The organism is Blautia sp. JLR.GB0024 (genome assembly GCF_037000545.1).
GTDB classification, from domain to species: domain Bacteria; phylum Bacillota; class Clostridia; order Lachnospirales; family Lachnospiraceae; genus Blautia; species Blautia celeris.
The window spans coordinates 115,344-173,014 of the sequence record NZ_JBANBF010000008.1; the positions used below are offsets into that span (position 1 = coordinate 115,344).

Genomic DNA, 57,671 nt, shown 5'->3' on the forward strand with positions numbered 1-57,671 from the left:
TTCATATACAAAATTGAATCCAAACCCTAACAGTTTATTCCAAAGGCTTCCGTTTCTAAAAGCATTAATGTCAGCTTCCCAAAAAATTGATCTTCCACTTGTGACAGTTCCCCAAAGATCAAAGTAGCTATTACTTGAGTATGAAGTAGCTGCTATTTTTTGCATCATTGATGAATTTACTAAAAATACAAGGAACAACAAAACCAGTGGCAATAAGCTCAAGCAAAACATATGTTTATTGTAAAAAAATTTATACCATACTATTAGAAAAAGAAGTAAACCTACTAAAAGATATGTACGTGATCCTGAAGAAAAGAAACAAAACATAGGAATAATTGAAAACCAAAACATTTTTCTATTCTTTTCAATCATCATTACCATTAGAATTAACGCCAAAATATAAAATGCAGTAGGGCACAATCTAAATGGATCCCCGGTAAACGAGGCAAAATATGTACCTCCTCCCCAGACCTGGGTATATGATAAAGGAAATGCAATTGACACAACTATAAAAAATGACCACAAATAAATAATGCGCTTTATACTTTTTATGTTTTTCACCGCTAGATCATAGAAAAACGCACCATTTTCACATATAAAATTATAAAATATTACTATAAACGGAAAATAAAAAATATCATTTATGCTTTGTAACGGAAATGATGTCGAAAATAGTGCTATACACTCCATTAACATTACTATCGAAAGCAAAGCAAAAAAACGAGCACTTATTCCTCTTCTTAAGTACATCGTCATCTGCACTGTCATTAGCAAAATAAATAATATCTTATTAATTGGTCCTATGTAACTTTGAAATAAAGTAAACAAAGGAAACAACAAGATTAAGTTTATATACGAATTATTTATGTTTATTTTCATGTAATTTTCCTGTCCAATTCCCCTTTATCGTATTTCTATTTACTTCTTCATCTGCTCCGCAATATCAGCATCTACAATTTCTTCTCCAGATCTATCCTTCAACAATTCCAAACTTGTAGCACTCAATCCATTATTAATAGTTGCATACATATCACAAGTACTGCATTTATCAAGCTCTTCCTTTGTCACAACTCCAGTCTTATAATCTCTTACAATTTTATTCTCATACATTGAGTATTTTTTTGTCTTAAAAAATCTCAAGAACTTATGCTTAACAACCCATAAAGCAGGTTTCCAAATATATTTATGCATTGCTGGAGATACAGAACCAATCATCCAGCAATCTCTATCGCAACATTTTACTTTATTTCTTACTTCTTCTGCTTCTTTACTATTCCAAAGTTCATTCCACCCCTGTTCATTAAGATTCCCCATAACTTCTTTATCTCTAGTTCCATTGCATGGCATTACATCGCCGTAAGGATCAATAAAGAATGTATCAAAACTCATATCGCATGGAAGTAATCTCTTCTGTCCATAAATATAGTTAATTAAGCCATGATTGAAATATGCTCTAAACCATTTCTTAGGACTATTTGATTTTAGTAATTCATTAACAAGTTTTTCAAACTGCTTAGCAACCATAGGTCTGTTTTTAATAATATTTTTAGCTTCTACGAAATAGAAGGAGTTATGTAATGAAGCAGTTGCAAATTCCATTCCCATCTCATCAGATAATTTATAAAGAGGAACCAAGTCTTTACAATTTGCATCCTGAACAGTCATTCCAAATCCAACATCCTTCATACCCATCTCTCGAAGCTTTTTCAAAGTTGTATATCCTTTATTAAACCCATCATCTAATCCACGAATTTTATTATTCGTATCTTCAAGACCTTCAATAGAAATACGAATACCTATATTAGGAAACTCCTTGCATAAATCTACAATTCGATCGGTAAAGAAACCATTTGTTGAGATAACAATACGATCACTTTTTTTGTAAAGTTCCCTTACAATATCTTTTAAATCAGTTCTAATAAATGGTTCACCACCTGTAATGTTGGTGAAATACATTAGAGGTAACTTTTTTATTGTCTCAAGTGATATTTCTTCCTCTGGTTTGGATGGTGCTTTGTAACGATTGCACATATTACAACGCGCATTACATCTATATGTAACAATTAAAGTACCATTTAATTTTTTTGTCTGTTTATCGGTTGATTTCTTCATGTTACTTGCTCCTTTATTTTTTCCAATATATATTTTTAATAACTTGTCACAATATTGTTCAACATTATCAAAATTAATTTCCGAACAATTTTCACTATATTTATCCGTAAGTTCTTTCTCATTCCAAAGTTTTCTAACTATTTTTTTCAATGCAGTAATGTTTCCACTTTCGAATAATTCTCCAGTTTTTCCTTCTTGAATCAATTCAGGAATCCCACCAATATTTGCACCAACTACAGGTGTTCCATACATCTGACTTTCCATCACTGAAAATGGACAATTTTCATACCACTCTGATGGATAAACAGAAAATCTTGCTTCACATATAAGTGTTTTAAGTTCTTCTCCCGTTTTAAATCCAACATTTTTTATATTGGAAATATTGCTCATTTCCTTCTCAAGTGGTCCTGTCCCAGCAAAAACGAACTGAACATCTGGCAGTTCTTTACATACCTTAATCAGTGTACCTATGCCTTTCTCCTCAGAAAACCTACCAAAATATAAAACATAGTTTTTCTTCTGAGTATCTTTCCCCTCAACCTTATCAATAAAATTATGAAGTGCAATTGTTTTCTTTGCAAACAATGGATTAGTATCCATCTTTGTCTTCATAAATTTAGAACAACATATCATTGAATCAATATATTTATAAGCTCCATTTATTTTCCAGAATGATGCTTCCATGGTTCCAATTGCTGATTTAGCAGTTGATCCGTGAATACATTTTCCTTTAGCACAGTTAATAAAATGACCACCAACACACTTTTCACAATTCTCATGTGTATTTGGGTTATTCATCATATGATTAGGGCATATTAACTGATAATCATGAGCTGTAAAAACTATTTTACAGCTATGTCCAGTTTGTTTTCTCCACTTCTGAATCTCAAGTATAATGCTTGGTGTTAATTGATAATTAAAATTATTGATATGACATACATCTGGTTGAAAATCATCTAAAACTAAACGAATCTTCTTCCGGGCTTCTGAAGAATAAATCGTCTTAATAGGATAAGTTAATTTGCTAAATTTAGAACCACCATGAAAATCCATATCACTGGTGTATGCTTCTACGCGATTGTTTACACATCTACCTTGGTGTTCCATTCCAAAAAACTGAACCTCATGTCCATGTTCTTGAAGATATTCACCTATTTTGAAAATGTATGTTTCTGATCCTCCATTGGGATACAGAAATTTATTAATCATCAATACTTTCATTTTCTAACCTCTTCCATTGTATAATTCAATAGTTTTCTCTACTACATTGTCCCAATTGTATTTTGTCAAAATGAACTCCGCCGCTTTATCTTTATAATAATGCACCAATTCAGTATCATCGCAGAGTTTTTGCAATGCCAAATATAGGCTTTTCACATCACTCTTTTTGAATATTACTGCTTTATCTTCTACAACTGTTGAACATTCAGCAATATCACTTACTACACAACAATTCCCATAACTCATCGCTTCTAGCAAGCTCAAAGGCATTCCTTCAAGATCTGACGGTAATGTATAGCTATATGCATTACTATAAAGCTCGTCTAACACTGTTCCCTGTACAAATCCTGTAAAAACAATTCGTCTATCACTTTTCGCCATTTCTTTAAGTTCATTCATAAACACTTCTGTATCTGAGCTACCACCTGCTATCACAAGTTTTTTATCTGTCTTCACGTCTTTAAAAGCTTCTACCAAATAACTCAATCCTTTTTCTGGAACGATACGTCCTAGAAATAAAAAATAAGAATCCTTTTCTAATCCCCATCGAGATGAAATTTCATTTGCGGCTCTTATCTTCGGGCGATTAACTCCATTAGGAATAAACCTTGTCTTGCGACCATAGGTTTTCATAAAATAATTTTGTACGCCTTCCGACAAAACAATAATCTCATCTGCATACTTTACAGCGACTTTTTCGCCCAGCATGATATATGTACTAGCAAATCTACCCCATTTTGCACGCTGATGATCTAATCCATGTATTGTAGCAATACAGTTCTTTCCTAACAATTTGGGAAGCCATAACATTGCACATGGTCCCTCTGCATGAAAATGAACAACATCATACTTTCCAAAAGCAGCACGAAACGATGCGCTTACTGACGCCGACATTGCAGCTAAACCTTTTTTATCAATCGTAAAAACTTCCTTCAACTTAACGCCCTTGAATAAATTTAATTTTTTATCATCAAATTTTTTTCCACTCACATGATGTCCTTTGCGATTATAGCAAGTAACCTCATGTCCCATTTTAATCATACGTGTAGATAATTCCTCTACAACAATTTCTATTCCACCTTCACGTGAAGGAATACGTTTATGTCCTAGCATCGCTATTTTCATTTTATCTTTATCCTTCATAATCAATTTTTAATGCATATTGACTTCAACAGAATGGCCCTATAAAAACAGGGCTATTTCACTTTTGTTCATTTTCTCGGATAAAAAACAAGAACGAAACACTGAATTTATCAGCCTTTGACCTCCTTGTTCCTATTATGCCAAATGCTTGTTATAACGCATTCTTATTTTATCTCCATCTCCAATCATACAATGGATATACCGTTTGAAAATGGTTCTTCCGCAATTATCCGTAAATAGGCTTCTGCGTACATTAATTTTGCTACCAACAGGAACTTGCTACACCTTCCGTACATCGTACGTTTTACTATTTTAAGTTTGCTGTTAGTTCCTTCTACAAATCCATTCGATAATGTACTGGCCACTGAATTTTAAACAGCATCAAGGTCTTTTTCCAAACCTGTGGCGAAACAGGCAATCTTTTTTAATTCTGATGTTTTATATTTCCCAATATACAAATACAGCAGTGCCATATTTTTCTTCTCGTATATTTCACGAAATTCCCGGATGTAAGCCATAAGCTCCCTGAGTTTTGAGTATATCTACAATAAATATGCCTTATGGTTGCCTGTAAGTTCTGCCCCCATCCACAGGAAGCGGAACATACTGCTTCTGGATATATGGTCATACTTTTGCAATTCTTTCTTTTTTTGCACTGCTTCAGCAGAAGAACTCTTGTAAACAGCTATATCAATCTGAAACCGTTCTATAATTTTGTTCATAAAGTCGTAAGCCACAGTCTGTCCGCCTTTATAGCCTTTTGCAAGGATGCTGCGGTATACGTCTTTCCGGCTGATTCCGGCATTTAATGACTTGATAACATAATCGTAGAACTGATCCATGCCGCTACGGAAATCTTTCCGACACAAGGCCTCATAATCCCCATTCAGATACTTTGTCACCGTGTTCCTGCTGCAATGCAGCATCTTAGAAATTTGCCTTTTACTGTATCCGGCAGAATCGTATTCGTAGATTGCCTTATAAAGCTGTACACTTTTTTCATTATATTCAATGACATTATCCACACAGCATGGCGTTTTTTACCGATTTCTTCCTCACTGGTGTTTTCTCTGCTGTCATAATCTGAAAGAATCCTGATGTCAACAGGCAGTTCGGAATTCACTGTGTTTTTTATTGCTTCCAAAAGATTCTGGTGGATATGGAATCTGTCTGCAATCTGCATGGCATCCGGCAATATCTCGGTTATTGCAGAAGAATAGACACTTGCCCGGTCTCTGGCCACTGCTTTTACATGCTTGTTCTTACTGAGCCATTCCTTCAGGGTATTGCCGTCACGTCCATCCAAAATTGCAACCGGATGATGTGTGGCTTCGTCTACAATGATTGTCCCATAGGTGTACCTCTTCTTAAACGCAAAGTCATCCACTCCGATGATGCTCCCGCATTCTGCTTCCGGCTGCATGGAATATCTCTTAACCAGTAAACGAATCACACTGTCGCCGCTGGTTCTTAGATTCATGGCACGGCAGATTCGCACACAGCCCTCGCAGCTTGTCTCCTGGGCCAGTGTGCATATAAAATCTGTGCAGCGATCTGTCATACAACTGTAATAGTTTAAGAATCCGTTAATATTTTCAGCAAAGATAGTCATATCACAGGATGGGTTATCACACTGATACTCATATGTATTTACCAAAAGGTATGTGCTCTTCCCTAAAATTGGAAAGTCTTGTATCTTTCTTTCATATGTTCCGTGCCTATGTTTGGAAACAGTACTGCATTTTGGGCATTTGCAGCTCTTGGAACGGGCAAACATTTTAACAAAGATTTCTTTGTCTCCCTGGCAAATCTGGGCAATTTCCATTTCTTTCGGATAAAATATCAATACCGTATACGGATAATACGGAAGACCCCTTTTACACCGTAATACTCAGTTCCTAATAACACTTTATTACCACTGAATGGCCGTTAAACATGGCCATTTATAAATAACTTTCTTTATACAAAAAACTCTGGGGTGATGAGTTTCACATTGTCAAATTGCTTTTCCTAATCCCCCAAAGTAGTATTCATCTGTAATTCTCTATTCAATCAATATCCTAACAGCTTACCTCTCCTATACTCTGTTATTTTCTATCCTCTAATCACTTTTTCTCGTTTCAATTTCTTACTGAATTTTATTTATTTATTACTTATCTAATAAGTCAATATCACATCGACCCCTCCCCTCTAAAAACAACCAAAACCGTCTTCTACAACAACTTCATATCCAACCCCAAACTCCAATCCGTAATATACCCGGTATCCAACTCCACAACCTTCTCAAAATCCGTAATCCCACTTCTCCCACTAACCTGCCACATCCCGGTAATCCCCGGCTTAATTGCCAGTCTCTTCCTATGATGCACCTCATACTTCTCCCACTCATCCACAGTCGGCGGTCTTGTCCCAACCAGACTCATATCACCTTTCAGAACATTCCAAAACTGCGGAAACTCATCCAGAGAAGTCTTTCGGATAAAATTCCCGATTCCTTTAATGATTCTGGGATCATTATCCATCTTAAACATCAGGCCATCCTGAATCTTATTCTTCTCCATCAGCTCTTTTTTCCGCGCCTCGGCATCCATATACATAGAACGGAATTTATAAATCTTAAACTTCTTCCCATTCTTTCCAACCCGAATCTGGGAAAAGAACACGGGTCCCGGTGATTTTATCTTAATAATGGGCGCAATAAATACAGTCAATATCCCTGTCATCAGAACACCGACAAATCCCCCGACAATATCCATAGCCCTTTTCAAAAACATATCCCTGGGTGAAGCCATTTTAATACTGCTGGAAAGCACAGTATATCCTGCCATTTTCTCCACGATCTGGTTATTGCCCAGCACTTCCAGCTTAGCCAGCTTCATATGTATCGTCACGCCCATGCTGGCGCAGCTCTTTATCATCTCATTCGGTATAACCGTCTCCTCTGAAGGATTGAAAAACACTTCATCCACCCAGTTCTTCTGGATATAAGAAACCATACTGTCCTTATCCGCCACAACAGGCACACCCAGAATCTTCTTGCCGGTCATATGCACATCTATAATAGCAATCCCATCCAGGTATAAATTCTCAAAATTATTCCTCAGGATAGTCTTCACCACTTCAGATGCCACATCCGCAGACGTCACCAGCAGCAGAGAACGCTTCCCTTCCTGCTTATCCACTCTTCTCTTAATATTCTGTTTCCACGCCAGTCTTGTAACATAGGACAACACAATATAAATGCCCCACATGCTGATAAAAATAACGCGGGAATATGTAGAGGACTGCTTCACAAAAAACAAATACACCAGCATAGTAGCTATAATATAAGTCACATGTTTAAATACAGCCACAAACTCTTTAAAATAGCCTCTCCTCAAAATACCGCTGTAACTTTCATTGAAAAAAACAACGACAAAAAAGATAAAAAGCAGGATAATCTCCACATCACGATAATTATCATCGGACAGCCGGAACATTTTCCCGTTTCTAAAGACATAACTCAGCAGAAATGAAACTTCCATACAGATTAAATCCAGTATGATGAAATCCAAATGCTTTAACCAACTACTTCCATTTTTCTGATACATAACTAACTCCCAAATCCCTCAATGATTTTGCCGCTTTTCGCAGCAATCGGCAGAATTATTTTATACGATCATACGAAAACTTTGTACATTCATCCCAGCCGTATAGGAAAAGCTGACCACTCCACCCTGTAATTCTAGGGCTGTATCGACACGGAGCGCCAGCCAATAATCACTTATTTATTCCTTTGTTCCTGTACATTCTAACGCGTTTGACATATTATGTCAAGCAACAGGATGCATCTTTTGTTATACATCTGTTTTCGGATTAATCTAAAATATTTCCAACAGGTTCCGTTTTCTCTTTAAATAAACACAAAAGCCGGCATATTTCCTTATGTTATCCGGCTTTTTAAAAAATAATCCATGAATCATTCCCCTTCCATTCGTCATATTAACATAACTGAACCGCTACGCCATTTTTCTTTCTCACGTAATGAAAATCCCATTCTGCCGGGGGCAGAACGCAGCACACGCATCTGCGGCAGCCTCACGAACGACACAGCACTTCATAAAGCAATTTTTTTCGACGTCCCATTTGCATAAAAAACAGCACTTTCAGAATACTATCTATAATAACCAGTTAAAAAGTGCCTGTAAAAAAATTACATTTTATTGTAACTTAGATTTTATCTTCTTATAGCAGTAATGAAAACGAACCTTGAGCACATTTTTTATCTCCTTACAGTTCATTTTTTACCGTTTTATTTCTGGTATCGTAGTCAAAGGGATATTTTTCCATAAATAAAATATACGGAGGACAAAAAATGAAGGAAATTGACAAAGTTTATGTAGGAAAAAGGATACAGCAGCAACGGGAATTACTGGGATATACCCGGGAGGAACTGGCTGAAAAGGCGGATATCACACCACGCTTCTGTTATGATTTGGAACTGGGACAAAAGGGGATGTCCGTGGACACTCTGTGTAAGCTGAAATCCGCACTGCATATTAATATTGACTACCTGCTCTTTGGAGAACAGAAGGCTCTGAATGATTTAAACTCTATCAAAATACTGATTGAAACCTGCCCCTCGGATAAACGCACCTTTTTGATCGACATCATCACCTCATATTTAAAGGCAGTAAAATAACTTCAAAACTTTCCCCTTCACTGGTTCCAGATAATTTATTGTAAATATAAATCTGTCAGATTATCCATCTAATATTCTTATTACTGAATAAACATCCCATATTTGCAATATAATATATATTAGAATACCTGTTCACAAATATTATAAAAGAAGGGCTGGGTTTATCCTATGATCGTTTTTATCGCTGTATCATTCCTGGTCGGCTCCATGTTCGGAATTCTGTTAATGTGCCTGGTTCAAATCAACCGGCTTCACGGGGACCCGGAACCTGGCAGCAGCCTTCCGGATGACTATTCTGACGCTAATATGTGACGCAAGTGAAAACAACAGACAAGCTTCACAAAAAAAGCACCGGAAGCAGAGTTTAATACTATGCCTCCAGTGCTTTCACTGAATTAAAACCACTCTATTTCACGTCTCTCCGTATAATTGGATTCCAGATATTTCTGAACCTCCCCACAGTCATAGCTTCTGGCTTTGGCAGGACAGACTCTCGCACATCTCATACAGTTGATGCACAGACTTTCATCCACCTCATAGGTCTCCTTATCGATGGCGGCAACCGGACATTTCTGCACACAGGCCTGGCAGCCATTGCACTTATCCCCATCCCAGAATTTTGCCACCGGTTTCATCTGCTTTGGTTCCGGTTCAGCTTCTCCGGGAAGCTCGACGGGGCCATGGAACTCCTCCTCCAGCCGTTTCTTTACTGTCACCGCAAACTTGCGGAAAATCTGCATATCTTCCTCATCCGGGCGTCCGGTTCCCAGTTTATCGGAATAAATATGAGGAATTACAGGCGCCACTGCTCCAATGCAGTAAAATCCCCTGTCCTCCAGTATTTTCTTCATCTGCGCCAGTGTATGGTCATAATGGCGGTTGCCGTATGCTGCCATTAAAATACACGGCGTATGGGACCCCTGCAGGTTTGTAAACAGCGCCTCATGCAATCTGGGTAGCTGTCCGCCATAGACAGGCGCTGCGGCAAGCAGCAGGTCCTTCTCTGTAAAGCTGTGTTTTTGTTTTCTCAATTTTCTTCTTGTCAAATCCAGATACTGTGGATTTTGTGACAGCATACCGGCCAGCATCTCCGCTGCATGTTTTGTTCCTTCTGTGGGGCTGAAATACGCCACGGTCAGGGTCTTGTTTTTCTCCATAAGATCCGGTCTCCTCTCTTTTGTGCGCCTGAGGGACTGCTCCCATCTCCAGGCTTCAATTTTATTATGGTCACCGGTCAGCAGAACCTTTGGCACCTTTTTATCATGCCAGGTCTCAGGCCGCGTAAAATGAGGATATTCCAGCAAGTTGTCCTGCATGGATTCAAACTGGGCAGATTCCTCGTTGCTCAAAACGCCCGGTACAAAACGTGAAATGGCATCGATCATAACCATAGAAGCCAGTTCCCCGCCGGTGAGCACATAATCTCCAATGGAAACATAATCCGTCACGATTTCCTCCAGGACACGCTCATCTATGCCTTCATAATGCCCGCAGAGAAAGATAAGCTCCTCCTCCTGGGCAAAATCCTCCACCATTGTCTGGTTAAATACCTTTCCCTGTGGTGTCAGATAAATACAGCGGGGTTTTCTGCCCTTTTCTGCCGCCAGGGATTTCCCGGCAACGGAACAATAGGCCCGGTAAACCGGCTCTGCCTGCATGACCATACCGGCGCCTCCGCCATATGGGTAGTCATCCACCCTGTTATGTTTATTATCGGAAAAATCCCGGATATTGACTGTCTCCAGAGATATATGTTTCTCCTTCATGGCCCGGCCGATGATGCTGGTATCCAGCCCCTGCCGCACCATATCCGGAAATAGGGTCAACACATGAAAATTCATTGTAATCTCCATTCCGCTGCCCAAAAGCAGCACAAATAATATCTGTATCTAATCAGCCGCCAAAGCAGTCACCTGTTTAATCCAGAAGTCCGTCCATCAGATGTATCTCCATCCTGTTTTCTTCAATATCCACATCCAGAATACACTCGTGTATGGCAGGGAGCAGCACTTCTTTCCCTTCCCCTGTCTCTACAATATAAACGTCATTGGCTCCGGTCTCCATCACATCCTTCAGGACACCGAATTTCTCTCCGTTTTCCAGGTAAACATCAAGTCCGATAAGATCTGCAATGTAATACTCGTCCTCATCCAGGGGAATGGCCTGGTCTCTGGTCACATAAAGACTTCTGCCTTTGTATTTCTCTATGTCATTGATGTTGTTGATTCCTTTGAATTTCAGGATCGCGTACTGTTTAAAATATTTGACATTCTCAATTTCCAGTTCTATATACTCCCTGCCTGTATCCAGCAATACGCTGTCCAGGTCTTCAAATCTATGCACATCATCAGTGGTGGGATATACCTTGACCTCCCCGCGGATTCCGTGGGTGGTGGTGATCACACCTGCCTGTAATAAATCTTCCATGATCAAATTCCTTCCTATTATAAAACATCACGTTATTGCGGTCCTCTTTGTAATGAAAAAAGGGGGCTGATGCAGTAAAATTTACCGCGACAGCTCCCGCTTACACAGAACGGATATCATCCGCCGTATTCCTCGCCTGTACCGAAAGCCGCCCCGAAAGGCAGCCGGTCCAGTTATTGTAAAATATCTACGACTACTTTTTTGTCGCTTTTGGAAGATGCAGCTTTCACTACGGTACGGATTGCCTTGGCAATTCTTCCCTGACGGCCGATGACTTTGCCCATATCTGCCGGAGCCACTTTCAGCTCTACCAGAACGGCATTGTCCTCTTCTGTTTCTGTTACCGCAACTTCATCCGGATAATCTACAAGAGACTTTGCAATTACTTCTACTAATTCTTTCATTACAAGCTACCTCCCGGAATCCTATTTTTCGATACCAGCCGCTTTTAAGATTTTAGCAACAACTTCTGTCGGCTGTGCACCGTTAGCAAGCCACTTCTTTGCTGCTTCCTCGTCTACTTTGTAAACGCTTGGGTCCTGGTTCGGATCATATGTTCCAATCTCTTCGATGAATTTACCATCTCTCGGGGATTTGGAATCTGCAACGATGATTCTATAGAAAGGAGCCTTTTTCTGTCCCATTCTTCTTAATCTGATTTTTACTGCCATCTCATTCACCTCCTGGTTTTTTTCTTCTATATGTTAAAAGGGAAGTTTGAATTTTCCTCTTTTACCACCTTTGCCGCCCATAAGTCCGGGCATCTGTTTCATCATTTTCTTGGCCTGTTCAAACTGTTTGACCAGACGGTTGACTTCCGCCATATCCACTCCTGCCCCTTTGGCGATTCTCGCTTTTCTGGATGGGTTCAGGATCTCCGGATGAGAGCGCTCTCTGGGTGTCATGGATAAGATCATGGCTTCTTTTCTTGCCATATCTTTCTCATCTACCATGCTGTCGATATCTTTTATCTGACTGCCCATACCCGGTATCATGTTCAGTACACTGGATAAGCCGCCCATGTTTTTCATCTGGTTCATGCTCTCCAGATAATCGTCAAAACCAAAGGAATTCTTCCGGAACTTCTGCTCCATCTCCTTGGCTTTTTCTTCATCCAGATTGGCCTGTGCCTTCTCAATCAGGCTCATCACATCGCCCATTCCCAGAATACGGGATGCCATACGGTCCGGATAGAACTGTTCCAGATCCGAAAGTTTCTCTCCCATACCTACGAATAAAATGGGTTTACCGGTGATTGCCCTGATGGATAATGCCGCACCGCCTCTGGCATCGCCGTCCAATTTTGTAAGAACTACGCCGTCAATGCCGACTTTCTCTCCAAAGGTCTCTGCCACATTTACTGCGTCCTGACCGGTCATGGCATCAACTACCAGAACAGTCTGGTCCACTTCAAGGGCTTCCTTGATGTCTGCAAGCTCTTTCATCATATCTTCATCAATGTGAAGACGGCCTGCGGTATCCAGAATCAAAACATTGAATTTTTCTTTTTTCGCATGCTCGTATGCTGCCTTGGCAATATTCACAGGGTTCTGCTTATCGCCCATGGAAAATACTTCCACGCCCTGCTTTTCTCCGTTCACCTGTAACTGCGTGATAGCTGCCGGACGGTATACGTCACATGCTGCGAGGAGAGGTTTACGTCCTTTTGACTTCAGCTTGCCGGCCAGCTTCGCGGTTGTGGTTGTTTTACCTGCACCCTGGAGACCAACCATCATGATAACAGTTATCTCACTTCCCGGCTTTAACAAAAGCTCTGCAGTTTCGCTGCCCATCAGATTGACCAGCTCTTCATTTACAATCTTGATCACCATCTGGCCCGGATTCAATCCTGACATGACGTCAGCACCTACTGCCCGCTCCTGGACGGATTTCATGAACTGTTTTACCACCTTGAAGCTTACATCAGCCTCCAGAAGTGCCATTTTTACTTCTTTCAGCGCTGCTTTTACATCGGCTTCGGTCAGACGGCCTTTTTTTCTCAAGTTTTTAAATACATTCTGAAGTTTATCGGTTAAGCTCTCAAATGCCATCTGCTATAACTCCTCTAATATTTCCTGGGAAATGTGTTCCACTTCTGTGACCAGCTCCTGTTTACTCATGGCCTCACAGTGTCCGGTCAATTCCCGGATGCGGTGGATCTTTTCCTTAATGTTCACAAACTTCTCCACCAGATGCAGTTTGTCCTCATAATCCTGCAGGATCCTGCCGCAGCGCTTCACGTTGTCATGAACACCCTGCCGGCTGATTCCCAGCTCTTCGGCTACTTCGCTCAAAGAATAGTCATTCAGCACTACATCCTCGTATATTCTGCGCTGATGCTCTGTTAAGAGTTCACCGTAGAAATCGTACAGTAAAGTCTGTTCTACAATTTTTTCCACTCATCATCACCTTGTGTATCATACAACATCTTTCTTAAGGTGTCAAGTGTTTTTTCTTTACAAACTTTTGTTCTCCCGCTTTTATCTTGTCCGGGCTGAACTGGTTGCGGTCAAATCTATTACCAGGCCGCACCCTGCCGGGTACACCAAAGAATTTTAGATGAACTACACACTGCCATAAATAATTATATCAAATCAAAAGCCGGTTTCTGTGAGGTCTACCCTGCCCCATTCGCTGTTAAATTATATGAGGATAAGAAAACCATCGTTGAACCTGATATAAGCGTCATATATAACCGTGACAAGCTTACAGACCGGAGTTGTACCGGGGCGCCGGATTGGATTATTGAAATTGTTTCGCCTGGTAATTCCAGTCATGACTACATCCGGAAGCTAAACCTGTACGTCGACGTAGGAGTTAGGGAATATTGGATCGTGGATCCGATCACGCAGACAATCCTCGTGTATAACCTTGAAGAAACTCACTTCCAAGTAGGTACTTACACATTCCACGATAAAATAAAAGCAAATATATATGATGATCTGTGGATTGACTTTTCAGATATCAGGCTTTGATCATTGTCCGATTATGGTAGCAGGCGTTTTCATTCCCTGAGTACCTCCCGCTCAACGCCAAAGGAAAGCTGTCTGTTTTTTCTCTATTCCATCTGTTGTTTGTTTTCCGCCTTGCGCTGTGACAGCTCCTCATGGATCTTTTCCATTTTCTTCTGACTCAGATCATAAAACACAAGCAGCACTGCCCCCAGGATCAAAAGACCTGCCGGAAGTCCCATGGAGATGACACGGATTCCGCGTATGACCTGTTCGGTGGGTTCTGTATTTGCCACATATCCCACCATGGAAAGCCCGAAACCGGCTATGGCGGTGCTGAATACCGCAGCGATCTTGATGGAGAGCTGGAACATGGAAAAGTAAAGGCCCCTGGCATTCTTCCCGGTCTTCCATTCCCCGTAATCCACAGTGTCCGCGTACATGGAGGTATTCACCACATTTCCCCAGGAATATCCGATGTATCCCACGGAAATCAAGGCAATGATCGCGGTGACGCTGCTGCTGAACAGGATAGCCAGAATCATTCCCGCTGCCAGTACAAGATTTCCGGTGATATAAGCGTTTCGTTTCGATAAAAATCTTGTGACAAAGGGCACGCTGCTTGCCCCCACAAAAGCCAGAATATTGACCACTCCGAAAAACGGAGCCGCGCCGTTGATATCATGCACCACATATTTGAAAAAATAAGGGAACATGGCGTACATGACCAGCATACTTAAGATGCGGGTCACATCTGTCAGAAACAGCAGCATCAGATTCCTGTTCTTTAAGACAAGCCCCAGCATTTCCCCCGCTTTCAGACTGTCTTTTTTTCCTGAATCCCCCGGCATACTCTGAATATCTTTTCCTTTGGAAACCCAGACCAGATTGCCATACAGGAGCACACACACAATCCCCGCCACTATGGAAGCCAGGAAAAAACCTCCGGCATTCATCTCTTTTCCTCCGCCTAATATGGTGATCAGGGGAATCAGCAGAAATCCGGCCAGACATTTTCCCAGGGCATTTCCCTGTCCGCGGAACGTGGAGAGCTGTACACGCTCTTTCTGGTCATTGGTAAGGGATGAATTCATGGATGTATATCCCGTGTAGGCAATGTTTGTGGAGATACAGAACACTGCATAGACGATACAGGCCAGAACCGCCTTTGCCGGCATGGAAATACGATTATTCAAAAACATAAGTGCATTGGTGACGAAAATAAGCGGCGCGCCGATGATCAGCCAGGACCTGTATTTGCCCCATTTCATATGACTCTTTTCTATCACCGCACCGATGACCGGCGGGCTGCAGCTGTCAATGATTCTTCCCACCATCATCAGTGTTCCGGCTGCCGCTGCCGTGATTCCCGCCACATCTGTATAAAACATGAGCAGATATGTATTCGACATGGTGACCATAAAGATAAACCCCAAATCCGCAAGACCATAGGATACCTTCAGATATCCCCCCAGTTTTTCTTTTCTCTTTTCCATTTCATCCTCCTTCTCCGTGTGATTGGCAGTTACTTATTTTCCCTCCTTTCAATTTTGAATATTTTTTATTTTATATAATATTCATTGTAGCAGGTTTCCGTTGTCATGTCCACGTAATCTGTGATATTATGTAAAAAATGGATGTAGAAAAATAAGGGGGGATTTCATGCAGTATGCCAACGGAATATTGACAAAGGAATTGATTTACCAGACCGCTCGCCGGCTGATGTACGAGAATGGATATAAGAAGACCACATACCAGATGATTGCCCAGAAAGCAAATGTACCGGTGGGACTGGTCAATTATCATTTTAAAAAACAGGAACTGCTGGATAAAATATATATGGATTATCTCTGTCAAATCCAGAATTTTATTGCCGCACAGGCAGAGGGACTTCTCGACAATGAGCTGCAGGCTCATATGCTGCAGTCCAACATTATGATGACACAGATTTTTCGCGATTCCCATATCCTCTCTTTTCACCTGGAGGTCAATGAGAGTGATCTGGTTCCCCCTGCCTTCCATGGGGCAGTCAGAAAAAAACAGGTGGAAATACTGAACTATTTTCATGTGGATATCACACCGGAATCTTATTACTGGTGTGCAGCCGCAGAGTACGGTGCCAGACGTGAACTGATCCTGCAGAACAAAGATGTGGATATCAACAGCAGTGATTTCCGGCGGCTGTTGGATCTGCTGCCCACCATAGCAGTCCGGATCGCCGGATTAAGCCCCGCGATCATTCAGAAGAACCAGGAAAAGGCCAACCGGGTCTTTGCAGGGCTTGACTATTCCGGGATTCTTATGCTTCCCTGAAACAAAGCAGGATGACGTTCCCTGCTGCCGGACGCACAACGAGGGTACTGTGAGATATCACAGTGCCCTCGTTTTTTTGATATTTATATTTTCTTTTCCATTGCCTATATCATATACTATTTCTTCACGGCCTGCAAGCAGAAACGTATATTATTTTTCGACTCTTGTCTCGGGCTGCTGCTTTTCACAGATCAAGCCAGTCAAGAAAGCGTCTCATCCATACTTCCGCTTCGGAATCCTTCCATATCCAATGTAATATAAGAAAATCCTGTCTGTTTCAATCTGTCTGTTATCTCCTGCCTCTTTTCTATAAATGCAGAAAAATCAGATACAGGAATCTCAATCCTTGCAATATTGCCGTGCAGGCGCAGTCTCACCACCGGAAACCCTGCCTGCTTCAGATATGTCTCACCGTCTTCGATCTTCCTTAAGATATCCGGCTGCAGATCAGCCCCATAGGGAAGGCGGGTGGCAAGGCAGGGGGCTGCGGGGCGGTTTGCCACGGAGATTCCCAGCTTCTCTGCAAGGCTTCTCACCTCTTTTTTTGTAAGACCCGCTTCGGCAAGAGGACTTTTTACCCCCAGCTCACGTACTGCCCTAAGGCCCGGTCGGTATACATGGAGGTCATCCTCATTGGTTCCCTCCAGGACTGCCGCCGCATGGACCTTCCCGGCAAATGTTATGAGGTTTTGGAACAGCATTTTCTTGCATTGGTAGCATCTGTCCACCGGATTGTGTTGAATAGCAGAATTATCCAGCTCATTGATAAAAATCACCTGATGGATGGCCCCCATCTCTTTTGCCACCTTTTTTGCGATATCTAAATCGCAGGACGGGTGAAGCACCGTGTCAAAAGTCACTGCATATATTTTAGTGCCCTCTGCGGCACAATCCACAGCCAGTTTCAGCAGCAGGCTGCTGTCCGCACCGCCGGAAAAAGCGATGCACACATCCCGGTCTGTGTATTTCTTCATAATAGAATATAATGCTTCTTCTTTCTCTGTAAAATTCTGATTCATTTTCCGTCTCCGTTCATTCTCTTATCCGCCGCGTCCACAGCCTCTTTACAGATTTCCGGGAAACTGCGGTCTGCTGTTCTGCAGGCGGCTTTCATATCTTCGTATTCGGGATAAAAAAATTCCTGTCCGTGATGGCTGCATTTCTTAACCCTCACTTCCTGTCCGTCCGGAAGTGTGACTGTGATGATCTCTCTTGGAAGGATGCTCCGCTCCTCCCTGTATTTTCTGAGACCGATACTGGTGGTCTCACGGAAAATGACAGTTTCCATTTTCTCCTCATCCTTCGGCCTGCAGATGACCTGGAGCATGTAGGCAGGACGGTTTTTCTTCATGTATACGGGTATGCAGGAGGTGTCAAGTGCCCCTTCCCGTAACAGGCATTCCATGGCATACCCCAATTGTTCACCGGAACAGTCATCCACATTTGTCTCCAGCACGGTAACAGTATTCAGCGAACCTGCGGCAATTCCCTGATTTGTCTTCACAGCATTATCTGCCCCATTTTTCCTGTTCTCTGTACTGCCGGCCGCTTTTTCCTTTTTTTCGGATACAGCATCTGTATCCGTGTTCAGGATCATGGCACGCAGAATATTGGCATGGGGAAAATCCTTTTTCCCTGCTCCCACACCGACCTTTTCAACCACAAAACGCTCAGGGAGTTTTCTTTCCGCAGTGAGAGCGGCTGCAATTCCCGCGCCTGTGGGTGTGATCATCTCCCCTTCCACCGGCGTAAATTTTACGGGTATCCTGTGGTCAGCCATCATCTCCAGCACAGCGGGAGCCGGTACGGGGATCCTGCCGTGCTGACACCAGGTGGTTCCCTTTCCTTCCCAGAGTTCAGAAGTCAGGATGCTGTCAAATCCCAGCTTGTCCAGACATATGGCTGCGGCTGTTATATCCACTATGGAATCCACAGCCCCCACCTCATGGAAATGCACCTGGTCCACAGGCATTCCATGGACCTTCGCCTCCGCTTCTGCAATGACGTGAAAGATTTTCAGACTCATTTCTTTGACACGGGAATTCAGCTCTGACTGGCTGATCAGTTCACTGATCTCTTTGTAACTGTTGTGGGAATGGCTGTGACTGTGTTCGTGTCCTTCCCCGGGATGGGAATGGTCATGACTATGGCCGTGCATTTCTCCATCCTCTTTCAGTATCACATCAAAGTCTGCCGCTGTGATCTGGTTTTTCTTTGTCCTGGATATTTTGATCTCGTATCCGTCCAGATGCAGCTTGGCAAGCTCCTGCCTCAGATACGCCTCTTCCACTCCCAGGTCCGTAAGCGCGGCCACTGTCATATCACCGCTGATTCCCGAATAACATTCCAGATATAATTTTCTGCTCATCTCGTCTTTTGCTCCTGTCTTCTGTGTATTTTACGATACGGCGCAGGTTTTTCCCTGTAAACCGGTATCCTGATTTTTCTGTTTTCTCTTTTTAGTCTATCACTAGTCTATCACAGACTCTGCCACAACTGCAATTCACTGTTTGCCAAACGTGTGGGTATATTTTTTGCGCTGTTACTTATTCTATCACACTTTCCATGGACTGAAAATGTCAGAAATTGATATATATGCCGGATACTATCCAAATATTGCTTTTTTTTCCATTTTGTCTTGTATCTTATATAGTTAAATGCTAAAATTATCTCCAGAATACATAGATTGGAGGATTAACGAATGACAGCATCTAAAGTGTACTACTCAGACCTTCGTGTAAAAAATGGAGACAACCTGCTGACAAAGCTTCAGCGTTTGATTAAAACGGCCGGCATCGGCGAAATTGATTTTGAGGACAAATACGCTGCCATCAAAATGCATTTCGGAGAGCCCGGAAATCTGGCCTTTCTTCGCCCGAATTATGCAAAGGCTGTTGCAGACGTAGTAAAAGAGCTGGGAGGAAAACCATTCCTCACCGACTGCAACACATTATATGTAGGAGGCAGGAAAAATGCGCTGGATCATCTGGACAGCGCAAACTTAAACGGTTTCCATCCTCTCACAACAGGCTGCCAGGTTTTGATCGCAGACGGCCTGAAGGGAACAGATGAGGAGCTGGTACCCGTAGAGGGCGGCCAGTATGTAAAAGAGGCAAAAATTGGACGTGCAGTCATGGACGCAGATGTATTTATTTCCCTGACTCATTTCAAAGGCCATGAGGCTACCGGATTCGGCGGTACCCTGAAAAACATCGGTATGGGCTGTGGTTCCCGTGCAGGCAAGATGGAGATGCACAGTGCCGGAAAGCCTCATGTAGATCAGGATCTGTGTATCGGATGCAGACAGTGTGCAAAGGTCTGTGCCCATGATGCCCCGCAGTTCGAGAACAAAAAGGCCTATATTGACCACGACAAATGTGTGGGCTGCGGCAGATGTATCGGTGTCTGTCCAAAAGATGCCGTACAGCCGGCTTCCGATGAGTCCAATGATATCTTAAACTGCAAGATTGCAGAGTACACAAAAGCCGTTGTGGACGGACGCCCCAATTTCCACATCAGCCTTGTGATCGATGTGTCCCCGTACTGCGACTGCCATGCGGAAAATGACGCGGCCATTGTGCCAAACATCGGTATGTTCGCTTCCTTTGACCCGGTAGCCCTGGATATGGCCTGCGCTGACGCGGTCAATGCACAGCCGGAAATCAAGAACAGTCTTCTGGGAGAGATGACGGAAGAAGAACATCACCACGACCATTTCCACACCATTTTCCCGGAGACTAACTGGGAATCCTCTATTGAGCATGCAGTGAAAATCGGACTCGGACAGAAAGAATACGAATTGATCACTGTGAAATAAAAAGGAATTTCCCTGTCTGCATAATTGCAGACAAGAGCCACAAAAAGAACGACGAGACGGCTGCTGTCCGGATTACTTCCGGCAGCAGCCGTCTCTTTTTATGCTGTCGCTCTTTTCATGTCACTCTGTATCTCTCACTTCCGCGATTCCAAACAACGCGTCATCCAGCCTTCCAAGCTCTTCCTCTTCAATTGCCAGCCTGCCGTCCTGTTCCTCCACAGATATCTCCAGGGACTGTTCTTCTCTGTACTCCACGATCTCCAGGGAGCTGTCCAGCACCTCTGTGAGCACATCCCCCAGATAGAGCGTTTCCCCGTCTGAAGGAATGCTCTCTGTCTCCAGATAGGAATCATATTCCGCGCTGATGGTTTCCTCCACAGGCAGGGGGCGGTAGGTGACCGTTACCAGATAGCCGCTTTGCTCCCCATGCTTTTTCTGTGCCTCTCCCACCTGGTAATCGGCCTTTTTCAGTATTTTCCTGCATATATCCGTAAAACTGCTGTACTTCTCATCAGAGGAAAAATGCAGTTCTTTTACCCCGGAAATGCTTTTTTCCAGAAGCGCTTCTGACTCTTTTTCTGCCTGGGAAGCGGAGATGCCTGTCAGTTCACAATATTTCTCCGGACTCTTCTGATACCGGTAGTCCAGACATGCCTGAACATAACCGCTCACATCCTCTGTCCTGCGGCATCCTCCCAGAAGCAGGAGGGATGCCAAAATCAGACCGGCAGCCGCAATTTTATTTATGTACCGCCTCATGGTGATCAGAGATTCGCTGTGATCTGTTTCGGGCGGTATCCCTCATCCTCCAGCGCTTTGATGATCTGGTTCTTGTGGTCCGTACCGAATGCCTCAATGGTGATCTTCAGCTCCACAGCCGCGGAACGGTTGGCGCTGATAAACTGGTTGTGGTCCAGTTTGACTACATTGCCCTGCTGCTGGGCGATGACAGTTGCCACACGCACCAGCTCACCGGGCTTATCAGGCAGAAGAACAGAAACTGTAAAGATCCTGTCACGGGCGATCAGACCAAGCTGTACCACAGAGGCCATGGTGATGACATCCATATTGCCGCCGCTTAAGATGGATACCACCTTTTTTCCGGTGAATTTTAAATGTTTCAGGGCAGCCACTGTGAGAAGTCCGGAATTCTCCACGATCATTTTGTGGTTCTCCACCATATCCAAAAATGCCACGATCAGTTCGGAATCCTCAACCGTGATGATCTCATCCACATTTTTCTGGATGTAAGGAAAGATATGGTCACCCGGGCGTTTTACTGCAGTACCGTCTGCGATGGTGTTGACTCCGTCTAATGTCACCACTTCCCCCTCTTTTAGGGATACCTGCATACAGTTTGCTCCCGCCGGCTCCACACCGATGACTTTGATATTGGGGTTCAGCAGTTTTACAAGGGTGGAAACGCCTGTTGCCAGGCCGCCGCCGCCGATGGGCACCAAAATGTAATCCACCAGGGGCAGTTCCTTGATGATCTCCATGGCAATGGTCCCCTGTCCGGTGGCTACTGCAGGGTCATCGAAGGGATGGATAAAGGTGTACCCGTGCTCCTCCGCCAGTTTGTAGGCATACTCGCAGGCTTCATCGTAAACATTTCCGTACAGGACCACCTCCGCGCCGTAGCTTTTGGTGCGCTCCACTTTGATAAGAGGTGTTGTGGTCGGCATAACGATCACAGCCTTTGCGCCAAAGGCTTTTGCCGCGTAGGCAACGCCCTGTGCATGGTTGCCCGCGGAGGCAGTGATCAGGCCTTTGCCGCGCTCCTCCTCAGACAGGGTACTGATCTTATAGTAGGCGCCGCGGAGCTTGTAAGCTCCTGTCACCTGCATATTTTCCGGTTTCAGGTAAACTTTGTTGCCGGTCTGTGCGCTGAAATAGTCGCTGTAGACCAGTTTGGTGTCCTGCGTCACTTTTTTTACTGTTTCCGACGCTTCTTCAAATTTTTCCAGGGTCAGCATAATTTTTCTCCTTTACTCCTTGATGTCGAAAAGCGCGTTTACGAATTCATCGGAATTAAATTTCTGCAAATCGTCAATGCTCTCTCCTACCCCTATATATTTCACCGGAATGTCAAGCTCAGATTCGATTGCCACCGCAATTCCGCCTTTTGCTGTTCCGTCCAGTTTCGTTAAGATAATACCTGTCACATTGGCAACCTCATTGAATTGTCTGGCCTGCAGAAGCGCGTTCTGGCCTGTGGTGCCGTCCAGGACTACCAGTGTCTCCAGGTATGCCTCCGGATATTCCCGCTCAATAATGCGGTAGATCTTTCTCAGCTCCTCCATGAGGTTCTTCTTATTGTGAAGGCGTCCTGCCGTGTCGCAGAGAAGAACATCCGCGTCCCTGGCTTTTGCCGCCGCGATGGCGTCATAGACCACACTTGCGGGGTCTGCCCCTGACTGTCCGCCTATCAGCTCCACACCGGCCCTTTTTGCCCACTGGGTAAGCTGTTCCCCTGCCGCTGCGCGGAAGGTGTCTGCTGCCGCCAAAATGACCTTTTTCCCCTGGTCCTTTAACTTGCCTGCCAGCTTGCCCACAGATGTGGTCTTGCCCACACCGTTGACGCCGATGACAAGGACCACAGACTTGCGGTGCTCGAACTCATACGCGGTCTCCCCCACAGCCATCTGGGATTTGATGCTGTCCATGAGAAGCTGCTTGCACTCCTGCGGGTCTTTTATCTTCTTCTCAGCCACCTGGGCCTTTAAGTCCTCCACAATATGGGTGGTGGCATTGATCCCCAGATCTCCCATAACAAGGATTTCTTCTATTTCTTCATAAAAATCATCGTCAATACTGGAGTATCCGCTGAAAATGGAATCTATGCCGGATACAATATTCGCCCTGGTCTTGGAAAGTCCCGCAACCAGGCGCTGAAAAAAGCCTTTCTTTTCTTTCTCCTCTGCCATATGCCCTCCTATTTGTCCAAATCGTTTTCTATGAGGTTGACGGAAACAAGTGTGGACACGCCCTTTTCCTGCATCGTGATACCGTACAGGCGGTCAGCAGCCGTCATGGTTCCTCTTCTATGTGTTATAATAATAAATTGCGTATTTTTTGTCAACTTATGAAGATATTTTGCGTAGCGGGTAACATTGGAATCGTCCAGCGCTGCCTCGATCTCATCCAGCAGACAGAAGGGGGACGGCTTCAGGTTCTGGATGGCGAACAGCAGGGCAATGGCTGTCAGCGCCTTCTCCCCACCGGAGAGCTGCATCATATTCTGCAGCTTTTTGCCCGGGGGCTGGGATATGATGCGGATGCCTGCCTCCAGAATATCCGCGTCCTCATCCAGTTCCAGCGTACCCTTTCCTCCGCCGAACAGCTCCTTGAACGCTTTGTCAAACTCCATGCGGATCTGTGAAAATTTCTCCTCAAACTGATTCCGCATACCTGTATCCAGCTCATCTATGATCTGGAGAAGGGTCTGCTCCGCCTGTACCAGATCCGCATGCTGTGTGCTTAAGAAGGTATGGCGCTCTGACAGCTCCTTATACTCCTCAATGGCATTTACGTTCACATTGCCCAGCTTTTTGATCTCATCCCTCACGACTCCCAGTGCTTTCTTGATCTCTGTGCGCTCCAAAAGCTTGGCAGGAGCCTGGCCAAGTGCCTGGCCATAGGTCATCTCATATTCTTCCCACATATAGTTGACCTGATTCTCTTGGTTTTCCTCCAGCTTTTCTTTCTGGCTGGTGAGACGGTAGCACTCCTTGTCCAGAAGGTTCATTCTGGCGGACAGCTCATCCCGCTTGTCAAAGAAGGACTTGTGGGTGCGGTTCATCTCCTCTTTGCGCTGAAGGTACTCCTGCATTTTTGCCTCGTCCTCCACCGCTTCCTTCTCTGCCTGTCTGATAGTCTGCCGAATTTCTTCAATGTCCCTGACTTTTTTCTCCATATCGGCCTTACCGTTTTTAAGGCTGCCCTGCAGAGCTTCCATCTGGGACTGTAAATTGTCATTCTCCTCTTTCAGCCTTGACAGGTTCTCCTCCAGGAATCCCCGTTTTGATGTCAGGTTGGCAGTCTCCAGATGGGCCTGTTCCAGACTTCTGGAACGCTCTGATTCCAGCTTTTTCTTCTCATCCAGAGTCTCCTGGTTCCTGGTGATGGCATCCTCCAGGGCTTTTTCCTGAGCCGCGCTGGTCTCCAGCTCCAGACGGATAGAATCGCTGTTCTCGGATATCTCGGCCACCTGTTTTTCAAGCTCTGCATTCTCTTTTTTCAGGCTTTCATATCCGTCTGCGATCTCCTGCTTTTTGGCTGACATAGACTGCAGATTCATGCGCACGGTGTTGTCGCGCAGATACTGCTCCTGCAGAAGTTCCGAAAGGCGTGCCACCTCATCACGGAAATGGTTTCTCTTTTCCCGGAATCCGTCCAGCTCGGCCTGCTTCTTTTCCAGATCTTTTTTGAGCAGCTCCACACTGTTCTGCAGCTCATCAATCTCTCTTCGGCGCCCCAGCAGATTGCTGTTGTTCTTAAAGGCACCGCCGGTCAGGGAACCGCCGGGGTTTAAAGACTCACCCTCGATGGTTACCATACGGATGGTATACTGGTATTTCCTGGCAATGGCAATACCGTGGTCAATGTGGTCCACCACCAGGGTCCTGCCCAGCAGATAGTTCGTCAGCCCCTCGTACTCCTTGTCCACAGTCACCAGCTCACTGGCCACTCCGATAACACCCGGCTCTTTTAATGCCGCTGCATTGGCAAACGGCTTTTTGTTTTTCATACTGGTGAGGGGAAGGAAGGTTGCCCGGCCGTACTTGTTGCGCTTTAAAAAGGTAATCAGTTCCTTGGCTGTGCCCTCATTGTCTGTGACTATGTTCTGGATGCTGCCGCCGAGAGCGGTCTCAATGGCAGTCTCATAATTTTTCTGGACTTTAATCAGATCCGCCACAACGCCCCGGATGCCCGGAACATTTTTTTTCTGCTCCATGACCCGGCGGATACTGTTGCCGTAGCCGTCATAGCGCTCTGTGATATTCTGCAGGGATTCCAGGCGGGATGCCTCCCTGTGATAGGCGGTCTGTCCGATGTCCAGCTCCCGGCTGGCTTTGGAGATCTGTGCCTGGCAGCGCTTGATCTCATCCTCGCTGTCATTACTCTGTCTGGTGAGCTTTTCTATGTTCTCCTCTATCTCCTGCTGTTCCTTCTCATAGCGCTCTTTTGCCTCTCTTTGCTGGCCTGCCTCGCTTTTCAGGCGCAGGAGTTTCTGGTTTAGCTCTGTCTTTCTCAGGGATATCTGCTCCATCATGGCATCATAACGCTGCATCTTTCCCTTGGTAGAGGCCCGCATATTGAGGATTTCTATGATCTCATTCTTATCCTCCTCAATCTTCCCTTCCAGTTTGTGGATCTCAATAGCCAGATCCCGGAATTCTTTTTTTGCCGCTTCCTGGGCTGCCTCCGCTTTTGCAAGCCCGGCATCCAGCTCACTTTTTTCCCGGGTGTATTTCTCCGTATCTTCCCGGCGTCTGGCGATCTCGCCTTCCAGGTGCTTTACCCGCTCCCGGTACTGCTCATCACTCTGTCTTGCCGCGTGGATCTGCTCGTTTAAAACATTGATCTGACCTTCCAGCTGCTGCTTGAGAAGGGCCTTCCCGGTGGATTCTTCCCGGAACTGCTGAATCTTCTCCTCCAATTCCTCCAGCTCCTTTTCAAGCTGCTCGTACTCGGTCTTGGTGGTCTCAAAGCTTTTGGTGGTCTCCTCCAGGTCATTTTGGGCAATGGTATACTTGCCCTCCACCTCGCGAAGCTGCTCTTTGATCCGCTCCATCTCGGAGAGGAACATCTGGGTGTCCAGGCCCTTTAATTCCTCCCTTTTCTTTAAATACACCCTGGCTGTCTCGGACTGGCGCTCCAAAGGCGCAAGCTGTCTTGTCAGCTCTGAGAGGATATCGCTGACACGGGTCAGGTTCTGCTGCTCCTCCTCCAGCTTTTTAAGGGCGGAAGCCTTTCTCCGCTTGAATTTCACGATTCCGGCCGCCTCGTCGAAGAGCTCTCTTCTCTCCTCCGGCTTGCCGCTTAAGATCTTGTCAATCTGGCCCTGTCCGATAATGGAATAGCCCTCTTTGCCGATACCGGTATCGTAGAACAGCTCATTGACATCCTTTAACCGGCAGGAGGTGCCGTTCATGAGATACTCACTCTCACCGGAACGGTACAGCCTCCTGGCTATTGTGACCTCCTCATAGTCAATGGGGAGCTGGTGGTCGCTGTTGTCAAGGGTAATGGCAACGTAGGCAAATCCCAGGGGTTTTCTCGTCTCCGTGCCGGAGAAGATAACATCCTGCATATTGCCCCCTCGGAGCTGTTTGGCGCTCTGCTCACCAAGTACCCAGCGGACCGCATCGCCTACATTGCTCTTGCCGCTGCCGTTTGGCCCCACAATGCCGGTAATGCCGTTATGAAATTCAAATGTTATCTTATTGGCAAAGGATTTAAACCCCTGCACTTCAATACTCTTTAGATACATAAATCACCTTTGTCGTTTTTCAGTTTTTTGATGGCGCAGTAGGCTGCCTGCTGTTCGGCTGCCTTCTTGGTGTGGCCGCAGCCCTCACCCAGCACCTTTTCTCCCAGAAGTGCCTGCATATAGAAGGATTTGTTGTGGTCAGGTCCCTCTTCCCTAAGGAGCACATACCGCACATCCTCCTCATACCTGCCCTGTACGATCTCCTGAAGTGTAGTCTTGCTATCATAAAAGAGCTGTTTATTCTCAATATCATTCAGGATAAACCTCTGAACGAACTCTTTTGCATTAGCAAAACCGCCATCCAGGTAAATGGCGCCGATCAGCGCTTCCATGGCATCTGACACAATGGAATCTCTCCTGCGGCCTCCCGTAGCCTCCTCGCCTTTACCTAAAAGCAGATACTCACCCAGTGACAGTTCTCTTGCACAGAGCGCCAGAGTTGGCTCGCAGACCATGCTGGCACGCTTCTTTGTCAGTTCTCCCTCAGGCATCTGGGAATACTTTTCAAACAAAAATTCACTGGAGGTCAGTTCCAGCACGGCATCCCCTAAAAATTCCAGGCGCTCGTTGTTTCCCACATAGGAAATTCGATGCTCATTGGCGTAGGAGCTGTGGGTCATGGCATTGATGAGCAGATCGAAATTCTGGAATTTATATCCTGTCTTTGCCTCCAGTTCCATGAGTTTTTTCAAGTTTTTCATATTTTTCCTTTCCGGGACATGTCCCGCATTTTCTGTTTTGATAAGCAAAAGAGGATGCCGCCAAACCCCCGGAAGATTCAGATTGAATCCGGCAGCCGGATTTGGGGCATCCGATATGTCATTAACCAATCAGGTTTTTAATCTCTTCCACCGCATCGCCTACGGATACGATCTTCTCCACCTGTTCTGTGGGAATCTCGATATCAAATTCCTCCTCGATACCCATGATGATTTGAAAAATGTCCAGAGAGTCGGCTCCCAGGTCTTCAACAAATGTGGTATCCATGGAAACCTCCTGTGTATCCACATTCAAAACCTCTGCTATAATCTTCTGTAATTTTTCCAGTTCCATCTCTTTTCCTCCTTACGCTTCTTCCTTTTTATCTGACGAAATGATATTCTCCCGGATCCGTTCGCTGATATTCTGCTCTTTGAACGAAATACACTGGATGATGGAGTTTTTTACCTCCGCAGACTTGGAACTTCCGTGGCATTTTACCACAAGTCCCTTGAGTCCCAAAAGCGGCGCTCCGCCGTACTCGCTGGCGTCAAAGCTTTTTAATGTGGATTTGAGGGCCGGCTTTACCAAAAGCGCGCCTATTTTGCTGCGCAGGCTTGTCATCATGCCCTGTTTCACCTTGGAGATCAGAGTGGCCCCCACGCCCTCATAAAGCTTCAGAATGACATTTCCCACAAAGGCTTCTGTCACGATCACATCCGCCGCACCGTTCGGGATTTCTCTGGCTTCAATGCTGCCTACAAAGTTAATGTCTTCACACGCTTTCAGCAGCGGATATGTTTCTTTCACCAGGGCATTTCCCTTTTCTTCCTCAACGCCTATGTTCACAATTCCCACACGGGGCTTTTTGACGCCCATAACATGCTCCATATAGATGGAACCCATACGGGCAAACTGTATCAGATGGGAAGAGCGGGCATCCACGTTTGCACCGCAGTCTATTAAGAGAGACACACCGTCTCTTGTGGGAATCAGCGGGGCCAGAGGCGCTCGCTCCACACCTTTGATCCTGCCCACAATGGTTGTCCCTCCCACCAGGATGGCTCCGGAGCTTCCTGCGGATACGAAAGCGTCTGCTTCCCCTTTCTTCACCAGCTTCATCCCCACTACGATAGAGGAATCCTTTTTGCCCCGGATCGCGGCAACCGGCGGTTCTCCTGTCTCGATCACCTGGGATGCGGGGACGATCTCAATCCTCTCCCCCGGATTGCCGCAGGCCTCCAGTTCTTTTTTTACGGCCTCTTCCAGACCTACCAGAAGCACCTTCAGGTTTGCTTTTTCTTTCACAGCGTCCACTGCACCTTTGACAATCTCTGCCGGTGCATTGTCGCCTCCCATGGCATCCACTGCCACAATTGTCATATTCTCCATATTCTGCCTCCTGTATTCTGCAGATAATTTTACCAGACATCCTTTAAAACCGCAAGAGGGCTGCTGTAAAAGAGACATCTTTTACAGCAGCCGCCTGCCATTTTTATATTCCTGTCTTTTACTGCATCTTTCCGTCGCTGCCCAGATGATAGCCTTCCACATCCGTATCCACTGCCATGGAACCGTCATCCTTCAGATAATACCAAGTGCTGCCTTCCTGGTACCAGCCTTTCCTCATATACCCATGGTCATCAAAGGCATACCATTTGCCGTCGATCTCCAGCCACTGGCTCTTGGGAAATGTGCCGTCCCCGTAATCATACCACCAGCCTTTATCCGATTCTTTCCAGGTTCCGGAGGTCTTTTTCTCCTTCTTCTCTTTCTTTTTTTCCTCGGATTTCTTCTTCTCGGCGTTCTTGCTCTCTGCGTCGTCTGAGACTATGACCTCTGCCGTGTCGCTGGTGATCCCGTTTGTGGAGGAACCGATGGTGCTGGTCGCTACCACATAGTAATACATGGTCTTGGCTTCACCGGTGGGCGGTGTAAAGGTGTTCTTTGTCTCGCCCTCCACAGGGGTGCCGCCTCCGTTGGTGTTGGTCTGGCTCTGATACCACTGGTATGTGATAACGCCCTTGTCCGATGTCTTGGCCTCCACTTTCAGGGCCTCGGCCTTGTCTCCTGTCTTATAGGTAACGGAACCGCTTAAGTTTGTGGTCAGCTCCGGTTTGGCAACCTCAACCTCCGGCTCCTGGGTCTTATTCTCGTCTTCCTCTTCACTGCTCTTCTCTGTATTGTCCGGCTTGGGGTCTGTCTTCTCCAGCACCTTGTCCATCACCTTTTCCCCGCTGCAGCCTGTCACGGCAAAAGTAAGGCATCCGACTGCAAGAAGCAGAATCCCTTTCTTTAACCATTTATTCATCCATCTTCCTCCTTTAATAGAAATGTAATGTTTTTCGTCTAATCTACGTCATACCAGTTCTATATTAACTTGTTTTTACATAAATCGCAAGGTTTTTTATAAATTTATTACAAAAATATTACAAAAAAGGCCTCCTGGTTGTCCAGAAGGCCTTTCTCATGCATGAATTATTCTTCACCCATTTTGATGATTTCTTTTTTGTTGTAACTTCCGCAAGCTTTGCACACTCTGTGTGGCATCATTAAAGCTCCACATTTGCTGCATTTTACTAAGTTCGGAGCGCTCATTTTCCAGTTTGCTCTTCTTTTATCTCTTCTTGCTTTTGAAGTTTTATTTTTTGGACAGATGGACATAGTTACACCTCCTTAAATTTGCTAAATATATCACGGATTGCTGCCATTCTCGGATCGAGGCTTTCCTGCTCACAGGAACAGGGGCCGTCATTTAAATCTTTGCCGCAATGGCTGCAGATTCCCTTGCAGTCCTCTTGACACAGGACCCGTAAAGGCCAACGGATTAAAATCTCATTATGCACTAACTGCTCAACATCCAGGCTACAACCTGTGACATAATTAATTTCATCTAAGTCTTTTATCCTGTCTTCCTCCGAAACCTTCATATCCATATCTCTTTCCAGTGCAAAGGGAAAATCCACCGGGACCTCTTTTAAACAGCGGTCACAGGGAATGGACAGAGTCACACTGCCTCTTGCTTCCAGGTGCAGAACCTTTTTGCCGGTATTCGTAATTGTAAGAATCACTGGCTCTTTGTCCTTCACAGGAAAGCTGCCCAGTTTCGATTGAAAGGAATCCATGGAAACAGGTGCTTCTATGACCTGTGTCTTTCCTTCCAGGGATAAAATTTCTGATAAATCAATTAGCATAATAGTCTCCTAATCACACCTAGTAAATTATACATAGGGATTTTCTATTTGTCAACTATTATTTCTGATTCTTGACTAATTCTGCTGTTTCCTGACAGATTGCAAGCTCTTCGTTGGTGGGAACTACGGCAACTTTCACTTTGGAATCTGCTGTGGAGATGATCATGTTCTCACCGCGTTTCTGGTTTGCTTCCTCGTCCAGAGTGATTCCCAGGTAGGAAAGGCTCTTCACAACTGTCTCACGAACCGGAATAGCGTTCTCGCCGATACCGCCGGTGAAAGCGATGGCGTCCACGCCGTTCATGGCTGCAACGTAGGAACCGATGTATTTTACAATGCGGTAGCACAGGCAGTCAACAGCTCTCTTGGCATCCGGGTTGCCCTGCTCTCTGGCTTCGTTTAAGTCACGGAAGTCGCTGGACAGGCCTTTTGACAGACCTAACAGACCGGATTCTTTGTTCAGGATGCGTACCATCTCTTTTACATCAATGTTTTCTTTTCCGCAGATGAACTCTAAAACAGCCGGGTCCAGATCTCCGGAACGTGTACCCATAACAAGACCTTCCAGAGGAGTCAGGCCCATGCTGGTATCCACACATTTGCCGTTCACAACAGCGCTGATGGAGGAACCGTTTCCTAAGTGAGCTACGATCACTTTGGAGTTATCCGGGTCAAGTCCCAGGAATTTAATGGTCTCTTTGGATACGAAACGATGAGAGGTTCCGTGGAAACCGTATTTGCGGACTTTGTATTTGTCATAATATTTGTACGGGATTGCATACATGTATGCTTTTTCCGGCATAGTCTGATGGAAAGCGGTGTCGAATACAGCTACGTTTGGTTTGCCCGGCATCAGCTCCATACATGCACGGATACCCATTAAGTTTGCAGGGTTGTGCAGAGGTCCAAGGTCACAGCACTCTTCAATAACAGAGATCACCTCGTCATTGATAATACAGGAGTCAGAGATTTTGGCGCCGCCGTGCAGGACACGGTGTCCGATGGCTTCCACTTCATCCAGACTCTTTAATACGCCTGTTTTCGGATTGACCAAAGCGTCCAAAACCATTTTGATGGCCTCTGTATGTGTTGGCATTGCTGCTTCTGTTGTCTCTTTCTCACCGCCTGTGGGCTGGTAAACCAGTCTTCCGTCGATACCGATACGTTCGCATAAGCCTTTTGCGGCCACTTCTTCTGTGTCAGAATTGATTAACTGGAATTTCAGGGATGAACTTCCGCAGTTTACTACTAATACGTTCATGTTTTTTCCTCCGTTATCATACATCTTCGCGGCCAAAATGACCACGTTTGGTATTATTATACATCTTTTCAAAAAATGGTACAAGGGTACCTGGGAAATTTACGGGGAAATTTTGTATTCTTTTCAAAACATTTTTTCATAATATGCATGTAAACAGTTGTCTGCAGCGGATGATTTTGTTATATTATAGGCATCGCACGGTCAAAAAGACGCAGACCTGAACGGACCAATGCAGCAATCACCAGAAGGGAAACGAAAAATCATATGAGCAGAATCACCGGCATAGTAGCTGAATACAATCCTTTTCACAAAGGCCATGCCTATCACTTGGAAAAAGCCAGAGAACTTACAGATGCGGACTATCTTGTTGTGGTCATGAGCGGAGACTTTGTCCAAAGGGGCGCTCCCGCCCTGTTTGACAAGTATCTGCGCACAGAGGCAGCGCTTCTTGGGGGCGCTGATCTGGTGCTGGAGCTTCCCGCCGCAAATGCATGTGCCAGCGCGGAATCTTTTGCCTGGGGTGCTGTCTCGATTCTGGAGCAGCTTGGATGTGTAAATGCGCTCTCTTTTGGCAGTGAAACCGGGGATACGCAGGCGCTCCTTTCCTGCGCCGAAGTGCTTTTACAGGAAAGTGATGCCTATCGGGAGCAACTTCGCTCCCTCTTAAAAAAGGGGTACTCTTTTCCCGCAGCGCGCAGGGAAGCAGTGGGTGCCCTGAACCATCCGGGACTTCTGCCGGAGCTTTTGGATTTCCCCAACAATATTCTGGGCCTGGAGTATATCAAGGCCCTCAAAAGGGCCGGCAGCAGCATACAGCCAACTGCCCTGAAACGTGCCGGGGCCGGGTATCACGACGACGCTCTCACCGATTCCTATTCCAGCGCCACTGCAGTGCGGAAGCTTATACGGGATAGCGATACGGAAAAAAGGACAGAATCCGTCCACTGGTCCAAACTCCTTGCAGGGGCCATGCCGGAGTCCTCCGCCCTTCTTACAGCCAGGCGCCTGTCCGCGGAGGCTCCTGTTTGGGAGGATGATTTTTCCCTGCTGCTCTGCTATCAGCTTATGCGGCTTTCCCCGAAAGAGCTGGCCGCATATTCCGATATGTCCCCGGAGCTTGCAAGGCGCATACACGCGCACCTAAACGAGTTTCACAGTTACTCTCAGTTTTCCGCGCTTCTTAAGACGCGTGAGCTGACTTACACCCGCATAAACCGCGCGCTTCTCCATGTGCTTCTGGGCATAAAGGCAGAAAAGGGCTGTCCCCCGAAAGCCTCCTACGCACGGATTCTGGGGTTCCGTAAGAACGCCGGAGGACTCTTAAAAGAGATTAAGGCAAATGCGGATATGCCCCTTGTCACCAAGGCCGCGGATTACGGAAAACTTCTTGCCCCGCAGTCTGCAAAAAGATTTGAACAGGATCTGTTTGCCTCCAATCTGTACAGCACCGTGCGCGCACAGAAAAACGGGACAACCTTTGTAAATGATATACAAAAGTCTCCCGTTATCCTTTGATCTGCAATCTGCATCCGCACTTCTATTTTATTTTCTGCTCTGCTGCCCCATGGCAGCAGCTGCAGTTTCCACTGCAGCTTCCGCATGTTTTGCCGGCCTTTTTGTCTTTCACGATTTTTCTCACGACCAGCCCCACTATACAGAGCAGGACCAGCAGAACCAGGATTGTTCCAGCATTCATATTCATCTTACCTTTCCGGGCGGGACAGGAGGCACTTATGCCTTCACTGCCTTCCCTGTTTTCATTTTTATGTTCCATGTATCTCCTTTTTCCTTATACGGTCTGAACAGCATATACAGGAAGAATACCACAACCAGGATCGCCGCCGCAGTACCTATACCGAAGGCTCCGCCCTCCAGCAGATGTCCCATCTGGTAAACAACCAGGGAGGAGCAGTAAGCCAGCAGTGTCTGGTATCCAATGGCAAACCAGAACCAGCCTCCATTGTTCATCTCCCGTTTGATCGCTCCCATCGCCGCAAAGCAGGGCGCGCACAGAAGGTTAAATACCAGGAAAGAGTAAGCTGCAGCTGCTGTGAAGCTGCCTGCCAGTGTCCCCCATATCTCAGCACCGTCTTCTGCCACCTCGGCAAAGCCATAGAGGATACCAAAAGTGCCGACCACATTCTCTTTTGCCACCAGTCCGGAAACTGCTGCCACTGCGGCTTTCCAGTCTCCCCATCCAAGGGGGATGAACAGCCAGGAGATGCCTCTTCCGATACCTGCCAGCAGGGAGTTCTCCATATCCTCCACCATACCGAAAGAACCATTCTCGAAACCAAATCCCTGTGTGAACCAGATAAAGATAGTAGAGAGAAGAATCACCGTGCCTGCTTTTTTAATGAAGGACCAGCCTCTCTCCCACATGCTGCGCAGGACATTTCCCACAGTGGGCATATGGTATGTAGGAAGCTCCATAACGAAAGGCGCCGGATCTCCGGAGAATTTTCTGGTCTTTTTCAGAATGATGCCGGAGCAGATGACAGCCAGAACACCTGCAATATACGCACTGGGCGCCACCCACCAGGCCCCGCCAAAGATAGCACCTGCGATAAGCGCGATAATAGGCAGTTTCGCGCTACACGGAATAAATGTGGTGGTCATAATGGTCATCTTCCGGTCTCTGTCATTTTCAATGGTCCTTGATGCCATGATTCCCGGAACCCCGCATCCTGTGCCGATCAGCATGGGAATGAAGGATTTCCCGGAAAGACCGAATTTACGGAAAATACGGTCCATGATAAAAGCCACACGTGCCATATATCCGCATCCCTCCAGGAATGCTAGGAAGAGAAACAGCACCAGCATCTGCGGCACGAATCCCAGCACAGCGCCTACACCGGCAACAATGCCGTCCACGATCAGGCTCTGAAGCCATGCCGCGCAGTGAATGGCTTCCAGTCCGTTGTTCAGCAGTTCGGGTATGGCAGGAACATGCAGGGCTGAGAATCCCAGGAAATTCCACCCGTCAGCGAATACGCCGTCGTTCACCCAGTCTGTGGCCCATCCGCCCACAGTGGAGACGGACACATAATACACCAGTGCCATGACGAGAAAGAAGATGGGAAGGCCGAGGAAACGGTTTGTGACAATTCCGTCAATCTTATCTGAGGTGGTCATTTTTCCCCTGCTCTTTTTGATATACGCTTTTTTTACAACAGCTCCTATGTACGTGTATCTCTCATTGGTGATAATGCTCTCGGAATCATCGTCCAAATCTTTTTCCACGGAAGCGACGATGGTTTCCACGTCCGGCAGGCCGGATATGGTCTCGCCGATCTTATGATCTCTCTCAAACAGCTTTACCGCGTAAAAACGTCTCTGTTCTTCCGGGATATTGCCGTCCAGCAAAGACTCGATCTCATCCAGGGCTTCCTCCACACGCTTCTGGAATCTGTGGACCGGGGCGCCTGCGTTTTTCTTTCCGGCAATGCGCACAGCCTTGTCTGCGGCTTCCCGGATACCGGTTCCCTTCAGAGCAGAGATTTCTACCACTTCACAGCCGAGCTGTCCGGACAGTTCACCGATCTGAATGATGTCTCCGTTTTTCGCCACCACATCCATCATGTTCACTGCCATAATGACAGGGATGCCAAGCTCCATAAGCTGGGTGGACAAATACAGGTTTCTCTCCAGGTTCGTGCCATCCACAATATTCAGTATGGCGTCAGGGCGTTCTGTGATCAGATAATTTCTGGCTACCACTTCCTCCAGTGTGTAAGGGGACAGGGAATAAATTCCCGGAAGGTCCATGATGACTACATCCTTGTTTCCCTTCAGTTTTCCTTCCTTCTTCTCTACTGTAACACCGGGCCAGTTTCCCACAAACTGATTGGACCCTGTCAACGCATTGAACAGTGTGGTCTTGCCACAGTTTGGGTTGCCGGCAAGCGCAATTTTTACTGACATTCTCTCTTCCTCCTCTATTTCCAAAAAATACGGTTAGAAGCCTCTAACCATAAATCCTAAAAAAATGCTGCGGCCGTTTTGGCGGGCAGCTTATCTACTGAATCTCGATCATCTCTGCGTCTGCTTTCCGCAGGGAAAGTTCATAGCCTCTCACCGTCACTTCTACCGGATCGCCGAAGGGCGCTACTTTTCTCACATAGACATCTGTGCCCTTGGTGATCCCCATATCCATGATCCGGCGTTTTACAGCGCCTTCCCCGTGCAGTTTAACCACCCTGACGCTCTGTCCGCATTTTACATTCCGCAGTGTTTCCATATCTGCATATCCTCCTCTTTCTACATCACCACGCCCGTTATAAGGTACGGCTTACATCTATTTCTATCAAAATGCTGTATCAAACCAGGATTCTGTTGGCCATCTCACTGCTGATGGCAACTCTGGAATCCTTTACACTGACGATCACGTTTCCGCCTAACTGGGAAACCACCGTCACGTCTGTTCCTGTCACAAAGCCGAGATTCTCCAGATGGCGTCTCACTTCTTCTTTGCCGCCCACTTTTTTGATCTGCTTTGTTTCTCCTGCTGAAGCCATAGTCAAAGGCATTTTCATCACTCCTTAATTTTCCATCATCCTTACAGTTAGCTTTTTCTAACTAACTATAAGTTAGCACACACTAACACATTTTGTCAATATATTTTTTTACTTATTTTTCCTATTTGCACAAGTTCTTTTTTCTACAAGTTCCTCCAGTACACAGTCACCCGGTCCCTGGCATCTCTCACGCAAACATTTACCCGCGTCTTTAGCGAAGACGAGATCCACCGTTTACGGAAACTTAGACACGAGGGCTCTCCCGAGTGCTCTTAGTTGTAGTTAACGGTTAGCTCGGCTGAGCGTTGCGGGTGTTTGCGTGAGAGATGCCAGGGACCGGGTGACGTCCGCTTAGAAACAAAAAAAGACCGCATTCCACAACCGGAACACGGCCTGACTATTTCTCTAATTTTTAAAGCTGTGGATAGGAGCCGGAATCCTTCCGCCTCTGTTTACAAACGCTTCACAGGAATACGGATTGACCGGCATGATCGGTGCATAACCCAGAAGTCCTCCGAATTCCACAGTCTCTCCCACACCTTTTCCGATAACCGGAATCAAACGGACAGCCGTTGTCTTCTGGTTCACCATACCGATGGCACATTCATCCGCAATGATGCCGGCAATGGTGCTGGCTTTGGTGTCTCCCGGAATGGCGATCATATCCAGCCCCACAGAGCAGACACAGGTCATGGCTTCCAGCTTCTCTATGGTAAGGGCATTGGCATTGACCGCATCGATCATTCCCTGGTCCTCGCTGACCGGAATGAAGGCACCGCTTAAACCGCCCACATAGGAGGATGCCATAACGCCGCCTTTTTTCACCTGGTCATTTAAAAGCGCAAGGGCTGCTGTGGTACCTGGGGCACCTGCATATTCCACACCAATCTCATGGAGAATATCTGCCACACTGTCCCCGATGGCCGGAGTGGGTGCCAGTGACAGATCCACGATGCCGAAGGGAATCCCCAGGCGCTTGGATGCCTCCTGGGCTACCAGCTGTCCCACGCGTGTTACTTTAAAGGCCGTTTTCTTGATGGTCTCGCAGAGCACCTCAAAATCTTTTCCCCGCACTTTTTCCAGAGCTGTCTTCACAACACCGGGTCCGGAAACACCCACATTGATAATGGCATCCGCCTCTGTCACACCGTGGAAAGCGCCTGCCATGAACGGATTGTCATCCGGGGCGTTGCAGAATACCACCAGTTTGGCACATCCCAGGGAATCCTGCTCCCTGGTCGCCTGGGCAGTAGCAAGAACGATTTCTCCCATAAGCTTCACAGCATCCATGTTGATGCCTGTCTTGGAGGAGCCAAGGTTGATGGAACTGCAGACTCTCTCTGTGGCTGCCAGGGCTTCCGGGATGGAGCGGATCAGCATCTCGTCCGCCTTTGTCATACCTTTTGACACAAGCGCAGAGTAGCCGCCGATGAAGTTCACTCCCACTTCTTTTGCTGCCCGATCCAGAGTCTCTGCCAGAGTCACAAAATCCTCCGGCGCTTTGCAGGCCGCACCGCCCACCAGCGCAATGGGGGTTACAGAGATTCGCTTGTTCACAACAGGGATTCCGTACTCTCCGGAAATCTCGTCACCGGTCTTCACCAGGTTTCTTGCCAGGGTGGTGATCTTGTCGTAGATTTTTCTGTTCACCTGCTGCAGGTCAGAATCTATGCAGTCCAGAAGGCTGATTCCCATGGTAATGGTACGCACATCCAGATTTTCCTGCTCTATCATTTTGTTGGTCTCATTTACTTCAAAAATGTTAATCATATTTTTCTCTTGTCCTTTCCCGGGTTTTCCAGCTTAGATACGGTGCATTTTTGTAAAGATATCCTCGTGCTGTGCGTGGATCATAACACCGATCTCCTCACCCAGTACAGATAATTCTGCAGAAATCTGATCCAGCTTCTTCTCGGATCTGCTGGTATCTGTGATCATCATCATGTTGAAATAACCGTCAATGATGGTCTGGGAAATATCCAGGATGTTAATATTGTTCTCTGCCAGATAGGTGCAGACTCTGGCGATGATTCCTACGGTATCCTGTCCTACTACGCTGATAATTGTCTTTTTCATTATTTTCTCCTCACAGATGTATTTTTTTTATACGGTAATCAGTTCCGACGCGCAGTCCCTGTGCGCTACGGAGATTTTGAAGTCTGAGGAACACCAGGGATTTTCCCCCATGGTCACCTCTGAGCAGACGGTCTCATAAGCCAGTGCTTCGTAATTGTTCTCCCGGCTCAAATGTCCCAGCATGATCTGTTTCATTTTATCATGGAGCAGACGGCACAGAAGCCTGCCTGCTGACTCGTTGGACAGATGTCCTCTCTCGCCCAGGATCCTCTGTTTTAAGTAATAGGGATAACTTCCCACCTGCAGCATATTCACGTCGTGGTTTGCCTCCAGCAAAAGGGCATCCAGTCCCTGGAGCTGTTCCACTATGTAATCATTATACTTGCCCAGGTCCGTTGCGATTCCCACGGACTTGTCCTCATGATTCACCCTGTACCCGACAGGCTCTGCCGCGTCATGGGAAATGTTAAAGGGATGGATGTCCAGATCCCCGATGGAAAATGGTTCATCTGCCCGTATGATCCGGTACAGTCCCTCCGGCATCTTGCCCAGAGTGGTCATGCGCTGCATCTCCTCCATGGTTCCCCTGGTACAGTAGATGGGAATCTTATATTTTCTGGAGATGACACCCAGACCTTTTATATGGTCCGAGTGCTCATGGGTGATCAGGATACCGTCACAGTCCTTTGTGGTGCGGTCAATGGTGTTGAGCCCTTCCTCAATCTTCTTGCCGCTGATCCCCACATCCACCAGGACGCCGGCGTGGTCACTGCCCACGTAAATACAGTTGCCGCTGCTTCCGCTGGCAATACTACATAGATTCATAATATGTTCTCATCCTTCGCTCAATCTGAAGATAGGTATGTGCCACATCTTCGTCGTTATATAGTAAAAAGTCACATCTGGCTTCAAACTCATCCTCGGACAACTGGTTTTCCATTACTCTTCGGGCTTTTTCCTCAGAATATCCCCTGTCCCGGCGAAGCCTTTCCATGCGCACTTCTTTTTCGCAATAAATATACCACATTTCATCATAAATTTCATCATAATTATCTTCCAATAACAAAGCTGCCTCAATAAAGAAGAATTCCGTCTCCTCTTTTTTGGACCGCTCAATCTCCCGGATGATATATTTCTTCACTGCCGGATGAATGATCTTATTGAGTTTTTCCAGCATATCTTTCTTATCAAACACGATCTGGGCGATGGTTTCCCTGTTAAGAGAACCGTCCTCATTGACGATCCAGTCCCCAAAAAGCCGGACCACCGGCTCATAGCAGGCCTGTCCGGGCATCATCAGCAGGTGTCCCACGTCATCTGCCTTTACCACCCGCGCATCAAAATGCTCCTCAATATAATTCAGTACAAAACTCTTTCCGGAGCCTACCCCTCCGGTCACACCTATGACTCTCATAACAGTTCCTCCTTTATCCATTGTACTCCCCTATGACTGTCCCCATATCCGGATCGTCACCTTCCTCACGCCGGCTGCCCGGGGATTTTCATGCCTTCGGCCTGAAAACACCTGACGGGACAGCGGCGTGTGAACAGCAGCATTTATTTCGCCTCATACCAGTTGCTGCCTGTGTGCATGTCGATTTCCAGGGATACCGCCAGGCTGGCGGCATTTTTCATCTCTTTTTCCAGAATCGCGGATACCTGTTCCTTCTCATCCTCTGCAGTCTCCACCAGAAGCTCATCGTGCACCTGCAGAAGCAGACGTGATTTTAAATGCTGTTCCTTCAGAGCTTTCCATACCCGTATCATGGCGATTTTAATAATATCAGCCGCGGTTCCCTGAATGGGCGAGTTCATGGCCACACGCTCGCCGAAGGAGCGCTGCATGAAATTGCTGGATTTCAGCTCAGGAACAGGACGCCGTCTGCCGAACATGGTGGTCACATATCCCTTCTCTTTTGCCTCGGTCACCAGCCCGTCCAAAAATCCCTTGATCTTCGGGTATGTCTCAAAATAATTCTCAATATATTGGGCCGCCTCTTTCCTGGTAATGCTCAAATCCTGGGATAAGCCGAAAGAGCTGATTCCATAGACGATTCCGAAGTTGACTGCCTTGGCGTTTCTCCTCTGCAGATCCGTCACCTCATCGAAAGGCACGTGGAATACCTGGGAGGCTGTCATGCGGTGGATGTCCTGGGCCTCCTGATATGCCTGGATCAGCTTTTCATCCCCTGACATATGCGCCAGCACACGCAGCTCGATCTGGGAGTAATCCGCGTCGGTAAACACATACCCGTCTTTTGGGATAAATACCTTCCGGATCAGTCTGCCAAGCTCCATGCGGATGGGAATATTCTGCAGATTTGGCTCTGTACTGCTGATACGCCCTGTAGCCGTGATGGTCTGGTTAAAGGTGGAGTGGATTCTCTCATCCGCCCCGATATAGACAGCCAGCCCATCCGCATAGGTGGATTTCAGCTTTGCAAGCTGTCTGTATTCCAGAATATCTGCTACCAGCTTATGGTCAGGGGCCAGCTTTTCCAGCACGTCCGCCGCAGTGGAATATCCTGTCTTGGTCTTCTTGCCGCCAGGCAGCTGCAGCTTCTCAAATAAGATGACGCCAAGCTGTTTGGGGGAATTGATATTGAACTCCTCCCCTGCCTCCCGGTAGATCTCCTTCTCCAGCTCCTGAATCCTCACGTAAAGCTGGTCCCCATATTCTTTTAAAGCCTGGGCATTCACACGGATTCCCTCCTTCTCCATGTCAGAGAGGGTAAAGAGAAGAGGCATCTCTATGTCCGTGAACAGGTGCAGCATTTTTGTCTCCTCCAAAGCCTTTTTCAGAGGCTCCCTGCTTTTCAGGGCAACGTAAGCCATGTAGCAGACAGACAAGGCTGCCTGTTCCTCCTGTTCTTTCATTCCCTTTGTATAATTCAGTTTTCCCAGAAGGTCTTCCTTCGCGGGAAGCATCTCTCCCAGGTACTCTTTTGCAATGTCATCGTAAGTGTAGGAAGATTTCAGCGGATTCAGCAGATAGGCCGCGATCCCCGCATCAAACATCTTCGTGTGGTTCTCCAGGTTCATCTGGCGCAGCATGGATTTCACATCCAGAGAAGATACCATGGCAGCCTCCTGACAGAGTATCTGTGCCTGCTCCAGCAGATAGGCCTCTGTGAGAAATCCCTGGGGCAGGAAGCAGCAGGATACAACACTCTCCCCCTCCCTGCAGGCAAGACCCATCCCCAGAAATACACCGTTTTCCTTCAGGATATGGAGTCCCAGCTCCGGCGTTGTCCTGGCCTTTGCAAAGATTTCCTCAGCCTGCTCAAGCTCTGTCACCGTTGAAAAGCTCTTCTGGGCCTCTGCCGGGGCACTGGTATCCTCAAAACGGGAAAGGAAGTTTTTAAATTCCAGCTCCTTGAAGAACTCATAGGCTTCCTGGGTGTAAAAATCCTTGATCCTGGCACTGTCCCAGTCGTAATCCACCGGACTGTCCGTATTGATAGTTGCCAGCTTTTTGCTCAAAACAGCCAGGTCATAATGCTCAAGAAAAGCGTTCTTCGCCTTGTTGGGCTTGATGTCCTCCGCATGGGCGTGGGCATTTTCCACACTTCCGTATTCCAGCAGGATCTTGGTGGCTGTCTTCTCCCCGACTCCCGGAAGTCCCGGAATGTTGTCAGAGGCATCCCCCATGAGCGCTTTCAGTTCAATGATCTGCTCAGGGCTTAACTGGTATTTTTCTTTCACGTCATCAGCGAAATAATCCTCCACTGTGGTCTTGCCGAATCTGGTCTTTGGGATTCTGATGCAGATATGGCTGCTGGCAAGCTGCAGAAGGTCCCTGTCCCCGGAGAGGACTGTGACCTCCATGCCTTTTGCCTCACTTTTCTTAGCCAGAGTACCCAGTAAGTCATCCGCCTCATACCCCTCCATGGAGATCATACAGACACCCATGGCTGCCAGCACATCCTTCATCACAGGCACCTGCTCCCTCAGCTCCTGTGGCATGGGTTTTCTGGTGCCTTTGTAGGCATCATACATCTGGTGCCTGAAGGTGGGCGCGTGCAGATCAAAGGCTACGGTCAGGTAATCCGGCTTCTCCTCCTCTATGGTCTTGAACAGGATGTTTAAAAAGCCATATATGGCATTGGTGTGAAGCCCCTCTGAGTTGGTAAGCTCCGGCAGGCCGTAATAAGCTCTGTTCAGTATACTGTGTCCGTCTATCAGCAGGATTTTTTCGCTCATCTTTATCTCCTTTATTTATCAATATCTCAACTCAATACCCTTCTATTCGCCGCTGTTTGCGGAGGGCATAGCGTTTTTCGCCGCCTTCCCACTCGGCTTTTTCCGCCTCGGTCTCCACCAGCAGGCCCGGTACCGGTATGGGATGCTGGCAGTCATCCACTGCCACCATGACCACGTAGGCACGGTTGATGATCTTTCGGATTCCCCGGCGGCTCTCCACATAGGTATCCACACGCACTTCCATGGAAGTGCGCCCCACATGGGTGATCTTTCCCCGCAGAACGATCACATCGTCCACAGAGGCACTTTCTTTAAAATTCAGGTTATCTATGGCAGCAGTCGTGATCTCGGATTCGCTGTGCCGCATGGCTACTATGCTGGCAATCTCGTCGATCCAGCCCATGAGCTGTCCGCCGAAAAGCTTTCCGTAGCCATTCAGATACTTGGGACGCATGAGATACGTCTGCTCTGTCTGGGAATCTGCTACCCTTTTCTCTTTCATACCTTGTATTCACACTCTCTTCTGTCTGTTTAGCCGGAATTTCCGGCAATATAAAATTAGTATAGCATATCTTTAACAAAAAAGACAGGCACCCGACCTGTCTTTTTTGTATCTTATTATAACCGATATTTTATAATGTGGCAAGGAATTTTCGGAATGCAGCTCTTCCCTCAGGGGTACATTTGTACACGCCTGCGTCCTCCAGCACCTTGACGAAGACCTGTCCTACCTCTTCCTGGAGAATGTCCATCACGTTGTCCTGATTGATATCCTTGTATTTGGGCAGAAAATCTTTTACCCAGTCCGCATGCTTCTGAAGCATCTCATTTTCCACAGGGTCTCTGCCTTCTAGAATATAGGATGCCAGCAGCTCCAGCTCGTCTTTCAGTCTTGCCGGAAGTACAGCCAGCCCCATTACCTCGATCAGGCCGATGTTCTCCTTCTTAATGTGATGATACTCTGCGTGCGGATGATAGACACCAAGGGGGTGCTCCTCTGTGGTAATATTGTTTCTCAGTGTCAGATCCAGTTCAAAGGTGTCTCCAACCTTTCTTGCGATGGGAGTGATGGTATTGTGCGGTTCTCCGTCTGTCTCCGCAAATACAAAAGCATCCGCATCGGTGTAGCCTCTCCAGTTTTCAAGCACATGTGACGCCAGGTCAATGAGGCGCTTCTCATCCCTGTGACGGATACGGAGCACGGACAATGGCCAGTGCACAATGCCGGCCTCCACATCCTCATAACCCGGTATGGTCACACTCTCCTCCATGGGTGCTTTCGCCATGGCAAAGGTATAATGCCCTCCCTGGAAATGGTCATGGCTCAGTATAGAGCCGCCTACGATAGGCAGATCCGCATTGGAGCCCAGGAAATAGTGAGGGAACAGTTTTACAAAGTCAAAGAGCTTCACAAAGGCGTTTCTCTCGATCTTCATGGGCACATGCTGTCCGTTGAACACAATGCAGTGCTCATTGTAGTACACATACGGGGAATACTGGAAGCCCCAGCCGCTGTCATTGATGGTGATGGGGATGATCCTGTGGTTTTCTCTGGCCGGATGGTTCAGACGGCCTGCATATCCCTCATTCTCCATACAGAGAAGACATTTCGGATAGCTGCTCTGCTTTGCATTTTTAGCTGCTGCGATGGCTTTCGGATCTTTTTCCGGTTTTGACAGGTTAATGGTGATATCAATGGTGCCATACGGGCTGTCCACCGTCCATTTTCTGTCCTTTTTGATCCGATAGCGGCGGATGTAATCGCTGTCCTGGCTCAGCTTATAGAAGAAATCCGTGGCTGTCTCCGGGGATTTCTCGTATTCCTTCCAGAATTTTTCCTGCACCTGTGCCGGACGCGGCATAAGGCAGTTCATGATCTTGGTGTCAAACAGGTCGCGGTAGCCGATACTGTCTTCAATAAGGCCGCGCTTTACAGCCTCATCAAGGAGTTCACCCAGCGTTTCCTCCAGGTCCACATTCTCATACTCCTCTGCCGGTTCCTCGTAATCGTCCTGACGGAATAAATCCAGAAGCAGGTTGATGGTATAATTTCTCTCACATGCAGGCACCAGGCCTGTCTCCAATCCGTACTGCACAAGTTTTTTAATACTGTTGTTTAACATAGTATTTCCCCTTCCTGTTATCCGATTCTTCTGGCCCCGTCACCAATCTCCACTCTGTAGAAATCCGCACCGTAACCAATTTTCTTCTTATAAAAAGAGCCCACATTCCGAATAAACGCATCCACAAAGCCGTCCTCCACAATACTGACCGTACAGCCGCCAAAGCCTGCACCTGTCATGCGGGATCCCAGGACGCCGGGCTGGTTCCAGGCTGCCTCTGCCAGGGTATCCAGCTCCCTTCCCGTAACTTCGTAGTCATCTCTCAGTGAGATGTGTGACTCATTCATAAGCCTGCCGAACAGCTTCAGGTCATGCTCCCTGAGAGCCTTTTCCGCCTGTATGGTCCGCTGGTTCTCATAGACCGCATGGCGTGCACGCCTGACATGCACCGGGTCTTTGATGATCTCCTTGACCTCCTCGAAAGCCTCCTCCGTCAATTCGCCCAGTGAATGAATATTTACGATTGACTGAAGCTCCCGAAGCGCTGCCTCGCATTCCCTTCTTCTTTCATTGTATTTGGAATCTGTCAGCCTTCTTTTCTTGTTGCTGACAGAGATGAGAAGGGAAGCATTTCCCAGTTTGATGGGCACATATTTATAATCCAGATCGCTGGTGTCCAGGAAAATTGCATGGCCTTTCTTCCCCATGGCCACAGTAAACTGGTCCATGATCCCGCAGTTCATACCGCAGAATTTATTCTCCGCATACTGTCCGAAAAGGGCCATATCTGTTTTGCTCATATCCGAAAATCCGAACAGATCTTTTAAAACCATAGCCATGAGAAGCTCTATGGATGCGGAGGAGGAAAGCCCTGAACCATTGGGAATATTGCCGCCGATCACCAGGTCAAGCCCTCTCTCCACAGGGTATCCCTTGGAGCAGAAGGTCCAGATAACACCTTTCAGATAGTTGGTCCACCCTGCCCTGTCATGATAGGCCAGGTCATCCAGGCTGGTCTCAAAAACCCCCGCGTTGCTGAAATTCTCGGAGTAAAGGCGCAGTTTCCGGTCATTCCGGATTCTCGCCGCTCCATATGTACCGTTTGTGAGGGCACAGGGAAATACATGTCCTCCATTGTAGTCTGTGTGCTCCCCGATGAGGTTCACACGGCCGGGTGAAAAATAGAAACGGATGTCGCCGTCTGCGCCAAACAGCTCACAAAACCGGTTTTGCAGTTTTCGCTTCATCCTCCCTACCTCCTATGTTCCAATATAACTGATGCATTCTGCAGGCACATTAGTTATATTAATTTTGTTTTAAAACAATTTTCCTGTTCCTATTATAACACAGGAAATATTTTTTTCAATATTCAATCCGCATAAGGATATCCTGGGGGTAATCCCCAAAACTGCTGCCGAAGATATTGACACCGCCGATATGCTCCGCATCCTCCTTGATGCCGATACGCACCGAGATGTAAGGGCCTTCCACAAGATCATATCCGGATACCGGAACGTCGCTCACCTTCACGCCGTCCAGATACGTTCCCTCTGTATCCATCACCCATTTTTTCAGATTGCCGTACTGGGAATTCTTATCTTCCCACCAGTCCGGATTCAACTTGCCTCTTCTGCCTCCGAAGTCACTGGGACAGGCCCAGGTTCCCGCGTCCACGCCGTTGACCCACAGAGTGATGTCTGAGGGACAGTCCAGATCATAATCTGCGGTTTCTGAACACAGCTCCGCGGATATCTCCAAACGCTTTACCAGGCTTCCCTGAATCCCCGCATTGGGGAACCGGTATTCCAGATAACCGGAGGAGAACCAGACCAGCTTGGCAGTGGTCCGCCTTGGATCATAAAAGCACCGTGGCTCGTCTTCCCCGTCAATATACTCCTCATCATTGACCATGCCGCAGGTGGGCGTTATTTTATAATCCACATAATTGCCCACAGGCATGGAAATGAGTTCCTCATGCTTTTTTCCTTTTGCCTGCTGCAGATGAACCACCAGTTCCTCGTTCTGCCGGATGCAGAGCTTCATGGAGCCCCGGACCCCGGGTTTTAACTCGGTTCTGATAAGTCCTGCTTCCTCCAGTACACGGACATTTAAAGCTGCTGAGGAGGGCGGAATCTGCAGAATCTCCGCGATCTCATTGACGCACAGGGGATTTTCATCCAGAAGCTTCAGGATACGAATCCGAATCTCTGAGGCGAGCGCCTTTCCCACCAGCATCAGTTCCTTTTCATTCTCAAAGGATAATTGTCTCTTCATGTTGTTTTCCTCTTCCTTCCGCCGGATATCACTGGGGCCGGAATCATTGATATTTCTATTTTACCCTCTTTGTTCCTGCCTTGTCAACCACGACAAAGAGCTACCGCACATGCATGCGGCAGCCCCTGTTTTTATATATCTCAGACGGTTCGTCAATCTTCGGTTTTTAAAACTTTTTTCACACAGGAAGGCGGGTTATTGCTGAGGAAAATACCCTCTTTTGTCTCGCCCTGGCCATCCTTCCAGTAAATGCGCACACCCTTTGTATAATCCGGATAGTTGTCAAGAGCCGGATTGCTGTACTGGTCAAAAAGAGAATTTTCCAGAATTTCCTTTATATCCTTCCGGTCTGAGAAGGTGTATTCCTCCTCTTTTCCGTAGTTATCCGCTGAAACCAGTACGATTTTTTCTATCTTGTCCAGATCTTTGGCGGTATAGACCGTGCACCCTGCCTCCTCTAAAAGCTTTCTTGTGTTTACAAATCCTTCATACAGAGGAAGTGTCTGGGTCTGGGTGTCATCATAGACCACGGTTCCATATTCATATTTTTCGTTTGTTTCCCCTGTCAGACTTTCCACGTACAAAAAGCCCACCACCTGCTGTTTCGTGCTGTCCTCAAAGCTTAAGCTCTCCCATTCACTTTTGTAGGTCTTAAATATATTCTTCATCATTTCTGCAGAGGTTGTGACCTGACGGTTGGAAGAGTAGATGTCCTTGAGAGATATCTCTGTGATCTTGTCCTCATCTATAAATTCCACAGGAAGAGTCTGCTCTTTGTATTCCCAGCTGTCATAAATTTTACCCATCAGGGAGACCGCCTGCTCATCCTGCTTGATCTCATAATACCGGTAGACGTCTCTTCCTGATTTTAAGTGATATTTCACACAGTAGTAGAGTACGCTCTCTCCGTCCTGCACCTTCGGAAAACCGCCGTCTTTTTCCTGGACTTCCACACCCATTTTCGCCAAATCGTAAATACTTTCAAAATCCTCGAATTTCGTGTTGTCAAGATAGGATTTCATCTGGCTGCTTCCCCGGTAATACACGGAATTGTAGGGATAGCTGTACAGACCGTTTATTTTCTCAATGTAGACAGACATATACTCTATCTTGTTCTCTTTCGGAAGATACGTGTCCATCCCCAGGACGTCAAAGCGGTAGATGACAGTAATAACTGCCAGCATTCCCAGCACCACGCCCGTGGAAAGGCGGGGGCGCAGGCTTTCTTTGATATCCATGCGGTACAGAAAATCCATGGCAGTGGACAGTACCCACGCCGAAAACACGAGGATCATAACAAACCAGATAAATACATGTGTCCCGATTCCGGAGCTGACGCCAATGGCAAACAGAATGGAAAACGGAAATACCACCGCAATCTTAATGACCGGCTCCAGTTTCTTAAAAGCGATGGCCTTGTTATGGCTCTCTGACGGCCGCAGGCGGTACACCAGGATACAGAGCAGCAGAATCACAAGTGCAAGGACCGCGCCGATCCCGCACCATACCCACGGGGTTTTTCTCTCTGTCACTCTCACTGCCTTTACCGCCTCTAAAGCAGCCATATAATAGGCATAAAGCGGTGAGAAGGTCCACCCGCCTCCATGGAAGGAAATCCTCATAAAACTGAAGCTTCCGCCATACAGCATGGTGGGCACCACAGTCTGGAAAAATCGTTCGGACATGCTTATAAAAACTTCTTTTATGATAAACCCATAGCTTAAAAAAGCAGCATATGCCATAGCCCCGGTAAACAGGTTTCCGGTAAGCGTCACAGCCAGTATGGCCACATGATAAAATACCAGAAAGAATACCATATGGGTCAGAAACGCCCCCAGTGCCAGTGAAACGGCGTGTGCGGGAAAGGTTCCCTTAACCGCTCCGGCCAGCAGTGCCAGAAGCAGGTTGATAAGATACGGTACGGCAAAGATCAGAATCCCGCTCACATAAGGCACAAAGAATATCCGTTCCCTTTTCAGAGGAAGACTGTGGTAAAAATCCGTCTTCTCCCTGGAGTATAGATAATGATATCCTGTCATTCCCAGACAGAACGCAGCGATCACCACAAAAAACAGCAGAAACACATTGTCAAACCCTGTGGTGTTCAGAAATACATCCGCCGCTTGTTTTTCCATCTCTTTCGGTTTCAGCCCCAGGGCAGCCACATTGTCCAGACGCATCATGATCTGGACCGGAAGTGTCATCAGCAGTACAAGAAATGTGACAAGAAGCCATGCGCCTCTTTCCTTCACATTCTGCATCACCATCTTAGTAAAAGAGATCTTTGATGTCATATCCCGCTACCTCCGTTTCACTGATAAAGATTTCTTCCAGGGTCAGCGGAATCATCTCCGCAAATACCGGGAACTTGCTCTCCACGATCTCCATGATCTTGTCCTTCTCCCCGCGGACAACCATGGTCATGAGGGACAGCCGCTTCTCATGCTGCACCACTTCCAGTTCCCTTAAAAGTTCTTCCTCCAGCACAGGATTCTGGATGACACACTGGATTTTATGAATGTGAAGCTTCATATCCTCCACCTCTCTTGACAAAAGGACGCCGCCTTTGTGAAGAAGTCCCACATGGTCACAGATATCCTCCAGTTCCCTTAAGTTGTGGGAGGCGATCACAGGGGTAAACTCCCGCTCTGTCACTTCATAGGCCAGTATACTCTTGGCTGCCTGCCGCATCACCGGGTCCAGACCGTCAAAGGTTTCATCACAGAAAAGATACTTTGTGCCCGCGCAGACGCCCAGAAGCATGGATACCTGGCGCTTCATTCCCTTGGAAAGGGTATGTATCTTTCTTCCGGTGTCCAGATCCAGCCTTTTTGCCAGCTCGTCAAACCGTTTCCTGTCAAATTTCGGATAGTAAACAGCATACCAGTCAGCCATGGATCTTCCTGTGGCATTCGGAATAAAATACGCACTGTCCGGCAGAAAGAAAATCTCCTGCTTTATCTCCTCCTGTTCAAAGACAGGCTTTCCGTCTATTTTAACACTCCCCTGATCCGGTTTCAGAACACCGGACAAAAGACGCAGAAAGGTACTCTTACCTGCACCGTTTGTTCCTGCCAGACCAAATATGCTGTTATCCGGAATCTCAATGTCGATGTTGTCCACTGCCTTGATCTCCCCAAAGGCTTTAGACAAATGTTCTGCTTTAATCATGGCTAACCTCCTCGTACAGCGCCGCAGTCCGGCTCACACACTCCTCTTTTGTAACGCCCAGCTCAATCCCTTCCCGAATGACGATCCTCAGCTTCTGGAAAAAGTTATCCTTCTTCTGTTCCACAAGATTCCTGCTGCCGGACACAAAATTTCCCCTTCCCTTAACGGGGTAGATATATCCCTGCTGCTCCAGGATCGTATATGCTTTCTGAATGGTATTGGGGTTGATGGACAGCTCCGTTGCCAGAGAACGGACAGAAGGCATCTGAGAGTCCGGTTCCAGCACGCCTCTTACGATCAGCATCTGAAAGCGCTCTACAATTTGTTCGTAAATCGGTTTTCGGTTCTGGTAATCAATCACAATCATAGAGTTTCCTCTTTTCTTTATTGGTCCGATTTATGTGTATCTAGTGTACTATGTGTCTTAGTACACTTACAGTATAAAAAAATTCCGCCCCCTTGTCAAGAGGAAACGGGAATTTTATTTTGTGGCTTTTTTGGCTTAAGCGGACGTCATGGGGGCATGGGAATCTCTCAGGCAGACACCCGCAACGCTCTGTCAAGCTAACCGTTAACTGCAACTAAGACGTTCGGGAAAACCCTCACGCCTAAGTTTCCGTAAACGGTGGATCTCGCCATCGCTAAAAGCGCGGGCAAATGCCTGCCTGAGAGATTCCCATGCCCCCATGACTGTGTACTGGAAACGAAAGTTCTCAAAATAAATTTCACAGGCGGAGTATTTCTAACATAAATAAATATATAGACACCAATTACCGGTGTAATACACTTCCGCACCGGAGAAAACATTTCGTCTGCAAACCGGATACCTCCCGCTTTCCAACCAACAGGCACCCGGCCCCTGGCTTCTCTCACGTAAACATTTGCCCGCGCACTTAGGGAGGACGAGATCCACCGTTTACGGAAACTTAGGCGTGAGGGCTTTCCCGAACGTCTTAGTTGCAGTTAACGGTTAGCTCGGCCGAGCGTTGCGGGTGTTTGCGTGAGAGAAGCCAGGGGCCGGGTGACGTCCGGTCAAAGAAACCCCGACATTCTATTTCACACACTCTTCCAGCATTTTATGATACCCCGGACTCCTTTTCTTGAGAGAAAGGATATTACCGTCTCTGTCAAGAAAACAGTGCTTTGAGCTTCCCACTGCCCGAACCTCCCCGGTGTCCGCGCTGCTGACCGTATATGCCAGCTCCAGCCGGATACCGTTATATTTTGTCAGCGCCACGGCAATCGCCACAGTCTCTCCGAAATGCGTCATAGTCCTGTACTCACAGGACACGGAGAGCACCGGGCTTATGATTCCCTCTGCCTCCATCCTGTCATATCCCATCCCCAGCTTCTCAAGGAAATCTGTCCTCGCCTCCTCAAACCAGCGGATATAATTGGAGTGATGTACGATTCCCATCTGGTCTGTCTCATAATACTGGGTCTTATGTCTGTAAACTTCCATATCTGCCCACTCTCTTCTACAAATTCTCAGCCTCTATATTCTGCTTATTGCGGTAAGCGCCGTACAGATACAGCCCGTGGATCACTACCCATAAGATAAAGGAAAGACTGAAAGAGCTTCTCAGCATCACAATATTGATGATATTCGATATCAGAATACACGCAAGAAGGATAATGCCCATGATAAACGGCAGCTTCTCTTTTCCCTTGATGCCGTTGAACATCATGGCAATGAGGCCTGCAGCCAGCATGGCGGCTCCCAGCACCACAGTCACCAAAACGGAAATGGTCATCTCCTGCATGGTCACTGTAATATGATTGGTCTTCTCTATCTCATCCAGTACTTCCTGGCCCTTGGAAAACAGGACATACATGGACAGCAGACCGTTTGACAGGTTCATAGCACCCATGATCAGCTCCACAAGTCCAACCCACTTCAGCATCCCGTTCTTCTTGTTCCTGTTATTCATGTTCATATATTTGTTCATTTTGCTTCCTCCTGCTGTCAGCTTCTATATGACATTCTGGGGGGTTCCCGCCTCCCAGGCTTTTACATTGCCAAAAACCGTGTGTGCGCGCTTCACCATAGCCTCTTTTGTGGCAAATGCCACATGCGGGGTGGCGATGAGGTTTTTCACCTGCAAAAGAGGATGGTCAGACGCCACCGGAGGCTCTGTCTCAAAAACATCCACAGCGGCACCTGCGATCTGCCCTGTCTGAAGGGCATTGGCAAGGGCAGTGCTGTCCACCACCGGACCTCTGGCTGTATTGATGAGTATCGCGCTTTTTTTCATGAGCGCCAGCTCCTCTTTCCCGATCAGTCCCCTGGTCTCTTCTGTCAATGGCACATGGAGTGAAATAATATCACAGGATGCCAAAAGCTTTTCAAGAGGCAGATAGACCACTCCCGGCAGTTCTTTCTCTGTTCTGCTGAAAGCAAAGACCTGACAGCCGAAAGCCCGGGCGATCTTTGCCGTGCGCATGCCGATGGCACCGGTGCCCACCACTCCGAATTTCTTGCCTTCCAGCTCCATGCCCACAAGGCCGTCCTTGGTCCCTCCCTGTCGCACAACATCGTTGCAGGGGATCAGATTTCTGTACAGCGCGATCACCATGCCGAACACCAGGTCCGCAACCGCTGCCGTGGAATATCCGGCACAGTTGCATACAGTCACACCCTTTTCCCGGCACGCGGACAGGTCAATATGGTCCACGCCTGTAAATGCCACGGAGAGAAGTTTGAGTTTATCACATCCGCGGATGACCTCCCCGTTCATGGGAAGGTTAGACACCACGATGATGTCCGCATCCTTTCCCCTCTCAATCAGGGTCGCTGTATCCGTAACTTTTGTGTCATAGTATATAATTTCCACCCGGTCAGATACATATTCCCCGGCAATTGCCAGAAGCTTTTCTTTCTCCACGCCAAGCGGCTCAATGATAACCAGTTTCATGTTGTTCTTATGTCCTCTTTTCTCAATTTCAGCCTTTTCCCGGCAGTTTCGCCAAGCACGGCTATTCTCAAAGCTGTGTTGTCACAAAAATGTCGTAGATCGCCTTCACTGCCCCTTCAAAGTCCTCATTCTTCACGCCGATGATCACATTCAGCTCACTGGAGCCCTGGTCGATCATTTTTACATTGATATTGGCGTGTGCCAGTGCAGCGAAGATTCTGGCTGCGGTTCCTCTGTTGGAACGCATGCCGCGGCCAACCACCGCGATCAGTGCCAGATCAGACTCCAGCTCCATGTAATCCGGATTTACCATACGGTGAATGCCGGCGATCACCTGCTGCTCTTTCTCCGCGAACTCATCCTGATGGATAAACACAGTCATGGTGTCAATACCTGAAGGCACATGTTCAAAAGAGATTCCCTGCTCTTCCAAAACCTGCAGCACTTTTCTGCCGAATCCGATCTCGGAGTTCATCAGGGATTTTTCAATAAAGAGGGAACAGAAACCTTTTTTGCCCGCTATACCGGTGATGGTGTAAGCCGGCTTTTTGCAGGTGTCCTCCACGATCATGGTTCCCGCGTCATCCGGCGCGTTGGTGTTCCTGATATTGATGGGGATTCCGGCTTTTCGCACAGGGAAGATTGCCTCCTCGTGAAGCACGGTGGCGCCCATGTAGGACAGCTCGCGCAGCTCACGGTAGGTGATGGTGTCAATGACTTTGGGTTCCTTGATGATCCTGGGGTCTGTCACGAGAAATCCTGATACGTCTGTCCAGTTCTCATACAGGTCCACATCCAGCGCCCCGGAGACAATGGAACCGGTAATGTCAGAACCGCCCCTTGAGAAAGTCTTGACCGTGCCGTCCTCCATAGCGCCGTAAAAGCCCGGCACTACCACATACTCCATGTTTTTCAGGCACTCTCTGGTGAGACGGTTGGTCATCTCCGCGTCAAACTGTCCCTCGCCGTCAAAACGGATGATGCGGGCAGCATCCACAAACTCAAAGCCCAGGTAATCTGCCATGACCTTTCCGTTTAAGAACTCGCCGCGGGAAGCTGCGTACTCCTCGCCGATCTGTTTTTTGAAATTCTCTTCAATAAGGCCAAAATCCTCTTCCAGGGAAATGGACAGCTCCAGGCCGTCTATGATCTCCTGATAACGGCTCTTGATCTCCGAAAGAAGAGCCTGAAACTCCGCTCCCCCTTTCTCTGCTGCCTGGTAGCACTGATATAATAAATCGGTGACCTTCGTGTCAGCGGAAAAACGCTTTCCCGGTGCGGAGGGCACAACATATCTTCTGCTCTCATCCGCACGGATGATCTCGCCGACTTTCCGGAACTGTTCTGCGCTGGCAAGGGAACTGCCGCCGAATTTTACCACTTTTCTCATTTCTTTCAAATCCTCCCTGTAACTCTTTTATAAATTAAAGTATAAAACTTATAATATAATCTGATTCGCCAATTGTCCAGTATTTTCTACTTATTTTGACGTATTTTTTTCAGAAAAGCCTCAATCCTGGCAAGGGCTGCTTTCAGTTCTTCTATAGAATAGGCATAGGATATCCTGATAAATCCCTCACCGCAGTCCCCGAACGCGCTGCCCGGAACAACAGCCACCTTTTCCTCCCTGAGAAGCTCTGTGGCGAACTCTTCCGAACTCATGCCGAATTCCGAGATATCCGGGAATATGTAGAAAGCGCCTCTCGGTTCAAAGCAGGGAATCTGAAGCCGCTCCATCTCGTGAAGCAGAAAACGTCTTCTCTGGTCATAGGCCAGCCGCATTTCCATCACGTCGGAATTGCCGTTTTTCAGGGCGCTCACCGCAGCGTACTGACTTGTGGTGGGAGAGGACATGATGGCAAACTGATGAAGCTTCACCATCTGCTCCATGATCTCCTTCGGTGCCAGGGCATAGCCAAGTCTCCAGCCTGTCATGGCATAGGATTTGGAAAATCCGTTGATGACCACACATCTCTTCCGCATTCCCGGAAGGGAGGCAATGCTCACATGCCTGGAATTGTAAGTCAGCTCACTGTAAATCTCATCGGAGATCACCAGCAGATCATGCTTCTCAATAATGCCCAGAAGAGCCTCCAAGTCCTCTTTTTCCATAATGGCGCCTGTGGGGTTGTTCGGATAGGACAAAAGCAGCACCTTCGTCTTAGGCGTAATGGCTGCCTCCAGCTCCCGGGGCTTCAGACGAAACGCGTTCTCAGCCTTCAAAGGGATGGTCACCGGCACGCCCCCTGCAAGCTGCACACAGGGCACATAGGACACAAACGCCGGTTCAGGGATGATCACCTCATCCCCCGGTTCCAAAACAGTCCGAAATGCAATGTCAATGGCCTCGCTTCCGCCCACGGTTACCATGATCTCAGATGCCGGGTCATAGGTGAGCTGCAATCTGTCCTCTATGTATCTGCTGATCTCCTGTCTCAAAGGCATAAGTCCCGCATTGGAGGTGTAAAAGGTCTTCCCTGCCTTCAGGGAACGGATTCCCTCCTCACGGATATGCCAGGGAGTGTCAAAATCCGGCTCCCCCACTCCCAGGGAGATGGCATCCGGCATTTCGCTCACAATGTCGAAAAACTTCCGGATTCCGGATGGCTTGATCTGTTTTACTTTCTCTGTGACAAATTCTCTCATAAAGTGATCACCATTCTTCCGTCCTGCTTTTTCCTTGCAAGGTTAACTCCCTGCTCCTTATATTTTGTAAGGGTGAAATATGTAGCCGTACTCTGCACCTCCTCTATAGACGCCAGATTTTCTGAAACGAAAAGGGAGATGTCCTTGATGCTCTTTCCTCTTAAAAGCACTAAAAAGTCGTAAGCCCCTGACATAAGGTACAGGGTCTCCACCTGGGGATACTGGTAGATCTGTTCTGCTATCTTGTTGTACCCGTCTCCGCCCTGGGGTGTGACCTTCAGCTCGATCAGGGCTGTCACGGAATCATCATTTTCCTTATCCCAGTTGATGAGGGTGTGGTATCCGCAGATAATGCCCTCTTTTTCCAGCGCAGAGATCATATCCGCCGCTGTCTGCTCATCGGTTCCTGTCATGACTGCAATCTCCGCAGGGGAAAGCCTGCTGTTTTTCTCCAAAATATTTAAAACCTGTCTTCTCAAATCCTGTTCCATATAATCCTCTCCTGTCCTGCAAGGCGGTGTGTTTCCGCCTGTTTTCGTGTGCCGAAAAAATAAAAACCTGCCCGGACATTCTGCCGCGCAGGTTTGTTTTGATTGGGCATAAATGTTTTTATTAGTTTACGCCGTAATCGTTCTGTTGTCAATTATCTTCTGCTGCCCGGCCTCACGGCCTGTCTGTGAGAAGCAGCACATCCTCCGGGGAAACCCTGAGAAATTCCGGGACTTTCCCCTCCATGCCGGCCCATTTCTCCTTTGCCATTTTCCACCAGATCTGTTCGCGCCTGTCATGTCCCGGCATTCCCTTTTTCCGGATGACTACATTCATCTCAAAGGGGGATTCCACGGTCTCCACCAGTTCAGCGGGAAACGTATTTTCCCGGCTGTCATCCTGACAGGCAATAAAATAATGCGCCCGGATTCCCACTGAGGAAACCGCATCCGGTACTTGTTTCCCCGCAGTCAGCACAATTCCCCAGTCAAGCGCCTCCACGTGAGTATCATCCAGCTTTCTGGCTCTGGAAAAGTTCTTACAGCCCGTCAGACGCGCAGCAGCCACACAGCCCGGATAACGGAAGATCTCCTTTGTGGGTCCCATACGAATCTTCTCCCCGCCGTCCATAATAAGCAGATCCCCGCACAATCGGTATACCTCATCCCTGTTGTGGGTGACAAGGATCATATCCTTTTTGCAGTCCTTCAGAAAATCCAGCATCTGCACCTGGAGCTGTTCCTTCAGATAATAGTCCAGGGCAGAGAAAGGTTCATCCAGAAGCAGTGCCTCCGGCTCATTTGCCATCATGCGGGCAAGTGCTGTCCTCTGCTTCTGTCCGCCGGAGAGCTGATGGGGATACTGGTCCTCCAGCCCTTCCAACTGGAAGTTCTGTATCTGTTCCTCTGCCATTCTCTCTTTATCCTTCCCCCTGACAGCACAGCTTATGTTCTGCCTGACCGTCATATTGGGAAAAAGGGCGTAATCCTGAAAAAGATATCC

56 protein-coding genes and 3 pseudogenes (2 of these 59 cut by a window edge) are annotated in these 57,671 nt (G+C 47.2%); 6 read left to right on the plus strand and 53 right to left on the minus strand.

Going from position 1 to position 57,671, the window contains the following annotated elements; genetic code table 11:
- From V8Q34_RS18020 to V8Q34_RS18055, 9 genes and pseudogenes are all read right to left on the minus strand, one after another.
- A protein-coding gene (locus tag V8Q34_RS18020; protein ID WP_335836040.1) for an O-antigen ligase family protein crosses the window boundary here: on the minus strand, positions 1 to 879 show its 5' portion. It extends 291 nt beyond the left edge of the window; 879 of the gene's 1,170 nt are visible here — the first part of the coding sequence; it begins with the start codon at positions 877 to 879; its stop codon lies off the left edge, out of view.
- A 39-nt stretch (positions 880 to 918) separates the two neighbouring features.
- Positions 919 to 2,112, minus strand: coding sequence for a radical SAM protein (locus V8Q34_RS18025; RefSeq protein WP_335836066.1), 1,194 nt, complete (start codon positions 2,110 to 2,112; stop codon positions 919 to 921).
- A 147-nt stretch (positions 2,113 to 2,259) separates the two neighbouring features.
- Positions 2,260 to 3,333, minus strand: a pseudogene (locus tag V8Q34_RS18030) (glycosyltransferase); the annotation flags it as partial.
- A 3-nt stretch (positions 3,334 to 3,336) separates the two neighbouring features.
- On the minus strand, positions 3,337 to 4,458 hold the full coding sequence (locus V8Q34_RS18035) for a glycosyltransferase family 4 protein (RefSeq protein WP_335836041.1): 1,122 nt from the start codon (positions 4,456 to 4,458) through the stop codon (positions 3,337 to 3,339).
- 203 nt (positions 4,459 to 4,661) lie between these two features.
- Positions 4,662 to 4,841 carry a transposase gene (locus tag V8Q34_RS27560; protein WP_418436094.1) on the minus strand — a complete coding sequence of 60 codons (180 nt, stop codon included), beginning with the start codon at positions 4,839 to 4,841 and terminating at the stop codon, positions 4,662 to 4,664.
- A 177-nt stretch (positions 4,842 to 5,018) separates the two neighbouring features.
- Positions 5,019 to 5,378, minus strand: coding sequence for a hypothetical protein (locus V8Q34_RS18040; RefSeq protein ID WP_335836042.1), 360 nt, complete (start codon positions 5,376 to 5,378; stop codon positions 5,019 to 5,021).
- A complete protein-coding gene (locus V8Q34_RS18045) occupies positions 5,375 to 6,133 on the minus strand; it encodes a transposase (protein WP_335836067.1) in 759 nt (252 codons plus the stop codon). The genes V8Q34_RS18040 and V8Q34_RS18045 overlap by 4 nt, the downstream gene beginning before the upstream one ends.
- 27 nt (positions 6,134 to 6,160) lie before the next feature.
- Positions 6,161 to 6,301 (minus strand): annotated as a pseudogene (locus V8Q34_RS18050) (ISL3 family transposase); the annotation flags it as partial.
- A 388-nt stretch (positions 6,302 to 6,689) separates the two neighbouring features.
- A complete protein-coding gene (locus V8Q34_RS18055) occupies positions 6,690 to 8,066 on the minus strand; it encodes a sugar transferase (protein ID WP_335836043.1) in 1,377 nt (458 codons plus the stop codon).
- Positions 8,067 to 8,830: 764 nt separating this feature from the next.
- On the opposite strand from V8Q34_RS18055, the gene V8Q34_RS18060 reads away from it, so the two are divergent.
- Both V8Q34_RS18060 and V8Q34_RS18065 read left to right on the plus strand, forming a co-directional pair.
- Positions 8,831 to 9,157 carry a helix-turn-helix domain-containing protein gene (locus V8Q34_RS18060; protein ID WP_033142803.1) on the plus strand — a complete coding sequence of 109 codons (327 nt, stop codon included), beginning with the start codon at positions 8,831 to 8,833 and terminating at the stop codon, positions 9,155 to 9,157.
- A gap of 168 nt (positions 9,158 to 9,325) precedes the next feature.
- Positions 9,326 to 9,469, plus strand: coding sequence for a DUF3789 domain-containing protein (locus tag V8Q34_RS18065; RefSeq protein WP_118594115.1), 144 nt, complete (start codon positions 9,326 to 9,328; stop codon positions 9,467 to 9,469).
- An 83-nt stretch (positions 9,470 to 9,552) separates the two neighbouring features.
- Here the strand turns inward: V8Q34_RS18065 and V8Q34_RS18070 are convergent, their stop codons facing one another.
- The 7 genes and pseudogenes from V8Q34_RS18070 to ylxM all read right to left on the minus strand — a co-directional run bounded on the left by V8Q34_RS18070 (position 9,553) and on the right by ylxM (position 13,983).
- Positions 9,553 to 10,314: a 4Fe-4S binding protein gene (locus V8Q34_RS18070; protein ID WP_335836068.1), complete on the minus strand. Its 762-nt coding sequence runs from the start codon at positions 10,312 to 10,314 to the stop codon at positions 9,553 to 9,555.
- A pseudogene (gene trmD / locus V8Q34_RS18075) lies at positions 10,306 to 10,998 on the minus strand (tRNA (guanosine(37)-N1)-methyltransferase TrmD); the annotation flags it as partial. The gene V8Q34_RS18070 and the pseudogene trmD, both read right to left, overlap by 9 nt.
- A gap of 76 nt (positions 10,999 to 11,074) precedes the next feature.
- Positions 11,075 to 11,584, minus strand: a complete 510-nt coding sequence (gene rimM, locus V8Q34_RS18080) for a ribosome maturation factor RimM (RefSeq protein ID WP_033142801.1) — start codon at positions 11,582 to 11,584, stop codon at positions 11,075 to 11,077.
- 173 nt (positions 11,585 to 11,757) lie between these two features.
- Positions 11,758 to 11,988 carry a KH domain-containing protein gene (locus V8Q34_RS18085; protein WP_018597481.1) on the minus strand — a complete coding sequence of 77 codons (231 nt, stop codon included), beginning with the start codon at positions 11,986 to 11,988 and terminating at the stop codon, positions 11,758 to 11,760.
- Between the two features lie 21 nt (positions 11,989 to 12,009).
- Positions 12,010 to 12,255, minus strand: coding sequence for a 30S ribosomal protein S16 (gene rpsP / locus V8Q34_RS18090; RefSeq protein ID WP_033142800.1), 246 nt, complete (start codon positions 12,253 to 12,255; stop codon positions 12,010 to 12,012).
- Positions 12,256 to 12,288: 33 nt separating this feature from the next.
- Complete coding sequence (gene ffh, locus V8Q34_RS18095) at positions 12,289 to 13,635, minus strand: signal recognition particle protein (RefSeq protein ID WP_033142799.1); 1,347 nt, start codon at positions 13,633 to 13,635, stop codon at positions 12,289 to 12,291.
- 3 nt (positions 13,636 to 13,638) lie between these two features.
- Entirely contained in the window at positions 13,639 to 13,983 is a 345-nt protein-coding gene (gene ylxM, locus V8Q34_RS18100; protein WP_033142798.1) for a YlxM family DNA-binding protein, read from the minus strand.
- Positions 13,984 to 14,136: 153 nt separating this feature from the next.
- Here ylxM and V8Q34_RS18105 point away from each other — a divergent pair, with 153 nt between their 5' ends.
- A complete protein-coding gene (locus V8Q34_RS18105; protein ID WP_335836069.1) occupies positions 14,137 to 14,559 on the plus strand; it encodes a Uma2 family endonuclease in 423 nt (140 codons plus the stop codon).
- An 83-nt stretch (positions 14,560 to 14,642) separates the two neighbouring features.
- Here V8Q34_RS18105 and V8Q34_RS18110 read toward each other — a convergent pair whose 3' ends face one another.
- Complete coding sequence (locus V8Q34_RS18110) at positions 14,643 to 16,031, minus strand: MFS transporter (RefSeq protein ID WP_335836044.1); 1,389 nt, start codon at positions 16,029 to 16,031, stop codon at positions 14,643 to 14,645.
- A gap of 166 nt (positions 16,032 to 16,197) precedes the next feature.
- On the opposite strand from V8Q34_RS18110, the gene V8Q34_RS18115 reads away from it, so the two are divergent.
- A complete protein-coding gene (locus V8Q34_RS18115; protein WP_033142795.1) occupies positions 16,198 to 16,848 on the plus strand; it encodes a TetR/AcrR family transcriptional regulator in 651 nt (216 codons plus the stop codon).
- 200 nt (positions 16,849 to 17,048) lie between these two features.
- On the opposite strand, the gene larE is transcribed toward V8Q34_RS18115, so the two are convergent.
- On the minus strand, positions 17,049 to 17,867 hold the full coding sequence (larE, locus tag V8Q34_RS18120) for an ATP-dependent sacrificial sulfur transferase LarE (protein ID WP_148392794.1): 819 nt from the start codon (positions 17,865 to 17,867) through the stop codon (positions 17,049 to 17,051).
- Positions 17,864 to 19,216, minus strand: coding sequence for a nickel pincer cofactor biosynthesis protein LarC (gene larC / locus V8Q34_RS18125; protein ID WP_033142793.1), 1,353 nt, complete (start codon positions 19,214 to 19,216; stop codon positions 17,864 to 17,866). The genes larE and larC overlap by 4 nt, the downstream gene beginning before the upstream one ends.
- Before the next feature lie 333 nt (positions 19,217 to 19,549).
- Here larC and V8Q34_RS18130 point away from each other — a divergent pair, with 333 nt between their 5' ends.
- Entirely contained in the window at positions 19,550 to 20,665 is a 1,116-nt protein-coding gene (locus V8Q34_RS18130; RefSeq protein WP_148392796.1) for a DUF362 domain-containing protein, read from the plus strand.
- Between the two features lie 120 nt (positions 20,666 to 20,785).
- Here the strand turns inward: V8Q34_RS18130 and V8Q34_RS18135 are convergent, their stop codons facing one another.
- The 11 genes from V8Q34_RS18135 to V8Q34_RS18185 all read right to left on the minus strand — a co-directional run bounded on the left by V8Q34_RS18135 (position 20,786) and on the right by V8Q34_RS18185 (position 32,315).
- Positions 20,786 to 21,424: a hypothetical protein gene (locus tag V8Q34_RS18135; protein WP_335836045.1), complete on the minus strand. Its 639-nt coding sequence runs from the start codon at positions 21,422 to 21,424 to the stop codon at positions 20,786 to 20,788.
- A 5-nt stretch (positions 21,425 to 21,429) separates the two neighbouring features.
- Positions 21,430 to 22,641 carry a threonine ammonia-lyase gene (ilvA, locus tag V8Q34_RS18140; protein ID WP_033143386.1) on the minus strand — a complete coding sequence of 404 codons (1,212 nt, stop codon included), beginning with the start codon at positions 22,639 to 22,641 and terminating at the stop codon, positions 21,430 to 21,432.
- A gap of 12 nt (positions 22,642 to 22,653) precedes the next feature.
- Complete coding sequence (gene ftsY, locus V8Q34_RS18145; protein ID WP_033143385.1) at positions 22,654 to 23,592, minus strand: signal recognition particle-docking protein FtsY; 939 nt, start codon at positions 23,590 to 23,592, stop codon at positions 22,654 to 22,656.
- A gap of 8 nt (positions 23,593 to 23,600) precedes the next feature.
- Entirely contained in the window at positions 23,601 to 27,161 is a 3,561-nt protein-coding gene (gene smc / locus V8Q34_RS18150) for a chromosome segregation protein SMC (RefSeq protein ID WP_244807311.1), read from the minus strand.
- Positions 27,152 to 27,862 (minus strand): ribonuclease III, encoded by a 711-nt coding sequence (rnc, locus tag V8Q34_RS18155; RefSeq protein ID WP_033143394.1) that lies wholly within the window; start codon positions 27,860 to 27,862, stop codon positions 27,152 to 27,154. The genes smc and rnc overlap by 10 nt, the downstream gene beginning before the upstream one ends.
- A gap of 121 nt (positions 27,863 to 27,983) precedes the next feature.
- The gene (acpP, locus tag V8Q34_RS18160; protein WP_033143383.1) at positions 27,984 to 28,214 is read right to left on the minus strand and encodes an acyl carrier protein; all 231 of its coding nucleotides are present in this window, start codon (positions 28,212 to 28,214) and stop codon (positions 27,984 to 27,986) included.
- 12 nt (positions 28,215 to 28,226) lie between these two features.
- Positions 28,227 to 29,252 carry a phosphate acyltransferase PlsX gene (gene plsX / locus V8Q34_RS18165; RefSeq protein ID WP_033143393.1) on the minus strand — a complete coding sequence of 342 codons (1,026 nt, stop codon included), beginning with the start codon at positions 29,250 to 29,252 and terminating at the stop codon, positions 28,227 to 28,229.
- Positions 29,253 to 29,370: 118 nt separating this feature from the next.
- A complete protein-coding gene (locus V8Q34_RS18170; protein ID WP_052099689.1) occupies positions 29,371 to 30,171 on the minus strand; it encodes a hypothetical protein in 801 nt (266 codons plus the stop codon).
- A gap of 167 nt (positions 30,172 to 30,338) precedes the next feature.
- Positions 30,339 to 30,524 (minus strand): 50S ribosomal protein L32, encoded by a 186-nt coding sequence (gene rpmF / locus V8Q34_RS18175; RefSeq protein WP_018597460.1) that lies wholly within the window; start codon positions 30,522 to 30,524, stop codon positions 30,339 to 30,341.
- A gap of 2 nt (positions 30,525 to 30,526) precedes the next feature.
- Complete coding sequence (locus tag V8Q34_RS18180; RefSeq protein WP_054352460.1) at positions 30,527 to 31,054, minus strand: YceD family protein; 528 nt, start codon at positions 31,052 to 31,054, stop codon at positions 30,527 to 30,529.
- A 58-nt stretch (positions 31,055 to 31,112) separates the two neighbouring features.
- Positions 31,113 to 32,315, minus strand: a complete 1,203-nt coding sequence (locus V8Q34_RS18185; protein WP_033143381.1) for an acetate/propionate family kinase — start codon at positions 32,313 to 32,315, stop codon at positions 31,113 to 31,115.
- A gap of 264 nt (positions 32,316 to 32,579) precedes the next feature.
- Between V8Q34_RS18185 and V8Q34_RS18190 the strand changes: the two genes are divergently transcribed.
- Positions 32,580 to 33,830, plus strand: a complete 1,251-nt coding sequence (locus V8Q34_RS18190) for a nucleotidyltransferase (protein ID WP_335836047.1) — start codon at positions 32,580 to 32,582, stop codon at positions 33,828 to 33,830.
- A gap of 22 nt (positions 33,831 to 33,852) precedes the next feature.
- On the opposite strand, the gene V8Q34_RS18195 is transcribed toward V8Q34_RS18190, so the two are convergent.
- The 23 genes from V8Q34_RS18195 to V8Q34_RS18305 all read right to left on the minus strand — a co-directional run.
- Entirely contained in the window at positions 33,853 to 34,017 is a 165-nt protein-coding gene (locus V8Q34_RS18195) for a FeoB-associated Cys-rich membrane protein (RefSeq protein WP_225305300.1), read from the minus strand.
- 29 nt (positions 34,018 to 34,046) lie between these two features.
- Entirely contained in the window at positions 34,047 to 36,239 is a 2,193-nt protein-coding gene (gene feoB, locus V8Q34_RS18200; RefSeq protein WP_335836049.1) for a ferrous iron transport protein B, read from the minus strand.
- A gap of 94 nt (positions 36,240 to 36,333) precedes the next feature.
- The gene (locus V8Q34_RS18205) at positions 36,334 to 36,555 is read right to left on the minus strand and encodes a FeoA family protein (RefSeq protein ID WP_033143378.1); all 222 of its coding nucleotides are present in this window, start codon (positions 36,553 to 36,555) and stop codon (positions 36,334 to 36,336) included.
- Positions 36,556 to 36,634: 79 nt separating this feature from the next.
- Positions 36,635 to 36,844, minus strand: coding sequence for a FeoA family protein (locus V8Q34_RS18210; protein ID WP_033143377.1), 210 nt, complete (start codon positions 36,842 to 36,844; stop codon positions 36,635 to 36,637).
- Between the two features lie 393 nt (positions 36,845 to 37,237).
- Positions 37,238 to 38,602, minus strand: a complete 1,365-nt coding sequence (locus V8Q34_RS18215) for a PFL family protein (RefSeq protein WP_033143376.1) — start codon at positions 38,600 to 38,602, stop codon at positions 37,238 to 37,240.
- Between the two features lie 33 nt (positions 38,603 to 38,635).
- Positions 38,636 to 38,908 (minus strand): ACT domain-containing protein, encoded by a 273-nt coding sequence (locus V8Q34_RS18220; RefSeq protein ID WP_033143375.1) that lies wholly within the window; start codon positions 38,906 to 38,908, stop codon positions 38,636 to 38,638.
- A 27-nt stretch (positions 38,909 to 38,935) separates the two neighbouring features.
- Positions 38,936 to 39,733: an MBL fold metallo-hydrolase gene (locus tag V8Q34_RS18225; protein ID WP_033143374.1), complete on the minus strand. Its 798-nt coding sequence runs from the start codon at positions 39,731 to 39,733 to the stop codon at positions 38,936 to 38,938.
- On the minus strand, positions 39,720 to 40,322 hold the full coding sequence (coaE, locus tag V8Q34_RS18230; protein ID WP_033143373.1) for a dephospho-CoA kinase: 603 nt from the start codon (positions 40,320 to 40,322) through the stop codon (positions 39,720 to 39,722). Before coaE ends, V8Q34_RS18225 begins: the two co-directional genes overlap by 14 nt.
- A gap of 143 nt (positions 40,323 to 40,465) precedes the next feature.
- Positions 40,466 to 43,111 (minus strand): DNA polymerase I, encoded by a 2,646-nt coding sequence (gene polA, locus V8Q34_RS18235; protein ID WP_227210786.1) that lies wholly within the window; start codon positions 43,109 to 43,111, stop codon positions 40,466 to 40,468.
- A gap of 31 nt (positions 43,112 to 43,142) precedes the next feature.
- Positions 43,143 to 43,613, minus strand: a complete 471-nt coding sequence (locus tag V8Q34_RS18240; RefSeq protein WP_033143371.1) for an acyl-CoA thioesterase — start codon at positions 43,611 to 43,613, stop codon at positions 43,143 to 43,145.
- Between the two features lie 130 nt (positions 43,614 to 43,743).
- Entirely contained in the window at positions 43,744 to 45,234 is a 1,491-nt protein-coding gene (gene galT, locus V8Q34_RS18245; protein WP_335836050.1) for a UDP-glucose--hexose-1-phosphate uridylyltransferase, read from the minus strand.
- Between the two features lie 17 nt (positions 45,235 to 45,251).
- Entirely contained in the window at positions 45,252 to 46,421 is a 1,170-nt protein-coding gene (locus V8Q34_RS18250) for a galactokinase (RefSeq protein ID WP_335836051.1), read from the minus strand.
- Positions 46,422 to 46,536: 115 nt separating this feature from the next.
- Complete coding sequence (locus V8Q34_RS18255) at positions 46,537 to 47,448, minus strand: ArsR/SmtB family transcription factor (RefSeq protein ID WP_033143368.1); 912 nt, start codon at positions 47,446 to 47,448, stop codon at positions 46,537 to 46,539.
- A 152-nt stretch (positions 47,449 to 47,600) separates the two neighbouring features.
- Positions 47,601 to 49,742, minus strand: a complete 2,142-nt coding sequence (locus tag V8Q34_RS18260; RefSeq protein WP_256139456.1) for a DUF6449 domain-containing protein — start codon at positions 49,740 to 49,742, stop codon at positions 47,601 to 47,603.
- The gene (locus tag V8Q34_RS18265; protein ID WP_033143366.1) at positions 49,717 to 50,619 is read right to left on the minus strand and encodes an ABC transporter ATP-binding protein; all 903 of its coding nucleotides are present in this window, start codon (positions 50,617 to 50,619) and stop codon (positions 49,717 to 49,719) included. Before V8Q34_RS18265 ends, V8Q34_RS18260 begins: the two co-directional genes overlap by 26 nt.
- Complete coding sequence (locus tag V8Q34_RS18270) at positions 50,612 to 50,986, minus strand: GntR family transcriptional regulator (RefSeq protein WP_033143365.1); 375 nt, start codon at positions 50,984 to 50,986, stop codon at positions 50,612 to 50,614. The genes V8Q34_RS18265 and V8Q34_RS18270 overlap by 8 nt, the downstream gene beginning before the upstream one ends.
- 684 nt (positions 50,987 to 51,670) lie before the next feature.
- Positions 51,671 to 52,081, minus strand: a complete 411-nt coding sequence (locus V8Q34_RS18275) for an acyl-CoA thioesterase (protein WP_054352454.1) — start codon at positions 52,079 to 52,081, stop codon at positions 51,671 to 51,673.
- Between the two features lie 16 nt (positions 52,082 to 52,097).
- On the minus strand, positions 52,098 to 52,568 hold the full coding sequence (locus tag V8Q34_RS18280; protein WP_054352453.1) for a hypothetical protein: 471 nt from the start codon (positions 52,566 to 52,568) through the stop codon (positions 52,098 to 52,100).
- Between the two features lie 24 nt (positions 52,569 to 52,592).
- Entirely contained in the window at positions 52,593 to 53,534 is a 942-nt protein-coding gene (locus V8Q34_RS18285) for a 2-hydroxyacid dehydrogenase (protein WP_033143362.1), read from the minus strand.
- Between the two features lie 67 nt (positions 53,535 to 53,601).
- On the minus strand, positions 53,602 to 54,924 hold the full coding sequence (locus V8Q34_RS18290) for an aspartate kinase (protein WP_033143361.1): 1,323 nt from the start codon (positions 54,922 to 54,924) through the stop codon (positions 53,602 to 53,604).
- Positions 54,925 to 55,010: 86 nt separating this feature from the next.
- Positions 55,011 to 56,180: an aminotransferase class I/II-fold pyridoxal phosphate-dependent enzyme gene (locus V8Q34_RS18295; RefSeq protein ID WP_033143360.1), complete on the minus strand. Its 1,170-nt coding sequence runs from the start codon at positions 56,178 to 56,180 to the stop codon at positions 55,011 to 55,013.
- Positions 56,177 to 56,671 (minus strand): Lrp/AsnC family transcriptional regulator, encoded by a 495-nt coding sequence (locus tag V8Q34_RS18300; RefSeq protein WP_033143359.1) that lies wholly within the window; start codon positions 56,669 to 56,671, stop codon positions 56,177 to 56,179. The genes V8Q34_RS18295 and V8Q34_RS18300 overlap by 4 nt, the downstream gene beginning before the upstream one ends.
- Positions 56,672 to 56,843: 172 nt before the next feature.
- Positions 56,844 to 57,671 carry the 3' portion of a sulfate/molybdate ABC transporter ATP-binding protein gene (locus V8Q34_RS18305; protein WP_335836052.1) on the minus strand. 234 nt of this gene lie beyond the right edge of the window, so the window shows 828 of its 1,062 coding nt (coding positions 235-1,062); its start codon lies off the right edge, out of view; the stop codon is at positions 56,844 to 56,846.

Excerpts from the sequence above, each read along its gene's own strand:
- V8Q34_RS18025 (WP_335836066.1), bottom strand. The coding sequence starts at position 2,112 with ATGAAGAAATCAACCGATAAACAGACAAAAAAATTAAATGGTACTTTA.
- V8Q34_RS18035 (WP_335836041.1), bottom strand. The coding sequence starts at position 4,458 with ATGAAAATAGCGATGCTAGGACATAAACGTATTCCTTCACGTGAAGGT.
- V8Q34_RS18055 (WP_335836043.1), bottom strand. The coding sequence starts at position 8,066 with ATGTATCAGAAAAATGGAAGTAGTTGGTTAAAGCATTTGGATTTCATC.
- V8Q34_RS18060 (WP_033142803.1), top strand. The coding sequence starts at position 8,831 with ATGAAGGAAATTGACAAAGTTTATGTAGGAAAAAGGATACAGCAGCAA.
- V8Q34_RS18065 (WP_118594115.1), top strand. The coding sequence starts at position 9,326 with ATGATCGTTTTTATCGCTGTATCATTCCTGGTCGGCTCCATGTTCGGA.
- V8Q34_RS18070 (WP_335836068.1), bottom strand. The coding sequence starts at position 10,314 with ATGGAGAAAAACAAGACCCTGACCGTGGCGTATTTCAGCCCCACAGAA.
- rimM (WP_033142801.1), bottom strand. The coding sequence starts at position 11,584 with ATGGAAGATTTATTACAGGCAGGTGTGATCACCACCACCCACGGAATC.
- V8Q34_RS18085 (WP_018597481.1), bottom strand. The coding sequence starts at position 11,988 with ATGAAAGAATTAGTAGAAGTAATTGCAAAGTCTCTTGTAGATTATCCG.
- rpsP (WP_033142800.1), bottom strand. The coding sequence starts at position 12,255 with ATGGCAGTAAAAATCAGATTAAGAAGAATGGGACAGAAAAAGGCTCCT.
- ffh (WP_033142799.1), bottom strand. The coding sequence starts at position 13,635 with ATGGCATTTGAGAGCTTAACCGATAAACTTCAGAATGTATTTAAAAAC.
- V8Q34_RS18110 (WP_335836044.1), bottom strand. The coding sequence starts at position 16,031 with ATGGAAAAGAGAAAAGAAAAACTGGGGGGATATCTGAAGGTATCCTAT.
- V8Q34_RS18115 (WP_033142795.1), top strand. The coding sequence starts at position 16,198 with ATGCAGTATGCCAACGGAATATTGACAAAGGAATTGATTTACCAGACC.
- larE (WP_148392794.1), bottom strand. The coding sequence starts at position 17,867 with ATGAATCAGAATTTTACAGAGAAAGAAGAAGCATTATATTCTATTATG.
- larC (WP_033142793.1), bottom strand. The coding sequence starts at position 19,216 with ATGAGCAGAAAATTATATCTGGAATGTTATTCGGGAATCAGCGGTGAT.
- V8Q34_RS18130 (WP_148392796.1), top strand. The coding sequence starts at position 19,550 with ATGACAGCATCTAAAGTGTACTACTCAGACCTTCGTGTAAAAAATGGA.
- V8Q34_RS18135 (WP_335836045.1), bottom strand. The coding sequence starts at position 21,424 with ATGAGGCGGTACATAAATAAAATTGCGGCTGCCGGTCTGATTTTGGCA.
- ilvA (WP_033143386.1), bottom strand. The coding sequence starts at position 22,641 with ATGCTGACCCTGGAAAAATTTGAAGAAGCGTCGGAAACAGTAAAAAAA.
- ftsY (WP_033143385.1), bottom strand. The coding sequence starts at position 23,592 with ATGGCAGAGGAGAAAGAAAAGAAAGGCTTTTTTCAGCGCCTGGTTGCG.
- smc (WP_244807311.1), bottom strand. The coding sequence starts at position 27,161 with ATGTATCTAAAGAGTATTGAAGTGCAGGGGTTTAAATCCTTTGCCAAT.
- rnc (WP_033143394.1), bottom strand. The coding sequence starts at position 27,862 with ATGAAAAACTTGAAAAAACTCATGGAACTGGAGGCAAAGACAGGATAT.
- acpP (WP_033143383.1), bottom strand. The coding sequence starts at position 28,214 with ATGGAACTGGAAAAATTACAGAAGATTATAGCAGAGGTTTTGAATGTG.
- plsX (WP_033143393.1), bottom strand. The coding sequence starts at position 29,252 with ATGGAGAATATGACAATTGTGGCAGTGGATGCCATGGGAGGCGACAAT.
- V8Q34_RS18170 (WP_052099689.1), bottom strand. The coding sequence starts at position 30,171 with ATGAATAAATGGTTAAAGAAAGGGATTCTGCTTCTTGCAGTCGGATGC.
- rpmF (WP_018597460.1), bottom strand. The coding sequence starts at position 30,524 with ATGTCCATCTGTCCAAAAAATAAAACTTCAAAAGCAAGAAGAGATAAA.
- V8Q34_RS18180 (WP_054352460.1), bottom strand. The coding sequence starts at position 31,054 with ATGCTAATTGATTTATCAGAAATTTTATCCCTGGAAGGAAAGACACAG.
- V8Q34_RS18185 (WP_033143381.1), bottom strand. The coding sequence starts at position 32,315 with ATGAACGTATTAGTAGTAAACTGCGGAAGTTCATCCCTGAAATTCCAG.
- V8Q34_RS18190 (WP_335836047.1), top strand. The coding sequence starts at position 32,580 with ATGAGCAGAATCACCGGCATAGTAGCTGAATACAATCCTTTTCACAAA.
- V8Q34_RS18195 (WP_225305300.1), bottom strand. The coding sequence starts at position 34,017 with ATGAATATGAATGCTGGAACAATCCTGGTTCTGCTGGTCCTGCTCTGT.
- feoB (WP_335836049.1), bottom strand. The coding sequence starts at position 36,239 with ATGTCAGTAAAAATTGCGCTTGCCGGCAACCCAAACTGTGGCAAGACC.
- V8Q34_RS18205 (WP_033143378.1), bottom strand. The coding sequence starts at position 36,555 with ATGGAAACACTGCGGAATGTAAAATGCGGACAGAGCGTCAGGGTGGTT.
- V8Q34_RS18210 (WP_033143377.1), bottom strand. The coding sequence starts at position 36,844 with ATGCCTTTGACTATGGCTTCAGCAGGAGAAACAAAGCAGATCAAAAAA.
- V8Q34_RS18215 (WP_033143376.1), bottom strand. The coding sequence starts at position 38,602 with ATGATTAACATTTTTGAAGTAAATGAGACCAACAAAATGATAGAGCAG.
- V8Q34_RS18220 (WP_033143375.1), bottom strand. The coding sequence starts at position 38,908 with ATGAAAAAGACAATTATCAGCGTAGTAGGACAGGATACCGTAGGAATC.
- V8Q34_RS18225 (WP_033143374.1), bottom strand. The coding sequence starts at position 39,733 with ATGAATCTATGTAGTATTGCCAGCGGAAGCAGCGGCAACTGTATTTAC.
- coaE (WP_033143373.1), bottom strand. The coding sequence starts at position 40,322 with ATGAGAGTCATAGGTGTGACCGGAGGGGTAGGCTCCGGAAAGAGTTTT.
- polA (WP_227210786.1), bottom strand. The coding sequence starts at position 43,111 with ATGAGCGAAAAAATCCTGCTGATAGACGGACACAGTATACTGAACAGA.
- V8Q34_RS18240 (WP_033143371.1), bottom strand. The coding sequence starts at position 43,613 with ATGAAAGAGAAAAGGGTAGCAGATTCCCAGACAGAGCAGACGTATCTC.
- galT (WP_335836050.1), bottom strand. The coding sequence starts at position 45,234 with ATGTTAAACAACAGTATTAAAAAACTTGTGCAGTACGGATTGGAGACA.
- V8Q34_RS18250 (WP_335836051.1), bottom strand. The coding sequence starts at position 46,421 with ATGAAGCGAAAACTGCAAAACCGGTTTTGTGAGCTGTTTGGCGCAGAC.
- V8Q34_RS18255 (WP_033143368.1), bottom strand. The coding sequence starts at position 47,448 with ATGAAGAGACAATTATCCTTTGAGAATGAAAAGGAACTGATGCTGGTG.
- V8Q34_RS18260 (WP_256139456.1), bottom strand. The coding sequence starts at position 49,742 with ATGACATCAAAGATCTCTTTTACTAAGATGGTGATGCAGAATGTGAAG.
- V8Q34_RS18265 (WP_033143366.1), bottom strand. The coding sequence starts at position 50,619 with ATGATTAAAGCAGAACATTTGTCTAAAGCCTTTGGGGAGATCAAGGCA.
- V8Q34_RS18270 (WP_033143365.1), bottom strand. The coding sequence starts at position 50,986 with ATGATTGTGATTGATTACCAGAACCGAAAACCGATTTACGAACAAATT.
- V8Q34_RS18275 (WP_054352454.1), bottom strand. The coding sequence starts at position 52,081 with ATGGAAGTTTACAGACATAAGACCCAGTATTATGAGACAGACCAGATG.
- V8Q34_RS18280 (WP_054352453.1), bottom strand. The coding sequence starts at position 52,568 with ATGAACAAATATATGAACATGAATAACAGGAACAAGAAGAACGGGATG.
- V8Q34_RS18285 (WP_033143362.1), bottom strand. The coding sequence starts at position 53,534 with ATGAAACTGGTTATCATTGAGCCGCTTGGCGTGGAGAAAGAAAAGCTT.
- V8Q34_RS18290 (WP_033143361.1), bottom strand. The coding sequence starts at position 54,924 with ATGAGAAAAGTGGTAAAATTCGGCGGCAGTTCCCTTGCCAGCGCAGAA.
- V8Q34_RS18295 (WP_033143360.1), bottom strand. The coding sequence starts at position 56,180 with ATGAGAGAATTTGTCACAGAGAAAGTAAAACAGATCAAGCCATCCGGA.
- V8Q34_RS18300 (WP_033143359.1), bottom strand. The coding sequence starts at position 56,671 with ATGGAACAGGATTTGAGAAGACAGGTTTTAAATATTTTGGAGAAAAAC.